We start from the raw sequence: 40,904 nt of genomic DNA on the forward strand, positions 1-40,904 counted from the left end.
GATATAAACAGTGGGATAATTAAATATTAATTGATTATTCTTTTTAGAAATATCTTCTCTAATGACATCGATACTCTTAACACTATAATCCATTTCATAAATGACTGGAGAGTTTATTTTCATTTTATATCACCTCGCTTAAAGAATTGTTAAATTTAATATATCACAAAAGTACAATAGTTATGAGACTACTTTAAATAAAACGATTTTATAAAACTTTTATCGCTAACGAGTTATTACCTATTTCGAAAAAAAGTATGAGGATCAATTTACCTATCCCCATACCAATTCTCCACATAATTCTTCAGGTCACGCAGTTCCGCGTAATTTCTTTTATAACCTATCTTGATGCATGCATTGATCTTTTTGTGCAGGATGGATATGAAGCTAGTTCTGACTTCTTCTTCCAGGTGGTCTTTTAATGCTGAGAGTAAGCGGACGGTGTCAGATATATGCTGAATATAGAGCTGATTTTCTGTGGTCAAATCCAATATGATCATTATTTTTAGTTTTTGTGCATGTGAAACCATCGTGATCAGCGACAAGCGTTGCTCCGTTTCGTAGAGGATTTACATGAGCAGCGGATCCAGACTCCCCAGCTTATCGTCGGTCACTTTTTTCAGCATGACGACTTCTGTGTAAAAGAAAAAAGTGTGTTGAAATATACTTTTGCATCGTCAATTTCCTTGGCAACATCAATTACTTGAGCCAGGTCATCGGTCAAATCCATTATATTGTATGGGTCAACAATCTTTTCGACCTATTTTTTTTCTAAGACAAACATACGATTTTTATCCCTTAATACTTCTAGCAGTTTAAGCAATGATGTTGAATCTGATACTAAATCATCTGACTCAAATTTAGTATAATAGTTTCCTACTATTCCTTCTTCCTATTCATGACTATCTTTATTTTCGATATATCCTGTTATTTTATCATCACTATCTGCTACTCCGTATATGTCAAAGTCTTTCTTCTCCGTATCTTTCAAAAGTATCATAATTATTTAATATCATTTTATTTTCAGCTCCCGAACTTTAGCATTTAAGGCATTACATTCAATAACAGTTTTTCTGATTCCCCTTCTTTTTTCAGAAGATCCTGTTCCATGCGTGAGTATCGTTCTCGTAATAATATGCATCTCATCTTTGTTCTTAGGTGAAATTGGAATATGTAATATGACCCTAAAAAGTTACTTTTAGGGTCACTACAAATCAATTTTCTTGTTGTATTACTTCTGTTCTTCAAGCATTTCCAAAGCCTCTTCCAAACTCTTCCCGCTATAATCTTGAGCTTCCAGCCACTGTCCGGTGACTCCTTTGGGTACAAAGGCGCCGATGATCATGCCGGGGATAACGGTCTCCACGTCATGCGGTGCTTTTTCTCCGCCCAGGTCTGTTTTGATCCAGCCGGGGTAGACGGAATTGATCATGACGTTTTTGGCTTTCAGTCTCCCAGCGTAGTCCTTGGCGAGTTTGTCCAGCGCGGCTTTTGACGCAACATAAGCCCCTATCGCCGGCTGGTTCTTGACGACGCTGGTGGTGTTGATGATGCGTCCGAATTTTTGTTCCACCATGCCCGGCAGTAACTTCTCTAACAGGATCATTGGCGCGATCACGTTGATCTGATACGTCCGGACATACTCACTGGCATCCACTTGCCATTGAGGGTTCTGAAACTTTGACATGACGCCTGCATTGTTGAACAGAATATCCACCGTTGCTTTTTCTAAAACCGTATCGGCCATTTGTCTGACTTCTTCTTCGTTCGACAGTTCCGCAGCCACAGGAAAGACGTCTACACCGAGCTCTTTGATCTCTTCGACTAGTGATTCTGTATGCGCAACATTCCGGCTATGAACGATGACATTCGCACCGTTTTTGGCCATCGCTAAAGCGATCTCCCGTCCGATCCCTCTGCTCGCTCCTGTGACAAGTGCCCATTTTTTTTTGACATCCAACATATTTGTTTCCTCCTGTAAATAATATTTTAGTAACAAAGCGTTCGTGTAACTGGTTTCTGCCACGATTAACTAGTGACAGGATAAATACTGACTATTTAATATCAGTATACGCTTTCATAGGTATTTGAGGCAAGGTAAGAGCTTTTTGATCTCATAAATCTCATGTAGACTTTTGAATAACAAAAAAGGCACGAAACCAAAAAAGGATTGATTTCGTGCCTTTTGCATATACTATTTAACAGTTAGAGTCCACAACACAACGCTTGGTTACCTTCATCTTCGTTGCGCATTCTGATGTTAGTCGCCTAAAGCATTGCTCACTGGCCTTTATACCTTGTACACCTTTAACCTTGATAAACGACAGTAAAGGATAGGTTATTTAAAACAGCTCGTCACAGTGCTCCAGTTGATAACATGATACCGATTCCGGTTATGACAACACTCACAATTGTGATGGCCTTTTTGATATGATAGGGTTTGTTTTCTCCCGAAAAATAAAAGAAAAGGAACAAGCCCGTTGTAAGGATACTCATTAGTACTGCAAACACACTATTCATCTTAAGATCTAATAATAGAGCGATCAATTCAATCACAATAACAATGGCTGATGAGTAAAATAAAGCCGACCAAATATCGTTTTTATAGACATCAGAATCTTTAGCGATCCACTGGGTCGGGAATTTCGTCACCAGATATTGAAAACCCACGCCAATTAATCCGGCTATAACACCAAATACTGACCCGAAAACGAGCCCCAAAGACATCACTTCGGGATTGATCTCAGCTAGCTCAGCAAATTGCGGTTCAGCTGCAAAATCTGCAGTATTCAAATTGATTACGATGGACGCAAGCAGAACAACAACAAAAACAGCAAGCGCTATCCATGGAAATCTTTTTTTATTGTTTCTTACCTTCTCATTCTCATTCATCTGTTTTTCCTCCTCGTTTCATAGTTAAGATAGAACATCCTGCTTGTTGAATACATAATAAGCCAGTCCCAAAAACAACCCAACATACACAGCATTAACGATCATGGAAAAGGGTAAAGTTAAGCCCTCAATGGATACCATTCGTCCTGGTAGATAATTCTCTAAACTCCAGTTTGCCGTTAATAAATACTTGGCCAGATCCGTTCTTGATGCGACGTACTGAGTTAAGCCGGCACCTAAAAATAAGGCTCCTAATGTTACACCTAGAGATAGTGAGGTGTTTTGCGTGATGGTTGATAGCATAAACGCCAAGGATGCGATAATGACTAAATAAACCAGGTTGCTGGCCACTAATCCGGCAAAATAGCCTATAAATTGCACATGTTCATACTCTCCATTCATCGTCATGAAGACATATTCCGACGTTGGATTCATATCTGTTGTGAATAACGAGAAGATGGCCGTCGATAAGTATAACAGTCCATAATAAAAGAACGCCAATAGCAGGGTCGTGATGTATTTAGACGTTAATATTTTTGACCGAGACTGGGTACGTATCAATAGCAATTTAATGGTCCCCATAGAAAATTCTTTTGATACCATAGCACTCGCTGCGATCGTTACAAAAATACCTATCAGTGCATTCAAGCTTGATGCCCCGATTAAGCTGCTATAAAAATTATTTACGGCAGGTGGCTCAATATCTTCGGCTAAATGATAGCTTAATCGCCCGATCTCGCTTTCATTCATAGTGACTGTAATGCTTTCATCAAACGATAACTCTGTGTCTCGATTGAGCACTTCTTCTGTTTCTTCTTGCAAGGTGGTTATTTGCTGTGACACGTCACTTTGCCAATTTTGGCTGTATGTACTCGACTCGCTTGCCTGTTCATTTTCGAAAATCAGCGGTATGAAACTGAGCATTGCCGAAAGGCCGACAATGAATATCATAATAATAATGTTGCTTTTTCTTGAAAATACTTTTTGCCATTCGTTAACTATTAGTTTTATCATCATATCCTCCTGTTTTCAGTTGTCAGATCCATAAAGCGATCTTCGAGCGAATGTTTTTTCGGTTCCACACTGTATAGTGCGATACCGTTGTCCACGAACACTTTCACTATGCTGGAAACATCGGACAGTTCAGAGGGTAATTCTACGACCAAATAGTCCTCATTCAACTGGCTGGTCATGTCGAAATGCTCTTGTAACAGTGCTTGCGCTTTTTCTCGATCAGAGACTTTGAAGTGATAATGCTGTTTTGCTTCTTCCTTAACGTTTTCTACTGCAATAAGTTCGCCTTCCTTAATGATAGCGATACGATCACACATGAGTTCGATTTCACTTAATAGATGACTTGATACGATCACTGTGACATTTTTCTCTTTTGCAAGCATACGAATGTGACGTCTTAATTCCTGCATGCCTGCGGGGTCTAAGCCGTTGGTTGGTTCATCAAGAATCAACACCTTTGGATCATTCATCAACGCCTGAGCAATCCCCAACCGCTGTTTCATCCCTAGTGAGTAGTCTTTAACCTTGTCATTGATTCTGTCGGTCAAATTTACAAAGTCTACAAGCTCTGCAATTTTCTCTTTAGAGACATTCGTGTGCATGCGTGCAAAATAGTCAAGGTTCTTTTGTCCTGAGAAAAAGGGATACATCTCTGGATTTTCGACAATCGCTCCGATATTTCCTAAAGCATCTTTGTGTTCTTTTTCAACATCATGGCCGCAAACACTGATCTGCCCTTCATTTATCTCAATAAGTCCAACAATCATGCGAATAAGCGTTGTTTTCCCGGCGCCATTAGGACCGAGCAGCCCTAAAACTTCCCCCTCGTTGATCGTTAAAGAGAGATCTTTGATGATTTTTTTTCTATTGATGGTTTTTCCTACATTTTCTATTGCGATCGTTGCCGTCATATTATCTCCTTTTCTATCTTTTTTAATGGTGTATTTGTTTAATCTTATGAGAACATTTACGAATGATTTACTTCCAACATACCGGAACGATCCCCTGGCTGATACTCTCTGCCAGCAGCTCGAGTCTTTCTTGTATGATCGATTCTCGTACGTTTCTCTATAATTCTTTAATTAATTTAACTGTCTCTACATCGAAAACGCCCTTTCCGTCTTGTTTTGTATTACGCAGTCTCTTAATTAAATCTAACATAACTGGAAAATAATTAAAAGGGTATAACTATAAATGTATTAGTGTATATAACATTTAAAAATCATTCTGCACTAGTAGCATTTCAAGAAAAAGTGATCCGTAATGTGGAACAGCTACCCCGACATTCAAGCCCATTTGCTAAAGTGGCTTGAACTGATTATAGAAAAAATCACTGATCTGATAGAGAGCCAAGGTAAATTAGGTCAACTCATCGTAACGTCCATTCCAGCATCAGTCACGGTCATGGCCATCTTACTCGCCAATAACATCTGTGATTTAGAAGGAAATATTGAAGATGACCGGTTTACGCTTGCGTATCCTATCGGTGTAGATAAAGCACTCCTTGTCTTCAAATGGTTTTAGCCGCTTACACTGCTGTCATCTTATTAGTCGTTTTTTGGACCTTCCAAAGTCTTGTGGCGTTGTCTTTGTAAACGCTCTCCTACGTCTTCAAGAATATTTGTATCTTCTTAAACGAACAGTACAAAAAGATGACCTTTATGACGAGAAGCATCAACTCAGCGGTCATTCCGGTTCCGATCAATTTGACCAGGTGCCTGGCTGGACATTTGAGCGTGTCTTTAACAACGTTTCTGAGAGAAATAAATTAGACAAAAAAATCAGTGATGATCTGAAAGAGCCCCTCTTCCAGTATTCATCGCTGATTTATTTTGTTTAAACGCGCTGTTTCTCGCATACATTAAATAGATGGTAAGTGACAAATGTCTAAAGCTTATGATTCAGACAATTTATGTCAACATATTCTCTCCATATCATTAAGTGTCTAAGCAGATATAAAACTAGGTATTTGTATGCAGTATTTAAATGCTGGTTACTGTCTTTTCATACTATGCTTTAATTATTCCAACATCTCCAAAGCCTCTTCAAGACTCTTCCCTCTATAATCTTGAGCTGCCAGCCACTGTCCAGTGACTTCTTTTGGTACAAAGGCGCCGATGATCATGCCGGGGATGACCGTTTCGACATCATGAGAGGCGTTTTCTCCGCCCAAGTCTGTTTTGATCGAGCCGGGGTCGATGGCATTGATCGTGACGTTTTTGGCTTTCAGTTTCTTTGCATAATCCTTGGTCAGTTTATCGAGTGCCCCTTTTGATGCGGCATAAGCGCCTTTCGCTGGGCTATTCTTGATGCCACTCGTGGTGTTGATGATGCGTCCAAATTTTCGTTCCAGCATACCTGGCAGGAATTTCTCTATCAGGATCATTGGGGCGATCACGTTGACCTGGTACGTCCAGGCATACTCACTAACGTCCACTTGCCAGTAAGGGTCCTGTCCCTTTAGCATGACGCCTGCGTTATTGAACAGGATATCGACCGCTGCTTTCTCTGAAACCGTATCGGCCATTTTTCTGACCTCTTCTTCATTCGACAGTTCCGCTGCCACAGAAAAAGCTTCAACACTTAATTCTTTGATCTCTTCGACTAACGATTCTGTATGCGCCAGCTCTCGGCTATGGACGATGACGTTCGCCCCTTTTTTGGCCATGGCGAGTGCAATCTCCCGTCCGATCCCTCGGCTGGCTCCTGTGACAAGGACCCATTTGTTTTTGACATCTAACATATTTATTTCCTCCTTGGTTATTTTGCGGTAAAGGTATCATTGAGTCCATCGTCTACTGTAGCAGTTAAGGACAGACTAGAGATACATCCCACTTAAAGTAAGTATACCTTTTTTGAAAACGATTACACAAGAAACGGCCATTTCAAAGTTGAGAGCTTACACCTTTAAAAAGGACATTTGAAAAATACCGGTCATAATAGGAGATTCTCCAATCAACAATTGGATCACCATCCATTTAAAGAATAGTTAGCGTTCATATCTATTCTTATTATTGCTTTTTTACTATTCAAGTATGATTCATATTAAGATTTAGTATTCCTCTGCCACAAACACGCTTTGTTCAGTAGAATCTTTAGAAACCATGTAGAGTAACTGTTTAGGTTTATCCAAATCATTCAGCATTTCCTCAATTTGTTCTGGTACCTTGTTGGTGTAATGCTTATCTAATTTGCGTTCTAACCAATTTTTTTGAAAAGCTGAGCATTAGTTAAAATCGGAGCGTATCTTTTGTTAACCTCGTCCTTTAGGTTAATCATAAACGGATTTGGATAATTTTTACCTAAAGATTGCATTTATTCTTCAATAAGAGGTGTTTGATCAGTTTCACTGACACTCTTCATTCGTGTAGATATTTCAGCTAACTCACATTGTAAACTTAAATAATCTGCATAAAAACATAATTGGATGGTCTGATTAATTTCCTTATCATCAATTAGTTTGATCAGCTCCTTCATTTTGTTGATTTTCGTTAACTGTTTGACCTTTTCGATAGTTAAATCATCCAGATCCATTCGTTGCAGTCTCAAATAATACTCGTTAAACACTTCTCGAGCATTAATATTTAACTGTCTGATTTCAATAATATCAGAAGCATCGACATTCTCTTTTTCGGTAATCTTCGTTAATCTCTCTTTAACAGTTAAGAGCATCGCTGTTTTTTCATCATGATGATAAGAGACAAGTTTATCTATCTCACCTTTGATCGATTGCAAATCACGCGTTATTTGATGCATATAATGCTGACCTGAGATCGCAGCCATTTCCTTCTTACTTGCGCCTGCATCTGGATTAACTGGAGACAATGCTTCGGATGTGTTTAGCTTACTAAAGCCTTCGTCCTGAGTGATGTCTTCATTCTTATTTTTTGCTGGATCTGCATTAGTATTGCTCATTGGCTTTTTCTTTAAAGAGTAAATAAGTACAATTATAATAATAATAGAGATACCGATTACTGTTAAAATTGTTAGTATGGCATCATTCAACTTGTTTCCTCCTAGGACAATTCAGTTTTTTTAGCTATCAAAAGCCGAAAGTGAGTTGTCATTTCTTTGCATTATTTAATTATATATTAAAAATATTTATTTATAATTTAGCTCCCCCATACCAATTCTCCACATAACTCTTCAATTCACGCAGTTCCGCGTAATTTCTTTTATCACCGATATTGATGCATGAATCCATCTTTTTATGCAGGATGGATATGAAGCTAGTTCGGACATCTTCTTCTTCCAGGTGGTCTTTGAACGCTGAGAGTAAGCGGACGGTGTCAGACATGTGTTGAATATAGAGCTGATTATCTGTGGTCAAATCCAATATAATCATTATTTTCAATTTTTGTTCGTGCGATACCATCGTGATTAGTGACAAGCGTTGCTTCGTTTCGTAGAGGATATACATAAGCAGTGGATCCAGGCTCCCCATCTTATCGTCGGTCACTTTTTTCAGCATGACGACTTCTGTGTAAAAGAAAAACAGTGTGTTGAAATACACTTCGGCATCGTCAATTTCCTTGGCAACATCAATGACTTGAGCGAGGTCATCGGTCAAATCCATTATATTGTATGGGTCAACAATCGGTTCTTCTCCGAGATAGGACACGATCGTTTCGACAAAGGTCATTTTCAGATACCTTAAATCGGGGTACAGCCGATAGATGGCGTGCTTGGACAAAAGAAACTTTCTTTCTGCCGGATATTTTTCTGCCAGATCGATCAGCATTTCGATCAATTCGTTTTTATATAAGCGTGATAGATACAGTCTGATATTGGCAAAAAATATCAAGTCATTGTCCTTTACTTTGTTTTCATTGAGGTAATAAAAGGCAGCGACCTGATGCTTGCAGTAAGGTCCCGTCTCGTAAGGACACGTGCACGATGTTTCAGATACGGTGTCTTTGTCTTCTTTTAAGCGCACGACCACGGTGTATCTTTTTAATCCTTTCACTTCAAACTCAAAGTGTGACTCATTCTTCTTCAGAACTTCTTTAATCATATTTCTCCTAAAGTAATCCAGTCCACGCTCAACAATAATTGGCTCCACCGTGTTCTCAAAAGTCGACAGTTTCATTATCCTCACCCCTTTTTCAGCTGGTTTTTTTGACTGAGTCAGACAAGATGCTTGTTTTATTTGTATTTCTTATTCTGATAAATTAGCTTGCAGTTATTCTGTTTCATCTTCCAGTATAAGACTCATTTCGTAAATGTTTCCATCTGGATCCTCGTATTGCTGGTTTGGTATGTCGATCAACTCTACTGCTCGTCCGTCGTAGGAAGAGGTAACCGTGTCTCTGGTCAAAGGCTTTTACAGCGTCATTTCTTTCTTGATTTTTACAAAAACGATGCCTTTTTCCTCTGTGAAATCTTCAAGATAAAAAGATTGCAAATCGATATAACTACGCTGTTTGATAAAACAGGCTTTTTTCTTAGTATCCATCATGCCGGTGTAAAGGGTCTCGTCTTGTTGGCCTCTGATGTTATCCATCACTGCGCCTGTAGGGATATCGGCATGGGACAATATCCGAAAGGCTTGCAGAATAGCTTCTTCACGGTCCAGATTCGCTGGTGTGTGTGCAACAAGATAAGCGGAGCGAACAAATCGCGACGGTGGCGTAAAGTCTCCCGGCAGTCCGACAGAGCCACTGCCTTCCCCGAGCTTGCTGAGTTTAGTCGTGTGATACATTCGTTCTTCAATGTTTTCTGGTTGCAAGCTCAGGTAGTTTCTTAAGTTAGTAGTATGCCAGGGGAAATCGGGTGCATTGGTCAAGACACCAAAAGGGTTATCATGAACGGTTAAGATGCCATTTTTCGGTTCAAGGACAACGCCGTTTCCGTCTGCATCCATGAAAAAGAAATACATTTCTTTCGACAGGTCGTTAGCGTCTATCCCCTTCTCGACGATACATAATTTTTGGGCTTCCGCTTTCACTTCCGCAACAGTGGCACAGCGTGTAAGCAGATAATCAAATGCGCGAGCAGTTGTTAAGTTGAGCTTATCCGGCATTTCCGCGTCTGCAAACGAGGCATATCCGGGGAAAAGATTGTTTGAACCCATTAAGCCCTGTTCATTTATGCCGTCACCAAAAGAAGCGATATTGAAAAAGGTTGTGCCGATGGTCGCATAATGAGTGGGAAACACGCCATCCGTGGTCGTGATGAACCCTTTGGTGTTCTTGGGAACATAAGTGATCTTGTTATCCATCTGGAAGCCCACTTCGAGCGTACGACCGAACACGACACCGTCTCTATATGAAAACCCGATTGTTGTACACATTTGATACACTCCCTTTGAAGTTGAGTCTAAATAGCTTACAACCCCGTTTGCTTATTTGATTTTACTGAGTTCATCCTTCATCGCCGGCCTGCGGTTATAAGTTTCTTCCAAATGACTGATGACGGTGCTTTTTTCCTGAGAGCCGAAAAGTTCCCCGTAGGTATTCAGTTTGCGGCAGAGCACTTTATACTCTTTCCGGTTTGAAGATTCCTCGGCTAATTGATACATGTACCGTGTGTACAGGGTAAACGTTTCTTCCGGATAAGCGTCTTTAAGATAGTTGATAGTCTCTTCGATAAGAGCCGGATTATTTTTTGTCAGTGACAGTATAGCCTCGGTATCCTGTTCGACTATGATCAGCTTTTTATACAGGTGAAAAGCTTCAAAAGAGTTCATCGCTTGAATGCTTTGTTTCGTTTGGGTGTAGAGGTCTTCTGGATCTTCAGCAATCGCTTTTATTTTTTCGTAGTACTCAAACTCTCCCGCCAGGATAAGTTTCTTTCCTGTTTCGATCTGCTTGTCCGTCTCGTTCATGCCTGCATAAGCTTGGTATGCGTGTCTTAACTGGTCCCGCTTTGCATGCAACGGTTTGGAACCATCATCAAGGTCCAGTCTGTCCAGGACGTCACTGTATGCCTTTTTTTCCAAAAGATACTGGATAAGTTCTTTTTTCATATAGCGGTCTTCTTCGTGGGTGTATAGAAAGTCTTTATATGTGTCTTCTGATTCGTAGGTTCTAATGACAGATGCTTTCAGCTTCAGTAAAACTGAAACAGTGTAAGGCTGATTTTCTTTGTTGAATTTTTCCGTTTTTTTATCAATTAAATCAACATAGGCCTCGCGCACTTGCTTTTCTGGGACAGCCGTGCTGAAAATTCCGAGCAAGTCTATTGCTAGGGTCTCCCATCCCTCATAAATCTTAAGGTTGACCGTTTTTTCCAGTTTCTTTAACAGGGATAATTTGGTCTTAGTGTCCATACTTACCTGATTTAATCGATCCTGAAGTTCGCCTTCAATCCCCATCAAGAGACTGCCGACCGAACCGGCTGAATCGTCGGACTGCTCGATCAACTTCACCGTCTTTTTATGCATATAAAGTAAACTATCAAAAACGGGGGGGCACATCTTTGACTTCAGCAATAACGTCTAGGATATCTTCCAGTTGATCGGTCAGATGCATGGTATCGTAATACCCGATAATCTGATACGGATGAACGTAAGAGGAAATGACTTCGTCTATTTTCTGTTTGAAGTAGGTCGGTCCGACTGCATTGGATGTTTCTTCACTGTACTTGAAGAGATAAGTGTCTTTTTCAAAGGGGTAGGTCTTGAATAATCCGAGTAGCATACTGACAAGCTCGGCTTTGTCCAGCGACTCAAGAATCACTTGGGCATCCACTTCTGACTCCTGATGCCTCGTGGTCGTTTCTTTTTCGGTCAGCTGATAAAGCGCAGCGGCAATATGCTTGCAGTAAGGCCCTCGATTATACGGACAGTCACAGCTGATGTCTTTTACCGTGTCTAAGTCCGCAGCCAGTTTCAGTTCTACAGTATAGTGCTTTGAACCTGTAATTTTAACTATATAATGTGATGAGTTAAACTGATCAATAGACTCGATGAACCGGTTGTTATAATAAGCCTGTCCCCTCTCTAATATCACAGGATCAATGGATTTTTCAAAGTTAGATAATTTCATGGTTACAGCACCTCCAAGGTTGGTTGCATGACGATGTAATACTCTTTTATGGAACGCTATCTTTATCATAACGCACGCTAAGCATATGAAAGAACTATATATCTTTGAAAGGATTTCTTTTATTTAGTAGAAGGCGAGTTGATGCCAACTCACCTTCCTAAAAGCAGTGTGATCAAATGCTTGTTTCAGCGTTTAGGGTCACTTCGGTTGGACAGCAGAGCCTGTTCTGGCTTAATCGAAACAAGTGTCTGATAAATAACCTTCCACTCCTGTCGATTAACTGTTTATCGACAGGAGCTTGGTCTGAAAAAGAGCAAGCTTGTAACGATTAGACGTTATCGACATAAGTAAAGCTGATAAAGTGCTTCACTTCTATCGATTAGCATTTAGTCACCAATGAAAGACATCAATGAGCAAAAGATGAAATATTAAAAGACAAGAAAAAGACTAATTGGTGCTTTATCTGGAGGTGTTCTGTTACCTGCAGCAAGTGCAGTGACTCTAGCATTCGCTGGTATGGTTGCATCTGAAGTAGAGTATGGAAAAATAGTGCTTATTCGAAAGTGGCGTGTAACGAACATATTTGACCAACTAGCATAAATATAAAAAGATAATAAAAATATTTTCAGGGTTGATACTAAGGGATAGGACCGGAAAGTGTTCCTGTCCTTTTTCTGTCCAACTCAGTGTAACCTTTCCAGAGTGATCAGCTTATTCATAAGAAAACACCTTACGTGTCTTCAGTTAAGAAAACAAATAAGGTGTGAATTTTTCGGCAGTTTATTTTGCGGGTTACTGCAACCACTGCAGGAATACCTGTCATGATTTTTTCTGACGAGCTTTCAATTCCCCTTAACTTAAGGGAGCTGATTTGTTCCAGAACTCGTCATAAATCTGTTCTGAATCGGTTTGTGGGATGAACAGGAGTTTGAATTCGGCGGGGGATTCCCCTTCTTTGAATGAGACTTTCAAGTGACCCAGCTCTTTTTTCGCTAACCAGACGGTCGTCGACTGGGCAAAGGCCTGGATGTTTTTTCGAGCAATAAACAACTGAACGGTTGAAAGCCCCTGAAATTGCTGTAAGCAGAGAATATCTGACGCTTGCACGCTGTATCCCTGGACGCGGCTCTTCTTCCATCCCGTCACGAGTGCGATGATCAGAGCGAACGCTAAGCCCACTCCGATTAGTCTGTTCACCATGAAAGCAGCGCCAACTAGGAGCACGCCCATAAGGAGTGTCCAGCGCAGGAAATACCAGAGCTTGTCCTTGGAAACCTTTTGGATCTGTGGTTCTTGAATAGCGATATTAGGCAGGAATTCGGTCAGCTGACTGTAGACGCTGTTGTTTTTGATAAGTGGAAACAAGAAGACTTTGCCGGCGTTCAGTCCTGCGCTCTCTTTTTCCTGGCCGCCCATTATCAATAGTTCCACGGATGACCGCTGAAACAGCGTGCGGATGATTTGTTTGTGTAGTCGGATGCCCTGGATTTTTTCCAGCGGGATCTTTTGAAGCTTCCTTTCAAACAAACCATACTCTATCGTAAGTGTTTCGTCCTCCAGGGAGGCTTGATAGTTGTAAAATAAGACATAGTTTTTCAACAGCGATAAAGCCCCGATGATCGTTATACCAATAAACGGCAGGAGGATGCTCAGCGCGCCTTCAAAGTAATCAAGCAAAGAAAAGATCTCAGCATACAAACTATCGGGTAACCATTCCAATGCAAAAGTAAAGATGGTGCCCAATACGAAAATAGCCGTCACATCCGTCAGTGCATACAGGCCGATCTCTTTGTTGGTCAAACGAAAGCGGATGTCTGAACGGTCGGCAGGAGTCCGGTTTTCTTTTACATGGACAGCGGTTTTGTTTCTAAAGGTTTCGATTTTTTCCAGCAGTGAATAATCGACTGCGGTCAACGAAGCTTCTGCTTCTTCAGATGAACTGCTTGCCGTTTCGATCAGGACTTCGACCACATCGAATGGTTTGAAGAAAAACCATTGCCGCTGCTTGATCGTCTGAATCCGGTCGTAGGTGATCTCTGTTTCTCTTTTCTTGAAGATGCCTCGGTAGACAATGATTTTTTCGGAAGATACGTCATAGGTCACCGTTAGGTATTTGACGATACTTTTCATAAGAATGAACGCTACGAGCGCACTTAATCCGATGATCGAATACAGTCCGCGATCGTTAATATCCACCAGCAGGATAAAAAACAGGAAGACCCATTTCCTCAAGTCTCTGATAAAATAAACCAGCATGACTGAGGGATGAAATTTTTTACGCTCAGTTTCCATCTTCACTCAGCTCCTCAACTTTCAGCAATACATTGTGGCGTATCATTTGAGCTTCTTCGATGGACAAGCCGGCGATATGATGGTTGGTCGCAGCGGTATGTATGATCAGTTCCATCAAGTTCTCTTGTCGCAATAACGGGCCCTGTTCCGTCTCGATGTGCTGAATCCGGGAAAATGGGACGTATGTAATCGAGCGAAAGATGAAACCTTTTTGGAAAACGACTTCTTTACCAGTTATTTCATAACGGAAATACGTGTAACGGTAGCTGATGAGGAAAAAATTCAACAAAAATATGAGCAGGATCACTGAGAGGTAGCTGCCGGCAATCAGCTGCCAAATCGTCGTCAGTCTTTCAAAATACATTAGTGCGCCGGCGAAGACTGCGCCAAACAAGAGTGAGAGGGTAAAGGTGAGCAAACTTGTTTTTATCCAAACTTTTTTGATCGTTTCAGGTAATTGATTTTTCAATAAGGGGTAGTTCATGAATACGCTCCTTTAGATTGTTTTGATAACTACGTAGGTCCAATTAAATAGATCTAGTAATGTTCATTTCTGTTTATAGTCCTTTGCATAATTATTTAGCATAAATAATAGCCAGAGACTCAAAAGTGAACCTGTAATTGAAAAGGTTAAAAACATTACTATATCTTCGCGCATGACGAATGACAAATATAGAAAACCACTTACGACACTAAAAATGACAAAGTAAATAGCTAATCTGACTGTTTTTGGACTTTTATTTGATTGAGCGACCTCTATTACTCCTTCTAGAAAGACTTCGACTAAAAATTCTATAAGATCTGACATTATCCGTTACTCCTTTTTTTTGACTAATTATATGTACTTTAAAGTGCCTTGATTGGAATAATTAAAGATTGGACATCCCTATAGTGTCTAACTGTTCATAAATATGATAAGCTTGAAGCAGAAATCACTTATGAGGAGGAAATGTTTTATGCAAGAAAGAACGCTCGTCTTGATTAAGCCTGATGCTATAGAAAGAAATTTGATTGGTGCCATTATTAGTGAATATGAACGCAATGAATTGAACGTCATTGAAATGAAAATGGTGACTGCTTCAAAAAGTACGGCGAAGAAACATTATGCCGAACATGAGGGCAGATCGTTCTATCCTAACTTGATAGAGTATCTAACATGCGGTCCCCTCGTCGCTTTGATCGTTGAAGGTGAAAATGCCATCACGCGTATCCGTGCTCTGAACGGGTCCACTGATCCACAAAAGGCGGATGATAAGACCATTCGTGCGTTGTATGGTCTTAGTAAGCCTAAAAACACCGTCCATTCCTCAGACTCCAAAGAAAGTGCTGAACGGGAAATTGAGATCTGGTTTGGATAATTGAATGAAGACGAGGAGCTGGAATTTTCCAGCTCTTTTTTTTTGCACATTTATGGATTATTGATTGACTTGTATGAAGATATTATAAAGAAAAGAGTTGTTTTTCTAGGAAACACTTATTTAAGTATAGCTTTTATAGGTTTAAGATGCCATCTTAATTCATTATAGTTTCATGCTAATAAAACAGCGCGTGTGCGCTGCTTTTTTGTTCCTTACTCGTGAACTTCCCACTGACACGGACCGATCGTCATCTCGCTGAAAGTGGCTTTAAACGACGCGTCTTCCGGACTGCAGGCGTAGACCCCGAAGGAAATGGTCCCTTCCCCTTTTTCGAGGTGACAGATGCGCATCTGCTTGTAGTCCTTGCCATCTAAACTGTATTCGATCCTGAAGTCGGACGCGCGGCGGCTGAGTCGGTACCAGAGGGTTTTGATGCCGGCATCCACATCCTGGGTCGCCCAGTCAGAATAGCCACTGTTCGTTACGACACTCCCCAGTCGCTGATAGCTCTTATTTTCATATTCCAGCGACGCTTTGATCCAGTTGTCCGCATCCAGATACAAGGCGATGCCTGCCTGGTCAAAGCGATGGCCGCTTTCACTTTCCACTTTTGTGACAAACGAAAAGTAGGTTTCGTCCGTGCGTGTCTGTATGACTGGGGCATTGTCATTCTGAAAACCATAATACGTGCGCTGCCATAAGTCGGTCCCTGGCTCAGTATAAATGGATAGCGCGTCAGCGGTTATCTCCATCTTTTTAGGTTCATGTACCGTTTGAAGCTCTTGAGATAAAAACTTTTGCGACATGATTCGTTCCTCCTCGGTTAATCTGAGTAAATTAAGATAGACTTATTGTAGCGCACCTTTCAATAAAATAAAAGAATGACCTTTTTTACATAAATAAATGCCTGTAATGAAAAAAGCAGAGCGGCTGCTCTGCTTCCTTATTGAAGTTACGGGATATGGTTGGGTTGTTTGAAAAGAGTCTCTTTGTTTAGTTACACTTGTTATCTAAAGGAGTTTCGACTCAAAGGCGGTTAACTTGTTTAGATTAGGTGGTAATCTTGACGAGTTGGGACTCTTTCACACTAAACTCCTCAAGATTACGGTTTATCTTAAGGAGTTTAGCACCAAACCAGCTTAACTTCTTAAGATTAGCCCCAAACCGATCTGGATTCCCCTAAAACCTTTCAGTAATGAAAAAAAGCAGAGCGGCTGCTCTGCTTTCCTTATTGCTTTTACAACATAACGTAGAGATAACTCGCGACAAACAGGAAGAATCCGGTCATGGAGGTGATAATGCCGTTAAAGGTGAGTTCGATATGTGAAATATCGTCCAGGATACCTGATTTTTTAACGACGCCATTGTATATACCGGTGCCGGCTACTAGCATCAGCATATAAATGATGCCTTTTTGAAAGTAACCGGCCGTAAAGACGGTTGCTTCATAACCGAATAAAATGTCGATGGAAACAGGTCCGAATACGCCTGAAACTAAGATCAGCGTTCCCATAACGAAAACGAGAATTTCTGAAAGCCTGTCTTCTCTCATAGGTTTGACTTCATCCGGACGTTCGTCTTTGCCGAATAGAATCGTACTGAATTTCAAGAAATACGTAATGGTTCCCAGATTAATAACGTTGAGGCCAAATTGCACCAGGGCAGCATCACTGCCGTATGCAATGAGGTATTTTGAAACACTGCCGTTAAACAGGGGTGCCCCGGTGACGCCTAGGATACCAAACAAGACAGCTAGCCCGATCAGCGGCATGGTACGCATGACTCCTCTGATTTGCCGGATGTCTCGCGTCCCATAATAATGATAGATTTGTCCGGCAGCCAGGAACAACGCGGATTTAAAGAGCGCGTGACTCACGATATGGAACATCGCGCCCCAGAAAGCCACTTCCGGCCCCATCGTCAAACCGATCATGATTAGTCCGATTTGAGAAACCGTTGAATAGGCCAGGATCATTTTGATATCGTTTTGACCTAAAGCCATGATGAAACCAAATATCGAGGTCATAAACCCGATAACCAGGAACAGTTCCGGAACACTTATCACGGCTTCGAACATGGCTGTGAAGCGAATAAACATGTAAACACCTGTTTTGATGTACAGACCCGATAACAGGGCCGATACAACCGGCGGAGCACTCGGCGTACCGTGCGCTTTAGGCAGCCAGCTGAAGAGCGGCACGACGGCCGTTTTCAGACTCAAGGTGGTCATCATCAAGGCAAACGGTAAATAAAGCGAGCGCGGGTCTTCCACTAAAGGAAGAGCTTCCGCAATGGCATTCATTTCCAGTAATCCGGTCGTGCGGTAAATCATGCCGATCCCAAACAGTAAAAAGGCGGTTCCGATAACGTTAACGAAGAAGTAAATCATCCCATCGTAGATCGCCTGTTTTTCCTTGTTGATCATGATCAGAATGGATACGACCACAGTGGCGACTTCGAGTAAAACGTACAAGTTAAACAAGTCGGTACTCAAGAACAACCCGGTGATCAGAGCTTCCAGTACCAGCAGTAAAAAACCGAACTGCGTGGTGAAATAATCCTTATGATAAGCAAAGATCAGCATCATCAAAAAGATTATGGCTGTAAGCAAAATAAATACCGATGAGATCGTGTCCGCCATCAGCGTGATGGACAGTCCCTCAGGGGCGCCGGACATAAAATTGAATATCGTATTGGTGAGCCTGACATCAATGAAGATATGTAACGCGTAAAGGAGTTGCACTATTTGCACGAAAATAATAAATAAGCGTGTGTCTCTTTTTGAAAATAAAATGGTTAAAACTCCGGCCAAAATAGGACCGACGATGAGTAAGTAAAGCAAGGCTTGTCCTTCTTTCTGTGTTTAAAGTCCAGTTATTACATACATGTAACCAGCTAATCCGATGAAGAAAATCAATTGCAATGTGATCATCGCATTAAATGATAGTTCTACGTGCCCTACTTTGTCAAAGAAGTCACTCTCTTTGACCCAGCCGCGATACAAAGCATATGCGGCAAAACTGAGCAAGAGATAAACAAAGCCTTTTTCTAAATAGGCTGAAGTTGAAAATACAAAGGAATAGCCGTATAAAAAAGTAATAAGTCGATTGCCAAATAATCCGGTTAATAAAGTCAGGACACCAAAAGTGAGTGTCACCCACTGTGTCAGATTGAATGGGTCTTTGGATTCTTTTAGTTTTTCGGGTTTGATCTTTTCACCAAACAAAACGGAAGCGAATTTGATGCTGTAGAGCAAGGTCCCGAAGTTGATAACATTGAGCAGAAGTTGGATATAAGGGGAATCACTACCGTAACTGATCATGTATTTTGAAATCGATCCGTTAAACAGCGGTGCTCCCGTTATACCGAGCAGACCGAACAGGATCGCTGCTCCGGTGATCGGGAATGTCTTCATCACTCCCCGAATGTCCTGGATATTGCGTGTCTCGTAGCGCGTATTCAAGGTGCCTACTGACAGGAACAACACGGTTTTAAAGAGTGAGTGCGCGAACATATGGTACAGGGTGCCATAGAAACTGTAATCCGTGCCTAACGATATGCCCACGACCATCAGTCCCACTTGCGAGATGGTCGAATAAGCGAGCAACAGGCGCATATCGTCCTGTGCTACGGCGAAGATAAAGCCGGTAATAGCAGTGATAAAGCCGATGACCAGAAAGAACATCTGTAAGTCGATCACTTGAGCAAACATATGAGTGATCCGGATAAAAAGATACAAACCCGTCGTTTCATATACGCCTGATAAGATGGCTGGGATAACCGCCGGGGCACTTGGTGTTCCGTAAGCAATCGGCAGCCAGCTGGATAATGGAAATAAAGCTATCTTCAAACTCAACGTGGTCATCATGAAAGCAAACGGTAAAATTAGCGAACGTGGGTCATCGACTTGGGTGATGACTTCTTCAATCGCATAAATATCTAAAAAGCCAAACGTTCGGTACAAGAAACCCGTCCCGAACAACCAGAAGCCTGAGCCGATGACGCTCACGAAGAGAAAAATCATCCCATCGTAAACGGCTTGTTTATCTTTGCGTATCATGATCAGTATTGCAATGACCACCGTAGAAACTTCAAGTAAAACATAGATATTAAACAAGTCGGTCGATAGAAACAAAGCGATAATGAGCGATTGTAAAGTCAGATACAAAAAACCGAATTGAGAAGTAAAGTAATCTTCCGCGTACGCATAAATAAGCAGACCTAGAAAAAGCAAGGTGGTCAACCAGATAAGGACGATCGCTATACGGTCGGCATATAACGTAATCGCAAACTGTCCGGGGTACCCGCCCATATTATCCGCGATCGCCCCGTCTTGCCGGACTTTGTAAAATAAGTACGATGTGTATCCGACGATACCGACTTGGGAGGCTATGATCAGCTTTCTTGAGTCACTATGGATAAACCCGATATTTATTACAGCGATTGCTATGGGAACTATAATGAGCCAATAAAGCATGTATCATCTCTCCCTTCTTTAGAAAGCGTTATTTTAACTGTAAAAAAAGTGAGAGCTCCGGCCCAATACATTCGTTGACTTTTCGCATAAAGGGTTTCTTCCAAAACGGTTTAATTGAAACAATCTTTCACGCGACTTGTTAAGGTTCTTTAGCCACGCTATGTTGAATGATTGAAACAGATACTCTCACATCAAAACTATTATAAAATAAAATTCAAGAACAGTACGACGACAACGAAATACCCTGTCATGGCGGTAATGATCCCGTTAAAGGTCAATTCCAAGTGACCGATTCGGGTGATCAGTCCCCCGTGTTTAATGATCCCGTGATAAAAGCCTATTCCGGCAACAATCATCAACACGTAAACCATGCCTTTTTGAATATATTCATCCATGTTTACATGCACTTCGTAGTTTAGCAGGAACAGCGTCATGGCTTCACCGAAGATCCCCGTAAAGAAGGAAGCAATCCCCATCACCAGGGATGCGCCGACAGCAAAGACATCTGATTTCACGCGCTTGCCTTTCGTGTTTTCACCGAACAGCATGGTCGCATATTTAACGAAAGACATGGTCGTTCCCAAGTTGATGATATTGAGCATGATGGTCACATTGTAATCGTAAGTCCCATGGGCAATCATATACTTGGAAATACTGCCATTAAAGAACGGTGCTCCCGTGATACCCAGGATCGCCAAGGCCGTTGCCGCAGCAACCCAGGGCATCCGTTTGAACAGTCCCCTGATTTCGTAGACATCCCGCGTGCCGTATTCATGATAAATAAGTCCGGCCGTCAAGAACAAAGTCGATTTGAAAATAGCGTGGTTAAAGATATGATAAACCGCTCCCCAGAAAGCAATTTCTGAAGCCATGTTCAGACCGACCATGATCAGACCGATTTGAGATACGGTGTGATAAGCCAGGATCAGCTTGATGTCGTGCTGACCTAGAGCCATCATAAAACCAACGACCGAGGTGATGAACCCGACCCAGAAAAAGAACGTCTGCATATCGATCACAGGTGAGAACATTTCATTGAAACGAATAAACAGGTATACCCCGCTCTTGATGTACAAACCACTTAAAACGGCGGATACTACAGGCGGTGCACTTGGTGTGCCGTGTGCTTTTGGCAGCCAGCTGAAGAGCGGTGTGACCGCTGTTTTCAGTGATACGGTGACCATCAGCATGCCGTACGGTAGAATCATAGATTTGGCGCTGTCGAGATGCTGCATGGATTCGCTGATCGCACGCATGTCGAGCAAACCGAATGTCCGGTACAACATACCTGTGCCAAACAGTAAGAACGAGGAGCCGATGACGTTGACAAAGAAGTAAATCATCCCGTCGTAGATCGCCTGTTTTTCTTTATTGATCATAATCAGGATAGCCACGACAACGGTAGAAACTTCTAAAAAGACAAAAATATTAAACAAGTCACTGGACAAGTATAGTCCCATCATCAGACCTTCTAAAGTCATAAAAAGAAAGTAAAATTTTGATTTGAAATAATCTGCATTGACCGCGTAGACTAGAAAAGCAATATAAAAAACGGCAGTCATTAAAACCATAAAGATAGAGATCGAATCGGCATATAAACTCAAAGCAATGCCGTCCTCATACCCACCTGTGCTCCAAACGATCGGTCCATTTGCTTTAACAGCCATGAACTGACTGAAAGCAAAGGCCGCGAAGGCAACCTGGAAGATGAACAGCAATGGTTTGGCTAAACGCTCACTGAGCACATAAGCGATCACTCCAACTAAAATGGGTGCTAATACTAAGATTCCTAACACTTAACGTTCACTTCCTTATTAATTTCTGTTTCTGGACCAGTGCGTGATGCCGTGTTTTTGTTTGTAGTGCATGAACATGGTCAAACCGATCGCTGTAACCCCGATACCGATAACGATCGCTGTGATCATTAATGCTGAAGGTACAGGATCGACGAAAGGCGCATCGCCTTGCTGGCCAATGGGCGGAACAGACCCTGGAACGTAGTTGATCGTAACGTAAAATAAATAGATGCCGGATTCCATGATAGACATGGACATGATTGTTTTAATGATCGATTTTTTCGTCATCAGTCCGTAAAGACCAATAAAGAACAACAGAATGCCAACAATCTCTCCAGTGATAAAATCCATTGGTTTCATCTTCTTTCTGTAAGTGTAGTTAATGCTCGTTTAATGTAACAGTTAGTGATTAACGTCCTTCATAAAAGACGAAACGGTAGAATATTATACTTAAACCAGAGAACACTTTCAATCCGATCAGTGAGTTCATAAGAATCATATATATCTGATTTGATAAATCTGTGTTAGCGGGTTGAAGTTGCATGAACACATATAAAACAGGCGTCGTAACGATGGACAAGAACAAAAGCTTCTCGATTTTCTCCAGAACATGCAAGTCCAAGTCAAAGTTGGGATAGACCAAGTAACGCGTAATTAAAGCTGTAGCTAAAATCGCGCCGCCCTGGAAGCCGCCACCTGGGGATACGTGACCATTGATGATAACGTAAAGACCGATAAGTATAACAAAGGGATAAATGATACCGACCATTCGAATAACGATTTCCGAGTTATTCTTACGGTTCAGTTCATCTTCTTCATAACGATACTGTTCAGCGTGTTTGTTTGCCCATGACACGTTGATGACCTCCATGACGGAAACCATTAACATCAACGCCTCGAACAAGGTATCAAACACACGGTAATTCAAGTAGATCGCCGCAACAGAGTTCTGCGCGCCTGTTTCAGCTATAAAGTCTGAAGTGAAATAATCAAACAGTGGTGTATCGATTTGTTCCGCATGATTCAAGAATAAGAACAACACAACAAATGCACCCAAAACCGCAAATAAAATACGAACAATATCAATAATTTTATGCGTTTCCGTCATCTAACGTCACCTCATCTCTATAGATAACACGGATATCTGTAATATCTGTGATTACATCATTCAGGTTCGCGATAATATCCTGGAATACGGCATCTGTTGACTCACCGTATATATATGTTAAGTTGTTTTTTCGATGAATAAACATGTCATGATTATCTTCACGCATGATTTTTTCGATTTCATGATTCGTATAAGCCAGCTGTGGCTCAACTTCTTCCGTACGCTCCAGGAATTTTTCCAGAGGACGTACAACGGAATTCATAATTTCAGTGATACTATCATCGTTAAATATTTCTACATCTTCATTCACATAGCATATGTCGTAGACCGATACTTTTTTCGTCGCAACTAAGTACATCACAGTTGATAACCCGACACCGATCGCTGCTTCAGCTAAAGCAACGTCTGGGGCGTTGTAATGTAAATATGTTACGGCCATAATGAGAGAAAAAACGCCGAGGTAGATTACCGAACGTTTTATGTTATCGGAAAAGACAGAGAAGGTTGCAAAAACAAGTAACGCGATTAGTAAAAATGTTTGAAACATACTCCTTATCTCTCCTTTTTAATTCTGTACCCACTGATATGAGCGGACCTTGTGATGGCATGTGTCGCAATCGGGTTTGTGATAACGTATAAGGCCAAAACTAAAAGTAATTTACCCGTAAAAAAGTCAAATCCATGCTTCATCATGAGTCCGAGCATTATAGTGATAAAACCTACTGTATCTACCTTTGCCGAAACAAGGATACGTGAAAAAAAATCTTTGAACCGATAGACACCAAATACACCGAGTGTCATGAAAATGAGACCAATGACGATAATGATATTGGCGATCCATTCTACAATTTGAGCCATTATATATCTCCTCTTCTTTCAATAAATCGCGATATCATAATTGTACCGATAAAACCCAGTACCCCATAAATAAGACCCACGTCCACCATAAACGAACGATCGATTATCATACCAATTAAAACAGCCATGACGATAACTTTAGATGAAAAAAGTGTAAAGCCAATCATGCGGTCCCATACGGTCGGACCAATCAAGACTCTGCCCAATCCAAATACCGACAAGCCTGCCACGATGATTAAAACAACTTCATCAAAACTCATTTACTTCCCTTCTTCCTGCTTTTATTGCGAAGCTGATCAAGCTTTACCTTCGATTTTCTCTTCATAACGTAAAAGAATACCTTCTAGTTTTAATGGGATAACGGCTCTGGGATCTTCATCTTCACCAGGTGCGTTGAGTGCTAAGACACGCAGCTTACTGCCTTTTTTCTCGACTGTAACGGTCCCCGGTGTCAACGTGATCGAGTTAGCTAAAATATCAATAAGTAACTCGTCCGTCAGTTTTGTTTCACAGCTAATGATTTGGACATCAGCTTTTCCCGTAATGATATTAGGAATAACATCGATTCCAGCTACCAATATCTCCAGCAGCAGACGTAAACCATATTTAGTCAACGTACCCAGACCGATCATATAAGAATGTTCATAGTTGCCCTTAAGCAGAAAGCGATCGGTAAATAACACCACCAGGACAGCCATAAGAAGCCCTACCAAAAATGTAGGGATAGAAAATTGTTCAAATAAAACGACCCAGACGATTGAGAGAACGATGATGACTTCTTTGTTATCGACAAGGTCTTTCCACATATTTTTTATATAAGTTTTCACAAAAAAACCTCCCTTCCGACATGAGTAGATAACATCTATCTCAAAGTGAGTCGATGAGCGAGTTCGTATCCCGTCTTTTCAACTGTACTTCGATTGTAGCATGTTTCGTTTCTTATGCAATATGTATTTCGAAAAACCGCCAACGAAAGTGGTCTTACGCAGAAAAAGCACCAAATTCAATTTAAATCCGACCCTTTTTCTACATATTTAATAGTTTAGCAAAAATCATCCTAATAAAGTAGTATTTTTTTAGGATTAATGAATAAAAAAAAGGCCCTACGTAATGTAGAGACCTTAATAGAGATTAAATTGGTAAACGATCCTGAAAAAAGACACGTGCAGCTAGTCTTATTATTTTACTCTTTTAAGAAAAGCGGTCGGGACTTCTGAGGTATAGCGAACCAGTTTATTCGTACCTGGATGAACCAGGACAAGCGTTGTGGCATGCAAGCATAACCGTTTGATCGGGTTGGTATCTGCATCGTACAGTTTATCTCCTACCACCGGATGACCGATGTCTTTTAAATGAACGCGGATCTGATGCTTTCGGCCTGTTTCCAGTTCCACTTCTAAAAGTGAATAATTTTCGTTACCCAGTACTTTTCTGTAATGAGTGACTGAAAATTTTCCGCCGTTGTCTTCAGGGTTGGAATACATTTTTATGCCTTTACTTTCCGACAGCCAAGATGAAATTTCGCCCTGGTCTTTTTCAACGTTGCCTTCTGCTAACGCTGTATAAATACGTTCTTTGACCGTATTCTTCCAGTCTTTCTGTAAAGCTTCTTTTATTTCTTCCGATTTTGCATACAACATGACACCGGATGTATCCCGGTCCAGACGATGAACGACAAAAATCTTGTTTTCCGGATTTTCTTTTTTCACGTACTCACTCAACTGATGATAGGCAGTCGGTTCAGTCGGATCGCCCGCAGCAATAGACAATAGTCCAGCTTCTTTATTGATGACAATAATATCTCTGTCTTCGTGTAGGATGGTTAGTCCGAGCAATTCAGACTGTTTTTTAGCTTCTTTATTACTCAAGATCCCCACTACTTGTCCCGGTTTCAACTTATGATTGTGTTGTGTGATTTCTTTTTCATCCACGGTTACTTGTCCACGAGTTAAAATCGACTTAACAGAATTACGACTCTTATTGGTTATGATAGTCAGTAAAAAAGGCAGCAGTGTCGTTTCTTCTTCTACTGTGTGGTTTACGATCCCTCTTTTATCAGATTGGGTTGTACCCTTTCGAAGGTTGTCATTTTTTTTCTTAGAACGGGCGTTGTGCTGTTGTTTCATTAATAATCACTCCTATAATTGTTGACTCTTATGTAGTATAACAGAAAATCAGGCGAATTTATTCGTTTAATATAAAACTGGTGTGCAGCAACCAGTCCACTGTTCCCGGCTATTAGAAAAAAGACGATTATGTGTGTATATTGATCTCTGTTTATGGCAGCTGATAAGCTTCATTAAGTCTGTTCTACTATGAAGCATTTGGTCGACCAGTTCACTAAGTCTTCGAACAATAAAAGCTGACTTCGATAACCTATCGAAGTCAGCTTTTGTAATAAAGACAGTTGCCAGATTTAAAGGATCTGGCTCAGGAAGGCTTTCGTCCGTTCTTCTTTCGGATTTTCGAAAAACTCTTCTGGTCCCGCCATCTCTATGACTTCACCTTTGTCAAATAGAACAAGACGATCTGCCACCTTGCGGGCAAAACCCATTTCGTGTGTGACGACAACCATGGTCATACCAGATTCCGCAAGCGTCTGCATAACATCCAGTACTTCATTGACCATTTCCGGATCCAGTGCGGATGTGGGTTCATCGAACAGCATTATTTTCGGCTGCATGGCCAGCGCACGGGCAATAGCCACACGCTGCTGCTGCCCACCGGACAATTGCCCGGGGTATTTACTGGCTTGCTCGGGTATCCCTACGCGATCCAGTAAATCAAGTGCAATTTTTTCCGCTTTTTCTTTTTTCCATTTCCTGACCCAGATAGGTGCCAGAGAAACATTTCTCAAAATAGACATGTGCGGAAATAGGTTAAATTGCTGAAAAACCATTCCAGTTTCTTTACGGATCTCTTCAACATTCTTCAGATCATCCGTCAATTCGATGCCGTCAATTTCGATTTTTCCACTTTGAAATTCTTCCAGCGCATTAAGTGTTCGGATGAAGGTCGACTTACCGGAACCGGATGGACCAAGGATAACGATTACTTCACCTTGTTTTACGTTCAAGTCTATATCTTTCAATACATGCAGATCACCAAAATGTTTGTTCAGTTTTTCAACTTTAATGACATCCTCTCGCTCTTTTAGCGGCGTCGTTGATTTTTCGATTTGCAGTGTCTCTTCCATATGACTCACTCTCTTTCTTTACTCGAATGGCGATTACTGATTTCCTTTTGATAAGCTACGTTCTAAATGCCGGCTGACATGGGCCATCAGGTAACAGAATATAAAGTAAAAGGCTGCGACAAAGATGTACAATTCCATATATCTGCCTAAATATTCCGGATTATTGGAAATACGTCGGGCTGTTCCAAGAAAATCTGCCAGACCAATGATAGCTACTAAAGACGTATCCTTCAAAATAGTAATGAATTGTCCCACCAATGCCGGGATGACAGCTTTTAACGCCTGCGGTAAAATAATGAAAAAAGTTAGTTTGAATTTATTTAATCCCAGAGCCTGGGCAGCTTCATATTGTCCTGCTGGTATAGACTGCAGACCGCCACGGACATTTTCAGCCAGATAAGCTGCTGCAAAGAACGTGTAGGCAATAATGGCCCGTGAGACGTTGTCTATGCCTGTTTCGCCGCCTAAAAAGAGTGGAATCAGTAGCTGACCGATGAAAAGGACCATGATGAGCGGTATTCCACGAACCAGTTCAATGTAGCCGATGCAGAAATACCTGATAACGGGGAGCTCGCTACGACGACCCAGTGCCAGTAGAACACCCAATGGGAAACAGCCGATAATAGAGATTGAGGCAATGATCACTGTTAACAGCCATCCGCCCCATTCCCTGCTCAATACGGGCTCAAGCAGTCCTCCAAATCCTGTAATCAGACCGAGGGCAAGTGGAATGTACAGCGCCCATAAAATGAGTGTTGGAATTTTCAATCCATCCAGCCTATCTCCGGCAAAGTACCCGACAGCGATCAAAGCAATAGAGGCTGTCAAATTAAGTGAGGTATTAAGTGTTGTCCAGGGAATCACGGCGAACACGAAAAACACGCTTCCGAAAGTGGCAGCCACTGCTTTACCGGCCCCTTTCCATAACCCCCACGTCAAACCGATCAGTAGTGATACCAAATCTAAGGCGATCCATAACCGCCATATTTCTTCAATAGGGTATTGACCGATCATAAGGAGTCTCAAATTATCATAAATAACATCCCAGTTGTTGGTAACGACGAACGTGATGACCTGATAGATGACGATAAGTGAAAAAATGCCGGTCAGTACTGTTAAAAGAGTGTTTTTCCAGCCGTCAAACAGATTCTTTTTGAGTGATTCACTTAAATTCGAATTATTGTTTCTTTTAAGGTGAGTGCCAGCTGTCACTTCTAGCTGACTGTTGAATTCACCTTCCTGCTGAATATTGTTTACATACATTTTTTCCACCTACCTTTCTATCAACTGGAATTTTTTATTAAAGTAATTCATGATCAAGGATATAGTCAGATTGAAGAACAAGTAGACGCCGATAATGACTAAGATGACTTCTAAAGTTCTCCCTGACTGATTCATGACAGTGTTTCCTACCCCAACGATCTCCTGATATCCAACGGCCAGTGCCAATGACGAATTCTTGATCAAGTTCAAATACTGACTGGTCATTGGAGGAATGATGATACGGACGGCCTGAGGGAAAATGACCAGGCGCATCGCATTTGCCGGTCTGAACCCCAATGCCTGAGTGGCTTCAGTCTGCCCTTTGGGTACCGCCTGTATCCCACCACGAACAATTTCAGCAATGTAGGTAGAGGTGAAAAATGTGAGCGCCAGAAGAATTGACAGAAAAGGTGTGGTCAAAGCCAGTCCGCCCACTATAGTATCTCCTGTAAATTTGGGAACCAGCATGTTGACTGGGCCCTGACCGAAAACGAAAAAGGTCACGATGTTTAGCAGGACAAACACACCAAATGCAGCTGAAAACGGATGGGTATCTCTGCCTTCTTCTATTTCTTTCTTCATCAGCCATTTGAAAACAAGAAAACTTCCAATGACATATACGAGTAGCAGCAGGCTCCACATCCAAGTCAGGTCGTGCGTATTAAACCAGGGAATAACAGCTCCCCGATTAGACAAGTAAAATGGTCCAACGCCGATAGCTTCTTGAATCGTTGGCAGTGACAAAAAGACTGCGAAATTCAAGATGAATATCTGCAGGAGCAAAGGTGTATTTCGAAACACTTCGATATAGATGGAAGCTACTTTACTCAACAGCCAGTTACTGGACATTTTTGCAATACCAACGAGCACACCAATGATGGTCGATAAAATGATTCCGAAAAATGAGACACGTAATGTACTCAGTAGCCCAACCAGCAGAGCACGTGCATAAGGATCGCTCGTGCTGTATTCAATCAACGATTCATTGATATTAAATCCTGCTCTTAAATCTAGGAAATCAAACCCGAAGCGAATACCGATCCGGTCCAGTCCGATCCGTGTATTGTGAACGAGAATCCATAAAAGTGACCCAATTATAATGACAAATAGAATTTGTAGTATGATCGGAATCATTTTTTTGTTTCTCCATAAAGGAGTCGATTTCTTTTTTTGTAATTCCATAACGATCTCCCCTCTTTTGTGATTCCTTCTAAAGCAGCGTGATTTTTCGATTTCAAAAGAGACCTGCTGTCGTGCTTTAATTACAGGTCTCTTTTAGTCACTATTTACATACAAACGATCAGCTTATCGAAAAACGTTGCTTTCAAGCTTATCTGAATGGCATAGAGTAATGCAGTCCGCCATTCTGGTACAAGGCATTCATGCCACGTGGAAGATTGAACTGCGTATCAGGACCTAAATGACGGTCATATATTTCGCCATAGTTTCCTACTTGAGAAATGGCTTGATAGGCAAAATCGTCTTCCAGCCCAAGCATGCTTCCCAAACCACCTTCAACACCTAATAAACGCTGGATATCCGGATCGTCACTATCCATGAAATCATCAATGTTATCTTGAGTGATTCCGAATTCTTCTGCTTGAATAAGCGCGTAAACGACCCATGTCACAATATCGTTCCACTGATTATCACCATGTAGAACAGCTGGAGCTAAGGGTTCTTTTGATAGTGTTTCTTCTAAAATCATGTGTTCTTCAGGATCAGCCAGTACTGCAAAACTTGACACCAGTCCGGAACGGTCTGTGGTCCAGGCGTCGACAGAGCCTGCCTCATATGCAGCAATCAGCGCGTTGCGGTCATCAAATGTCTGAGTATTGTAGTCGATTCCCAAGGCATCCATCTGGTCAGCCAGATTCAGTTCAGTTGTTGTCCCGGTTTCCACACCAATTGTACGGCCTCCAAGATCCGCCAAAGTGGAAATCCCAGATTCAGTGCGTACCATCATTCCCTGACCGTCGTAAAAGGTTACCGGACCGAAATCCATTCCCACATCAGAATCACGACTGGTTGTCCAGGTGGTATTTCTAAGCAGCACATCAACTTCCCCAGTCTGAACAGCGATAAAACGTTCCTGGGCAGAAAGTGAACGGAAGCTGATTGCCTCTGAATCCCCTAACGTAGCTGCAGCAACAGCGTGTCCGAGGTCTATATCAAAGCCGACATAATTTCCGTCGCTATCTACATACCCAAATCCAGGTAATGAATCGTTGACTCCGGCATTCAATTCGCCGCGATCGATGATGGCAGCTAGTGTGGCTCCCGAACCTGAAGTAGTATTATCGGTTCCAGCGCCTGTGCCGTCGGTTTCTGCACTTGCACATGCGGACAGTGATAAGAACACAGCAGCTCCTAAGAAAAATTTAGCGTATTTAGTCATTTTTGTTTCTCCTCTCATTCGTTTAACTTCATACAATTGAACGCATCATCAGATAATGAGACATAGTTAGTGGCGTGTTTCAAAAGGCCCAATATAAATTATCTAACCTCAATAAAATCTCAGCTACTTAAAAAAGCAATTGCATCAGTAATTAAAATTATTATACCTATACCAATACAACAAAAAAAGCATTTAATTAAAATGTTATCATTATAAACTCATTTAATACACAGTTTAAATTAATGAAAGTAAGCAAAATCAAGCTTTGTAAACGCTCGCATGTAAATGTGAACTTTTTGTCACTTTTTCAGAATAGACGCTCATATAAGGGGTTTTATGGATTTGATGGAGGTAAAACGATTTTTGATACAAAAAAAAGTGCGACATCATTTTTAAGGATGTCACACTTTTTTGTATAAAAATTTTAACCTATACCACTTTTTTATTTTTTGAATGGACGATGATTATCAAGGAATTTACCTACCGTACGTTTAATCTTTTTAATAGCCGGGACTGATTGTGTCTCGTCTTCCATTTTGGAATAAGTATTGTAGGCGTCGTTCAGGGCATCGTCATTTTCGAATTCCAGATCTTTCGTTTTCAGTTCCTTACGGTTGAGTTTCAGATTTTTCTTGAACTGGCTGCGCATCAAACGTTCCAGTAGCCCTAAATCGATGCTTTCGCCGTCTTTTTCTTTGGTAGCAATGATGCTCAACACTTCAATGTAGCTGAGTGCCAGAGCGCTGGTGACAATGGATGCGGTGGTTCCACTGATGATGCCGCCGATAATGGTCCCTGCGCCGGGGATGAATTTAAAGGCATTGGCGACCAGCGTTTTACCGATCATGGTCGCTGAGCCTGTTCCGCCGACTGCCGCAATGATGCTGACAATGGTCGATTTATCCATGGAAATACCAAAGATGGCAGTGATGTGAGCCAGTAAGGTGACTTGCATCGGGACCAATATAGAGGCATCAGAAAATGGAATGGGCGCAAACCCGACGCCAAATGTCGTGGCTACATATCTGGAAGCCCAGCGTCTGGCAACTTTGGCTTTTCGTTCAATGTCTGCCTGCTGGGCGTTCGTAAAAGCCTCTTGACTCTCTTTTGGGATAAGTTGGAGTGTCTTTTCGATCAGCTGCTTCAATCCAAATCTTGGAATCACGTAATCGTCTGAAATTTCATATGGTTCTGACATGACATTCTGAACAGCTGCCACAGGCAAGTTCATATTTTCCAAGTAACGGTTAAATTCATCTGCCGGTTTTCCTATCGATTGCGTCAAGACCAGGATAACGGGTAGAATACTGGAAATCTCTTTGATCAATTCAATTTCCATATCCTCGATACGGGAAGAATTAGCTTGAATACAATAATACACCGCGTGCAGCGCTTCTACAGTGTGTTTCTTTTTCTCTACCAGGTCGAGGATCTCTTTCATCACCTGTTTTTGGACCTTTTGTTCAAGTTCCAGGCCTCTTGTGTCATACAAAACGATGGGGATACCTTCTTTAGTGATGCGTCTCAAGTGTTTGGTCACAGGTTTACCAATACCGGTATCGGCTAATTTTTCACGGAAGACATTGTTGATGAGCGTGCTCTTCCCGACGCCCGTTTTCCCGGCAATCAAAATATTTACGGGACTCATTTTTGCAACTTCGGATTCAGTCTTTTCTAAAATTTCTTGAATCATATTGTATTTATTATTCGGTTGTTTCATAAGCGTCCTCCTAGCTGTTTGACAATAGTTTACCATGAAGTGATACGTTTGACTAAGGAGAAAGGTCTTTCTCCTTTAGTTAATTGTAAGGCTGCAAAAGTGTGCAGCCTCTTATGTGCTCGGTTCTTTGGGGTGGGATAGAGTATTCAACTTACCGAATAAAGAAGCTTCCAAAGAATTGACCCGGTTACTTGGATCATCTTTAGAAGCTTCTTAATTATTAAATCAGATTTTTAGCGGTATTCAGCTGGGACGCCGTCGAGTTCTTGAACTCCCGTTACATGCCATTCGCCTTCACCGTATTGTAGATCCACACGGTAAACATTGTTTCGGCCACTATCTGAAACGACGGTGAATGCGCGGCCTAAGCCGTTGTTTCCAACCCACCACGTGGTCATGTCGTTCTGATTGATACCAGTTACGGCACTCGCATTTTGATCGACTGCATTACGGTCACTCGTACCATCATTAAAGTTCATCGTATAGCTTTCATCTAAGGGTGCATCAGGATTGATACCCGCTTCACTAGCTTCTTCCTCATCTGAATCGTCTTCATCTGGAGTTTCTTCAGTTTCTTCGGGTTCTTCTTCAGGCTCTTCTTCTGTCTCTGCCTCTTCTTCGGTATCGACGTCAGATTCGGTGTCTTCTTCTTCAGTATCCGCTTCTTCGTCTTCTTCAGTAACCTCAGGATCTGTGTCTTCGTCCTGGTCACTCTCTTCCGTTTCGGCTTCATCTTCTAGATCCGTTTCGTCTTCGTCCTCAGTATCAGTGATGATCTCTGTTTCCGAAGAACTGTCCTGATCTCCTTCAGTTAAGGCATCATCGCGGTTCGAAACGATAAAGATGACTAGACCGCCAAGGATGACGATGAGTAGTCCGATAACGATATAATAAATTTTCTCTATTTTACGTGAACCTTCTGGTTTATCTGTAGTGTTTTTGCCTGCACGTGTTTTTTTCATGTAGTTCTTCCTTCCTTTTCATATGTAATCTTTCTTAAAAAGTGTACCACATTATCGTGTGATAAGTGAGTAATTAAGTTAACAAAGTCACGACATTCATTGCGAAATCATTTCTCCAGCAGCTTCAACCGACATGATAGTTATCTTAGCAAGACTTCATTTTAATATCATTCCCATTCATATTTAAAGATGCGATTGAGGGCTTTTTTCAAGTCTTCCATTTTTTACTTAATCTATTACATTAAACCACATAATCAAACTCAAAGATAATCAGAGGGTCCAATTAAGCATGAAAATGCCTAGCCAGTCTACCGTGTTTAAGTAGGATTGGCTAAGCATTTTTAAAGTCGATTATTTTGGTGGGTTATTTTTCTAAGTGGAACCGTAATAAGGGGTACGATAATGGCTGCCGCAATCGCTTCAGCAACACCGTTTGTGCCGACGATAACACCCAGTGCACCAGCTAAATTGCTGATGTCCACATCGATCGCCTGCGCATATGGTTCTCCAAAGAACAGGTAGATAAACAGCAGCACAAAGATGGTATTAGTGAATGAACCGACCACAGAAGCGCTGGCTATAGCCAGTTTATCTCTCTTCGGAAACAGACGTTTGAAAAGTGCGTATGACCATCCAGTAAAGAGACCAATCAAAATACGCGGTACCAAGGCAATCATTGGATTAGTCCAAAGCATCAAGTCCAGTGGTGTCGCTGGCATCGTATAGGCACGAACCATACGTGTAATTCCCCAGATGCCTCCAATGATCATACCATCTTTGGTGCTCATCGTTAAGGTTGCAACGATAACTGTGATATGTATGATGGTCGGATTAAGTGGGGGAATGGGAATGTTCCCTAAAAATGGCACAAAGTTTTGTATCAAAATAATGGCCGTCAGTATACCTAGCAAGGCGATACGATGCGGGTCAGATTGTTTTTGGTCTAGTTTCATAAGGTTTCCTCTTCTCTTTCTCTCGTTTTCCTACTTATAATGAGTCCTAACTTAGTCGGTTGGTCATGCTTCGATTGAAACGTCCAAGCAACACGGTGAGCATATGCGCTTCTTCCTCAGTCCAGCCGGAAAGAATCTTCTGGAATTTCTCTTCTAATTGAATGTGATACTCATTGAAGACTTTTCCAGCCTGTTCATTCAACTTGAAGTAAACATAGCGTTTGTCAGTCCCAATCGTTTTTGTTACCAATTCTTTCTTAACCATCGCATTCATCTGGCGACTGACCGTCGATTTGTCTAACCGACTTTTTGTCGTGATCTCCTTGAGTGTTAATTCATCTTCACCGATCAAATCGATTAAATTGATCGTCGAATGAGACAATCCCAGGTCGTATAGCAAGTGATCTGTCAAGTGTTTATAGAGCTGATTGAACTCACTGACTTTTTCCAATAGTTGAAGCGATTTCTCTGTGCTGTCCATGTTACCCCTCTCTCTCATGTTTACTTATTTGTATGCGTCAACTATATCACGATGCACCATTATGAGCAATAAAAACATGGAAGTTGGTACCAGACTTTTTTAATGCTATACTAATAAAGAGTTTTTTTATAGATTGGAGTGACTTTAAATGTCTTTTGATGGCCTATTTGTCCACGGTTTAAGAGATGAATTAGAAAATGAAATCATCGGTGGCCGCATTACCAAAATACAGCAGCCTTTTGAAAATGAAGTTATTTTGCGTATTCGCGCCAACCGCAAAAATAAATCGTTACTGCTTTCTGCACATCCACAGTACGCACGGGTGCAGTTAACGGATATACCTTTTGAAAATCCCGCCCAGGCGCCTAATTACTGCATGGTATTACGAAAGTACTTGGATGGCGCAATCATCGAGTCGGTAGAACAAAAAGAAAACGATCGTGTCTTGACCTTTTCATTTAATCGACGAAACGAATTAGGCGATACAGAATATCTCTCACTCATTGTTGAAATTATGGGCAGACACAGCAATGTTTTGTTGATCAATAAGGAAGACAACAGATTGGTGGATGCCATTAGACATGTGCCGGCTAGCCAAAACACCTATCGTACCCTGCTTCCAGGTGCAACTTATATTGAAGCACCGAGTCAGGACAGAAAAAACCCCTTTGATTATGATGGTCCTTTCCCAGTATCCGACCTGTCTTATACTGATAAAGTCAAATGGATCCAAGAGACGTTTCAAGGATTTGGGAAAGATTCAGCTCTAGAACTGGCTTACCGAATGGAAGCACGCAAAGATGATGCACCCAGAATTGTTTTTCAGCATTTTATGATACCTTTTAAAACAGGCAAATTAGAACCTACACTGACGAAAGACGAACAAAAGGAATTTTTCTCTCCTCTACCCTTTGAACATCTAAAAGGAGAAAGGCAATCGTTTGACTCGTTAAGTAATTTGATGGATCGTTATTACCAGAACAAAGCTGAGCGTGACCGCGTCAATCAGCAATCAAATGATTTGAGTCATCTGGTCAAGAATTTATATCAGAAAAACAAGAAAAAAATCCAAAAATTGAAGAAAGAATTAAAAGATACTGAAAAAAGAGATGATTATAAAGTGAAAGGCGAAGTTCTGACGGCTTACTTGCATGAAGTGAATCAGGGTGACGAATCGGTCACACTACCCAACTTCTATGATGAGAATAAATCGCTGGACATCAGCTTGAACCCACAAAAATCTCCCGCTGAAAATGCACAGTATTATTTCTCGCGTTACCAAAAGCTTAAAAGTGCCGAGATTCATTTGACCAAACAACTAAAATCGACCCGACACGAATTGAATTATTTTGATACGCTGCTTACGCAACTGTCCATCGCTTCCGTGTCTGATATCGAAGACATTCGCGAGGAACTGAGAGATGGCGAATATCTGAAGAAAAAAAGTAAAAAGAATCGTAATAAAAAGAACAAAAAATCTCAACCCGAGGCTTTTGTTTCTTCAGATGGCGTGAGTATTTTAGTAGGAAAAAACAATACTCAGAACGATGAACTGACGCTTAAAAAAGCCCGAAAAACATACTGGTGGGCCCATGCCAAAGATATTCCCGGCTCGCACGTGGTCATAGAAGACGACGATCCTTCAGAACAAACACTAGAAGAAGCGTGTACACTTGCTGCTTACTACAGCAAGTATCGCCTATCTGCTTCCGTACCGGTCGACGTCGTTCAGGTTAAACGCATCAAGAAACCAAAAGGTGCAAAACCCGGCTATGTGATCTATGAAGGTCAAACCACATACTTTGTGACACCGAGTGATGAAAAAATAAGAGAATTGAAGCAAAATGCCAAATAAGAAAAGCCGTATTCAAGTGAAAAACTTGAACACGGCTTTTTTCTACTTCTACCACCTCTACCACCTTGAGACGGCGAGTGGTAGTAAGTAGTCCCGACTTCGGCATGCTCAGGAAGAAATCCCGGTGAGTGGTGCTAAGTAGGCCCGACTTCGGCATGCTCAGGAAGAAATTCCGTTGAGTGGTGCTAAGTAGGCCTCACTTCGGCATACCCAGGAGAAAATTTCGGTGAGTGGTGCTAACTAAGTAGGCCCGACTTCGGCATGCTCAGGAGAAAATTCCGGTGAGTGGTAGTAAGTAGTCCCAACTTCGGCATGCCCAGGAGAAAATCCCGGTGAGTGGTGCTAAGTAGTCCCGACTTCGGCATACCCAGGAGAAAATTTCGGTGAGTGGTGCTAAGTAGGCCCGACTTCGGCATGCTCAGGAAGAAATCCCGGCGAGTGGTGCTAAGTAGGCCTCACTTCGGCATACCCAGGAGAAAATTTCGGTGAGTGGTGCTAAGTAGGCCCAACTTCAACTTTAATAGCCACCCAAAAATTCAGATTAGTCTAAAAAACATAAAAAAGCAGTATACAAGTGTTTTTCCACTCAAATACTGCTTGACACTGTTCTGATCTATTTAAATGATTATTTTTGTTTAAGAGGTTTTACCATGACGAAGATCAAGGCAGCACCTGTCATTAGCATTCCAATCAACAATGCTGAGTTTGTTTCGATTCCTGTTTCAGGTACGTCAGTTTCTTCCATGTCTACTTCTTGTAGTGTGAAGTCTGCAGGTACAAGTACAGTATCGATAACATGGAGGACACCATTTGTAGCTTCGATATCCGTGTCGACGATCATTGATTCATTAACCATTGGGTCTCCACTTAAATCAAATGTTACCATCTCACCATTCACGGTTTCAGCTTCCATACCATCAGTTAAGTCTCCAGCCAATACTTTGCCAGGAACGACATGGTAAGTTAAGACTTTCGCCAAATCAGGTTGAGCTAGTAACTCTTCTGCAGTGATATCTAATGCTTCGAGTAGATCTGCAAAAGCTTGATTTGTAGGGGCAAATACTGTAAATGGACCCTCACCTTGCAAGGTTTCAACTAGTTCAGCACGTTGTAATGCGGATACTAGAATACTAAAATCATCATTTCCTAAAGCGATTTCAACAATGTCTTGAGAAGGTTCCTCTCCTACATGACTATCAGCGAATGCGGTTGGGGATAGGGCGACTGTGAGTGCAAATGCAGTAATAAATGACAGAAAAACTTTGACCATTTTTGACATGGTGTATCTCTCCTTTATTAATAAGATGGTAAAATTGATTACTCAACTTTACTTCTTTAGAATAAGTGTATAAGATTTATTAGTCAATTATAAACACTTATAATTAATTGTTTTTTAGGAGGACAAGAAATGAAGAATAAATTACTGCTTTTAGGACTGGCCACAGCTTTTTTACTGCAGTTAAACGCTGTCGTGCGGTCAACAATCGAACAATCTTCGACCGCCGAGGTCCCTCCTCTTTCAACATCGACCGATGAACTACAAATAAATGAAGCATCGTTTTATACAAATGATAGTGTAATTACTGAGCCCGCTGCTGAGACGGCTGAAGAAGAATCAGACGCATTCACCTTTTTATCTAACCCTTCTTCTGAGTACTATTCACTGAATTCAGATTATGTGGGCTGGATCAAAATGGCTGATACGGCTATTGACTACCCGGTAGTCAGAGGTCAGGACAACGATTTCTATCTGGAACATGACTTTTATAAAGAAGAACATATTCTGGGAGCCATATTCATGGACTACCGAAATGTCGGTATGGGCCTTGATGATCACACCATCCTCTACGGGCATTACACCAAGACTGGCTTGATGTTTGCCGATTTGGATAAGTATTTATCTGAAGAATTTACTGCCGGTAACTCAACGATCGAATTCCAGGACCCTTATACAAAACGAACGTATCAAATTTTTTCCGTGCATGTCTCACCTGCCGATGCTGGTTATATCCGGACATCTTTCAAAGGAAATGAATTGGCAGCCTATTATGAAGACTTAAAAGAAGCCTCGTATTTTCCGATAGCATCTGAATTTGAACCGGATCAAAAGTTGCTGACCCTGATTTCCTGTAATTACACGGTAGATGATGGACGTATTTATGTCCATGCGTATGAAATAACCGAATAAAAAGTAAAAGATGCAAAAAAGAGATCATCTCTTTTTTGCATCTTTTTATGTTAATCGGGTTTGATGATTTCAACAGCATCTTTGCCGTCTTTTTCTATCATTGAAACTTTCACTTGTTCTTGTTTGGAAGTCGGAATGTTTTTTCCGATAAAGTCTGCTTTAATGGGAATCTCTCGATGACCTCTATCGGTTAATGAAGCAACCATGATTTTCTCAGGACGTCCCAAGTCGATCACCGCATCCATAGCCGCACGAATCGTACGTCCAGTAAATATAACATCATCAACTAAGATCACGACTTTTCCTTTGACATCGACTGGAAAGTCTTGACCTTTTACTTCAGGCTCATCCACTTCATCAGGGAAATGACGGTCATCACGATAAAGGGTAATATCCAGTTCGCCTACCGGAACCGATTTCCCCTCGATTTCTTCAATTTTTTCAGCAAGGCGTCGAGCAATAAAAACCCCACGTGTTTTGATCCCTGCCAATACGAGGTTATCAGTCCCCTTGTTTCTCTCGATAATCTCATAGGAGATACGTGTGAGCGCACGGTTTAATGCCACATCATCCAAAATTGATACAATTTTTGACATCGGTTAAGCTCCTTTCGCTATCTTTAACGTTGTCTTACCCAATCAAGGGTTTCGTTAAAATAATCCGGTAATGGTGCGTTGAAAGTCAGTCGTTCTCCGGTTCTAGGATGTACAAAAGATAATGATGCTGCATGAAGGTATTGTCCCTCACCTTCCAACGTTTTTCTAGGTCCGTAGAGTGGATCGCCTGCCATACGGAAACCGATGTATTCTAAATGCACTCTGATCTGGTGCGTGCGTCCTGTTTCCAAATTTAAGCGTAGCAAAGTATACTCACTGAAGCGTTCAATCACTTCAAAATGTGTCACGGATTCTTTGCCGCCTTGGACAACCTTGAATTTCTTGCGATTTTTAGGATCGCGTCCGATCGGTGCATCGATGGTTCCTTTGTCATTTTCAATAATGCCGTGAACCAGTGCAATATATTCCCGCGTAGCTGTTTTTTCTTGTAATTGTTCAGCCAATTTTTCATGAGCTAAATCATTTTTCGCGACCATCAGTAAGCCTGAGGTATCTTTATCAATACGGTGCACAATACCAGGTCTTATTTTTCCGTTGATTCCGGACAGGTCTTTGACGTGAAAAAGTAAAGCGTTGACCAGTGTTCCACCTGCGTGACCAATGGATGGGTGAACGACCATGCCTTGGGGCTTGTTAACGACTACCACATCGGCATCTTCGTACACGATATCTATCGCGATATCTTCAGGTAGCGCATCGATTTCTTCGGGTTCTTTTATTGTGACGTGAATAACATCGCCTGTTTGAACCTTGTAATTTGCTTTAGATTCTTCCTCATTCACCGTGACTAGGCCCTCTTTGATCCATAATTGGACTTGATTGCGTGAGTTTTCGTTCAGTTTATCGCTTATAAATTTATCCAAACGACCTTTTTCGTTCGAGACATGAAATATTTTTGTATGATCCATTTTAGTTTGTTCCAACTTTCTTTTGCTTGTATTCTTTCCATTCGTCAAGGATTAAGTAAAAAATCATTAAGCCTACACCGACAGTTAGCGCCATATCGGCAACATTAAATATTGGGAAATCAATAAATTCCAATCGTACCATATCCACGACGAACTGATGAATCAGTCTATCGATAAAATTACCAATGGCACCACCCAGGATCAAACTCAATGAAAATGCAAAGAGTTTATCATTTTTCCCGTAACTGTGTAAATAATAAATGATGACCCCTACAACAATAAGTGTCACAATATAAAAGAAAATCATCTGGCCTTCTAGTATACTCCACGCCGCTCCCGTGTTCTGGTGATACGTAAACGAAAGTATGGAAGGAATCACTTCGAGCGTTTCGTATAGTGGGATATTTGCGACCGTCAGATATTTTGTTAACTGGTCGATGCCGATAATAATCAGTGCAATGATATAATATAATAACATATATAACTCCTTAGTATTTAAGCCTTACTGTTATTGTACAATATTTTTCAGGTAAAACCTACCTTGATTTAACTTTAATAATATATTTTGACTGAACTATAC

The 40,904-nt window shown here is 41.3% G+C and carries 43 protein-coding genes; 5 read left to right on the top strand and 38 right to left on the bottom strand.

Features of this window, described 5'->3' with window-relative positions; all coding sequences use genetic code 11:
• Positions 1-269 precede the first annotated feature (269 nt).
• From AX762_RS05200 to AX762_RS05220, 5 genes are all read right to left on the bottom strand, one after another.
• Entirely contained in the window at positions 270-545 is a 276-nt protein-coding gene (locus AX762_RS05200; RefSeq protein WP_071848099.1) for a hypothetical protein, read from the bottom strand.
• A 686-nt stretch (positions 546-1,231) separates the two neighbouring features.
• Complete coding sequence (locus tag AX762_RS05205; RefSeq protein ID WP_071848100.1) at positions 1,232-1,963, bottom strand: SDR family NAD(P)-dependent oxidoreductase; 732 nt, start codon at positions 1,961-1,963, stop codon at positions 1,232-1,234.
• 392 nt (positions 1,964-2,355) lie between these two features.
• Positions 2,356-2,892 carry a hypothetical protein gene (locus AX762_RS05210; protein WP_071848101.1) on the bottom strand — a complete coding sequence of 179 codons (537 nt, stop codon included), beginning with the start codon at positions 2,890-2,892 and terminating at the stop codon, positions 2,356-2,358.
• Between the two features lie 24 nt (positions 2,893-2,916).
• Positions 2,917-3,909 (bottom strand): ABC transporter permease, encoded by a 993-nt coding sequence (locus tag AX762_RS05215; protein ID WP_256244449.1) that lies wholly within the window; start codon positions 3,907-3,909, stop codon positions 2,917-2,919.
• A complete protein-coding gene (locus AX762_RS05220) occupies positions 3,906-4,817 on the bottom strand; it encodes an ABC transporter ATP-binding protein (RefSeq protein WP_071848103.1) in 912 nt (303 codons plus the stop codon). The genes AX762_RS05215 and AX762_RS05220 overlap by 4 nt, the downstream gene beginning before the upstream one ends.
• Positions 4,818-5,169: 352 nt before the next feature.
• Here AX762_RS05220 and AX762_RS05225 point away from each other — a divergent pair, with 352 nt between their 5' ends.
• A complete protein-coding gene (locus tag AX762_RS05225) occupies positions 5,170-5,430 on the top strand; it encodes a hypothetical protein (protein WP_071848104.1) in 261 nt (86 codons plus the stop codon).
• Between the two features lie 34 nt (positions 5,431-5,464).
• On the top strand, positions 5,465-5,746 hold the full coding sequence (locus tag AX762_RS12585) for a hypothetical protein (RefSeq protein WP_143139305.1): 282 nt from the start codon (positions 5,465-5,467) through the stop codon (positions 5,744-5,746).
• A 180-nt stretch (positions 5,747-5,926) separates the two neighbouring features.
• On the opposite strand, the gene AX762_RS05230 is transcribed toward AX762_RS12585, so the two are convergent.
• From AX762_RS05230 to AX762_RS05270, 10 genes are all read right to left on the bottom strand, one after another.
• Entirely contained in the window at positions 5,927-6,649 is a 723-nt protein-coding gene (locus AX762_RS05230) for an SDR family NAD(P)-dependent oxidoreductase (RefSeq protein WP_071848105.1), read from the bottom strand.
• A 572-nt stretch (positions 6,650-7,221) separates the two neighbouring features.
• Positions 7,222-7,911, bottom strand: coding sequence for a hypothetical protein (locus AX762_RS05235; RefSeq protein WP_071848106.1), 690 nt, complete (start codon positions 7,909-7,911; stop codon positions 7,222-7,224).
• A gap of 100 nt (positions 7,912-8,011) precedes the next feature.
• The gene (locus AX762_RS05240; RefSeq protein WP_071848107.1) at positions 8,012-8,995 is read right to left on the bottom strand and encodes an SWIM zinc finger domain-containing protein; all 984 of its coding nucleotides are present in this window, start codon (positions 8,993-8,995) and stop codon (positions 8,012-8,014) included.
• A 93-nt stretch (positions 8,996-9,088) separates the two neighbouring features.
• Positions 9,089-9,223 carry a hypothetical protein gene (locus AX762_RS13120; protein ID WP_256244453.1) on the bottom strand — a complete coding sequence of 45 codons (135 nt, stop codon included), beginning with the start codon at positions 9,221-9,223 and terminating at the stop codon, positions 9,089-9,091.
• 6 nt (positions 9,224-9,229) lie between these two features.
• Positions 9,230-10,198, bottom strand: a complete 969-nt coding sequence (locus AX762_RS05245; RefSeq protein ID WP_071848108.1) for a linear amide C-N hydrolase — start codon at positions 10,196-10,198, stop codon at positions 9,230-9,232.
• Between the two features lie 51 nt (positions 10,199-10,249).
• Entirely contained in the window at positions 10,250-11,290 is a 1,041-nt protein-coding gene (locus tag AX762_RS05250) for a hypothetical protein (RefSeq protein WP_071848109.1), read from the bottom strand.
• A gap of 13 nt (positions 11,291-11,303) precedes the next feature.
• A complete protein-coding gene (locus AX762_RS05255) occupies positions 11,304-11,894 on the bottom strand; it encodes an SWIM zinc finger domain-containing protein (protein WP_071848110.1) in 591 nt (196 codons plus the stop codon).
• A gap of 852 nt (positions 11,895-12,746) precedes the next feature.
• The gene (locus AX762_RS05260; RefSeq protein ID WP_071848111.1) at positions 12,747-14,186 is read right to left on the bottom strand and encodes a PH domain-containing protein; all 1,440 of its coding nucleotides are present in this window, start codon (positions 14,184-14,186) and stop codon (positions 12,747-12,749) included.
• Positions 14,176-14,670, bottom strand: coding sequence for a PH domain-containing protein (locus AX762_RS05265; RefSeq protein WP_071848112.1), 495 nt, complete (start codon positions 14,668-14,670; stop codon positions 14,176-14,178). Before AX762_RS05265 ends, AX762_RS05260 begins: the two co-directional genes overlap by 11 nt.
• Before the next feature lie 63 nt (positions 14,671-14,733).
• On the bottom strand, positions 14,734-14,994 hold the full coding sequence (locus tag AX762_RS05270) for a hypothetical protein (protein WP_071848113.1): 261 nt from the start codon (positions 14,992-14,994) through the stop codon (positions 14,734-14,736).
• Positions 14,995-15,142: 148 nt separating this feature from the next.
• Between AX762_RS05270 and ndk the strand changes: the two genes are divergently transcribed.
• Positions 15,143-15,544: a nucleoside-diphosphate kinase gene (gene ndk / locus AX762_RS05275; protein WP_071848114.1), complete on the top strand. Its 402-nt coding sequence runs from the start codon at positions 15,143-15,145 to the stop codon at positions 15,542-15,544.
• 212 nt (positions 15,545-15,756) lie between these two features.
• Here the strand turns inward: ndk and AX762_RS05280 are convergent, their stop codons facing one another.
• From AX762_RS05280 to AX762_RS05370, 19 genes are all read right to left on the bottom strand, one after another.
• Positions 15,757-16,350 (bottom strand): DUF1349 domain-containing protein, encoded by a 594-nt coding sequence (locus AX762_RS05280; RefSeq protein WP_071848115.1) that lies wholly within the window; start codon positions 16,348-16,350, stop codon positions 15,757-15,759.
• Between the two features lie 431 nt (positions 16,351-16,781).
• Positions 16,782-18,386 carry a complex I subunit 5 family protein gene (locus AX762_RS05285; protein ID WP_071848116.1) on the bottom strand — a complete coding sequence of 535 codons (1,605 nt, stop codon included), beginning with the start codon at positions 18,384-18,386 and terminating at the stop codon, positions 16,782-16,784.
• Between the two features lie 21 nt (positions 18,387-18,407).
• Positions 18,408-20,021 carry a complex I subunit 5 family protein gene (locus AX762_RS05290; protein WP_071848117.1) on the bottom strand — a complete coding sequence of 538 codons (1,614 nt, stop codon included), beginning with the start codon at positions 20,019-20,021 and terminating at the stop codon, positions 18,408-18,410.
• Between the two features lie 200 nt (positions 20,022-20,221).
• Complete coding sequence (locus tag AX762_RS05295) at positions 20,222-21,817, bottom strand: complex I subunit 5 family protein (RefSeq protein WP_071848118.1); 1,596 nt, start codon at positions 21,815-21,817, stop codon at positions 20,222-20,224.
• Between the two features lie 18 nt (positions 21,818-21,835).
• Entirely contained in the window at positions 21,836-22,168 is a 333-nt protein-coding gene (locus AX762_RS05300; RefSeq protein WP_071848119.1) for a sodium:proton antiporter, read from the bottom strand.
• Positions 22,169-22,226: 58 nt separating this feature from the next.
• Positions 22,227-22,925, bottom strand: a complete 699-nt coding sequence (locus tag AX762_RS05305; RefSeq protein WP_071848120.1) for an MnhB domain-containing protein — start codon at positions 22,923-22,925, stop codon at positions 22,227-22,229.
• Complete coding sequence (locus AX762_RS05310) at positions 22,909-23,472, bottom strand: DUF4040 domain-containing protein (protein WP_071848121.1); 564 nt, start codon at positions 23,470-23,472, stop codon at positions 22,909-22,911. The genes AX762_RS05305 and AX762_RS05310 overlap by 17 nt, the downstream gene beginning before the upstream one ends.
• A 5-nt stretch (positions 23,473-23,477) precedes the next feature.
• Positions 23,478-23,783, bottom strand: a complete 306-nt coding sequence (mnhG, locus tag AX762_RS05315) for a monovalent cation/H(+) antiporter subunit G (RefSeq protein WP_071848122.1) — start codon at positions 23,781-23,783, stop codon at positions 23,478-23,480.
• Complete coding sequence (locus AX762_RS05320; RefSeq protein WP_071848123.1) at positions 23,783-24,043, bottom strand: monovalent cation/H+ antiporter complex subunit F; 261 nt, start codon at positions 24,041-24,043, stop codon at positions 23,783-23,785. The genes mnhG and AX762_RS05320 overlap by 1 nt, the downstream gene beginning before the upstream one ends.
• Positions 24,044-24,079: 36 nt before the next feature.
• Positions 24,080-24,610: a Na+/H+ antiporter subunit E gene (locus AX762_RS05325; RefSeq protein ID WP_071848124.1), complete on the bottom strand. Its 531-nt coding sequence runs from the start codon at positions 24,608-24,610 to the stop codon at positions 24,080-24,082.
• 351 nt (positions 24,611-24,961) lie between these two features.
• Positions 24,962-25,909, bottom strand: coding sequence for an RluA family pseudouridine synthase (locus AX762_RS05330; RefSeq protein ID WP_071848125.1), 948 nt, complete (start codon positions 25,907-25,909; stop codon positions 24,962-24,964).
• Positions 25,910-26,199: 290 nt separating this feature from the next.
• Positions 26,200-26,979, bottom strand: a complete 780-nt coding sequence (locus tag AX762_RS05335) for an amino acid ABC transporter ATP-binding protein (protein WP_071848126.1) — start codon at positions 26,977-26,979, stop codon at positions 26,200-26,202.
• 33 nt (positions 26,980-27,012) lie between these two features.
• On the bottom strand, positions 27,013-28,242 hold the full coding sequence (locus tag AX762_RS05340) for an amino acid ABC transporter permease (protein ID WP_083432825.1): 1,230 nt from the start codon (positions 28,240-28,242) through the stop codon (positions 27,013-27,015).
• Between the two features lie 9 nt (positions 28,243-28,251).
• Complete coding sequence (locus AX762_RS05345; protein WP_071848127.1) at positions 28,252-29,424, bottom strand: amino acid ABC transporter permease; 1,173 nt, start codon at positions 29,422-29,424, stop codon at positions 28,252-28,254.
• A 148-nt stretch (positions 29,425-29,572) separates the two neighbouring features.
• The gene (locus tag AX762_RS05350) at positions 29,573-30,640 is read right to left on the bottom strand and encodes an amino acid ABC transporter substrate-binding protein (protein ID WP_071848128.1); all 1,068 of its coding nucleotides are present in this window, start codon (positions 30,638-30,640) and stop codon (positions 29,573-29,575) included.
• Positions 30,641-31,082: 442 nt separating this feature from the next.
• The gene (locus AX762_RS05355) at positions 31,083-32,360 is read right to left on the bottom strand and encodes a GTPase family protein (protein ID WP_071848129.1); all 1,278 of its coding nucleotides are present in this window, start codon (positions 32,358-32,360) and stop codon (positions 31,083-31,085) included.
• Between the two features lie 233 nt (positions 32,361-32,593).
• Entirely contained in the window at positions 32,594-33,322 is a 729-nt protein-coding gene (locus tag AX762_RS05360) for a DUF1510 family protein (RefSeq protein WP_071848130.1), read from the bottom strand.
• A 341-nt stretch (positions 33,323-33,663) separates the two neighbouring features.
• Positions 33,664-34,275, bottom strand: coding sequence for an ECF transporter S component (locus tag AX762_RS05365; RefSeq protein WP_071848131.1), 612 nt, complete (start codon positions 34,273-34,275; stop codon positions 33,664-33,666).
• A gap of 46 nt (positions 34,276-34,321) precedes the next feature.
• On the bottom strand, positions 34,322-34,756 hold the full coding sequence (locus AX762_RS05370) for a MarR family winged helix-turn-helix transcriptional regulator (protein WP_071848132.1): 435 nt from the start codon (positions 34,754-34,756) through the stop codon (positions 34,322-34,324).
• Between the two features lie 148 nt (positions 34,757-34,904).
• Between AX762_RS05370 and AX762_RS05375 the strand changes: the two genes are divergently transcribed.
• Complete coding sequence (locus tag AX762_RS05375) at positions 34,905-36,611, top strand: NFACT family protein (protein ID WP_071848133.1); 1,707 nt, start codon at positions 34,905-34,907, stop codon at positions 36,609-36,611.
• Between the two features lie 625 nt (positions 36,612-37,236).
• Here the strand turns inward: AX762_RS05375 and AX762_RS05380 are convergent.
• The gene (locus tag AX762_RS05380; RefSeq protein ID WP_071848134.1) at positions 37,237-37,890 is read right to left on the bottom strand and encodes a fasciclin domain-containing protein; all 654 of its coding nucleotides are present in this window, start codon (positions 37,888-37,890) and stop codon (positions 37,237-37,239) included.
• Between the two features lie 129 nt (positions 37,891-38,019).
• Here AX762_RS05380 and srtB point away from each other — a divergent pair, with 129 nt between their 5' ends.
• Positions 38,020-38,799 carry a class B sortase gene (gene srtB / locus AX762_RS05385; RefSeq protein WP_071848135.1) on the top strand — a complete coding sequence of 260 codons (780 nt, stop codon included), beginning with the start codon at positions 38,020-38,022 and terminating at the stop codon, positions 38,797-38,799.
• Positions 38,800-38,849: 50 nt separating this feature from the next.
• Here the strand turns inward: srtB and pyrR are convergent, their stop codons facing one another.
• From pyrR to lspA, 3 genes are read right to left on the bottom strand one after another with little or no spacing between them, the layout of a single operon-like run.
• Positions 38,850-39,395: a bifunctional pyr operon transcriptional regulator/uracil phosphoribosyltransferase PyrR gene (pyrR, locus tag AX762_RS05390; RefSeq protein ID WP_071848136.1), complete on the bottom strand. Its 546-nt coding sequence runs from the start codon at positions 39,393-39,395 to the stop codon at positions 38,850-38,852.
• A 23-nt stretch (positions 39,396-39,418) separates the two neighbouring features.
• A complete protein-coding gene (locus AX762_RS05395) occupies positions 39,419-40,324 on the bottom strand; it encodes an RluA family pseudouridine synthase (protein ID WP_071848137.1) in 906 nt (301 codons plus the stop codon).
• Between the two features lies 1 nt (position 40,325).
• On the bottom strand, positions 40,326-40,802 hold the full coding sequence (gene lspA, locus AX762_RS05400; protein WP_071848138.1) for a signal peptidase II: 477 nt from the start codon (positions 40,800-40,802) through the stop codon (positions 40,326-40,328).
• Between the last annotated feature and the right edge of the window lie 102 nt (positions 40,803-40,904).

The organism is Alkalibacterium sp. 20, from assembly GCF_001885615.1.
Lineage (GTDB): Bacteria > Bacillota > Bacilli > Lactobacillales > Carnobacteriaceae_A > Alkalibacterium.

Bases quoted from the DNA above. Each gene is read 5' to 3' on its own strand.
- AX762_RS05205 (WP_071848100.1), bottom strand. From the start codon at position 1,963: ATGTTGGATGTCAAAAAAAAATGGGCACTTGTCACAGGAGCGAGCAGA.
- AX762_RS05210 (WP_071848101.1), bottom strand. From the start codon at position 2,892: ATGAATGAGAATGAGAAGGTAAGAAACAATAAAAAAAGATTTCCATGG.
- AX762_RS05215 (WP_256244449.1), bottom strand. From the start codon at position 3,909: ATGATGATAAAACTAATAGTTAACGAATGGCAAAAAGTATTTTCAAGA.
- AX762_RS05220 (WP_071848103.1), bottom strand. From the start codon at position 4,817: ATGACGGCAACGATCGCAATAGAAAATGTAGGAAAAACCATCAATAGA.
- AX762_RS05225 (WP_071848104.1), top strand. From the start codon at position 5,170: ATGTGGAACAGCTACCCCGACATTCAAGCCCATTTGCTAAAGTGGCTT.
- AX762_RS05230 (WP_071848105.1), bottom strand. From the start codon at position 6,649: ATGTTAGATGTCAAAAACAAATGGGTCCTTGTCACAGGAGCCAGCCGA.
- AX762_RS05240 (WP_071848107.1), bottom strand. From the start codon at position 8,995: ATGAAACTGTCGACTTTTGAGAACACGGTGGAGCCAATTATTGTTGAG.
- AX762_RS05245 (WP_071848108.1), bottom strand. From the start codon at position 10,198: ATGTGTACAACAATCGGGTTTTCATATAGAGACGGTGTCGTGTTCGGT.
- AX762_RS05250 (WP_071848109.1), bottom strand. From the start codon at position 11,290: ATGCATAAAAAGACGGTGAAGTTGATCGAGCAGTCCGACGATTCAGCC.
- AX762_RS05255 (WP_071848110.1), bottom strand. From the start codon at position 11,894: ATGAAATTATCTAACTTTGAAAAATCCATTGATCCTGTGATATTAGAG.
- AX762_RS05260 (WP_071848111.1), bottom strand. From the start codon at position 14,186: ATGGAAACTGAGCGTAAAAAATTTCATCCCTCAGTCATGCTGGTTTAT.
- AX762_RS05265 (WP_071848112.1), bottom strand. From the start codon at position 14,670: ATGAACTACCCCTTATTGAAAAATCAATTACCTGAAACGATCAAAAAA.
- AX762_RS05270 (WP_071848113.1), bottom strand. From the start codon at position 14,994: ATGTCAGATCTTATAGAATTTTTAGTCGAAGTCTTTCTAGAAGGAGTA.
- ndk (WP_071848114.1), top strand. From the start codon at position 15,143: ATGCAAGAAAGAACGCTCGTCTTGATTAAGCCTGATGCTATAGAAAGA.
- AX762_RS05280 (WP_071848115.1), bottom strand. From the start codon at position 16,350: ATGTCGCAAAAGTTTTTATCTCAAGAGCTTCAAACGGTACATGAACCT.
- AX762_RS05290 (WP_071848117.1), bottom strand. From the start codon at position 20,021: ATGCTTTATTGGCTCATTATAGTTCCCATAGCAATCGCTGTAATAAAT.
- AX762_RS05300 (WP_071848119.1), bottom strand. From the start codon at position 22,168: ATGGATTTTATCACTGGAGAGATTGTTGGCATTCTGTTGTTCTTTATT.
- AX762_RS05305 (WP_071848120.1), bottom strand. From the start codon at position 22,925: ATGACGGAAACGCATAAAATTATTGATATTGTTCGTATTTTATTTGCG.
- AX762_RS05310 (WP_071848121.1), bottom strand. From the start codon at position 23,472: ATGTTTCAAACATTTTTACTAATCGCGTTACTTGTTTTTGCAACCTTC.
- mnhG (WP_071848122.1), bottom strand. From the start codon at position 23,783: ATGGCTCAAATTGTAGAATGGATCGCCAATATCATTATCGTCATTGGT.
- AX762_RS05320 (WP_071848123.1), bottom strand. From the start codon at position 24,043: ATGAGTTTTGATGAAGTTGTTTTAATCATCGTGGCAGGCTTGTCGGTA.
- AX762_RS05330 (WP_071848125.1), bottom strand. From the start codon at position 25,909: ATGAAACAACAGCACAACGCCCGTTCTAAGAAAAAAAATGACAACCTT.
- AX762_RS05335 (WP_071848126.1), bottom strand. From the start codon at position 26,979: ATGGAAGAGACACTGCAAATCGAAAAATCAACGACGCCGCTAAAAGAG.
- AX762_RS05340 (WP_083432825.1), bottom strand. From the start codon at position 28,242: ATGTATGTAAACAATATTCAGCAGGAAGGTGAATTCAACAGTCAGCTA.
- AX762_RS05345 (WP_071848127.1), bottom strand. From the start codon at position 29,424: ATGGAATTACAAAAAAAGAAATCGACTCCTTTATGGAGAAACAAAAAA.
- AX762_RS05350 (WP_071848128.1), bottom strand. From the start codon at position 30,640: ATGACTAAATACGCTAAATTTTTCTTAGGAGCTGCTGTGTTCTTATCA.
- AX762_RS05355 (WP_071848129.1), bottom strand. From the start codon at position 32,360: ATGAAACAACCGAATAATAAATACAATATGATTCAAGAAATTTTAGAA.
- AX762_RS05360 (WP_071848130.1), bottom strand. From the start codon at position 33,322: ATGAAAAAAACACGTGCAGGCAAAAACACTACAGATAAACCAGAAGGT.
- AX762_RS05365 (WP_071848131.1), bottom strand. From the start codon at position 34,275: ATGAAACTAGACCAAAAACAATCTGACCCGCATCGTATCGCCTTGCTA.
- AX762_RS05370 (WP_071848132.1), bottom strand. From the start codon at position 34,756: ATGGACAGCACAGAGAAATCGCTTCAACTATTGGAAAAAGTCAGTGAG.
- AX762_RS05375 (WP_071848133.1), top strand. From the start codon at position 34,905: ATGTCTTTTGATGGCCTATTTGTCCACGGTTTAAGAGATGAATTAGAA.
- AX762_RS05380 (WP_071848134.1), bottom strand. From the start codon at position 37,890: ATGTCAAAAATGGTCAAAGTTTTTCTGTCATTTATTACTGCATTTGCA.
- srtB (WP_071848135.1), top strand. From the start codon at position 38,020: ATGAAGAATAAATTACTGCTTTTAGGACTGGCCACAGCTTTTTTACTG.
- pyrR (WP_071848136.1), bottom strand. From the start codon at position 39,395: ATGTCAAAAATTGTATCAATTTTGGATGATGTGGCATTAAACCGTGCG.
- AX762_RS05395 (WP_071848137.1), bottom strand. From the start codon at position 40,324: ATGGATCATACAAAAATATTTCATGTCTCGAACGAAAAAGGTCGTTTG.
- lspA (WP_071848138.1), bottom strand. From the start codon at position 40,802: ATGTTATTATATTATATCATTGCACTGATTATTATCGGCATCGACCAG.